Source organism: Flavobacterium aquidurense (assembly GCF_002217195.1).
GTDB classification, from domain to species: domain Bacteria; phylum Bacteroidota; class Bacteroidia; order Flavobacteriales; family Flavobacteriaceae; genus Flavobacterium; species Flavobacterium frigidimaris.
Genome location: NZ_MUGR01000010.1, coordinates 1 through 57,671, shown reverse-complemented (window position 1 = coordinate 57,671; position 57,671 = coordinate 1). Strand labels below are relative to the sequence as shown.

General features: G+C 35.4%; 49 protein-coding genes, 2 tRNA genes, 1 pseudogene and 1 riboswitch (1 of these 53 running past the window's edge). Of the genes and pseudogenes, 28 read left to right on the top strand and 24 right to left on the bottom strand.

Annotated features, from left to right (window positions below):
* The 10 genes from thiH to B0A67_RS06370 all read right to left on the bottom strand — a co-directional run.
* Positions 1-350, bottom strand: partial view of a 2-iminoacetate synthase ThiH gene (gene thiH / locus B0A67_RS06415; RefSeq protein ID WP_072954440.1) — the 5' portion only. It extends 763 nt beyond the left edge of the window; only the first 350 of its 1,113 coding nucleotides appear in the window; it begins with the start codon at positions 348-350; its stop codon lies beyond the left edge, outside the window.
* Between the two features lie 142 nt (positions 351-492).
* Positions 493-1,269, bottom strand: a complete 777-nt coding sequence (locus B0A67_RS06410; RefSeq protein ID WP_072954437.1) for a thiazole synthase — start codon at positions 1,267-1,269, stop codon at positions 493-495.
* Positions 1,250-1,888 (bottom strand): thiamine phosphate synthase, encoded by a 639-nt coding sequence (locus B0A67_RS06405; RefSeq protein WP_072954433.1) that lies wholly within the window; start codon positions 1,886-1,888, stop codon positions 1,250-1,252. The genes B0A67_RS06410 and B0A67_RS06405 overlap by 20 nt, the downstream gene beginning before the upstream one ends.
* Positions 1,881-2,633, bottom strand: a complete 753-nt coding sequence (locus B0A67_RS06400; protein ID WP_072954429.1) for a hydroxymethylpyrimidine/phosphomethylpyrimidine kinase — start codon at positions 2,631-2,633, stop codon at positions 1,881-1,883. Before B0A67_RS06400 ends, B0A67_RS06405 begins: the two co-directional genes overlap by 8 nt.
* A complete protein-coding gene (locus B0A67_RS06395) occupies positions 2,600-3,196 on the bottom strand; it encodes a thiamine phosphate synthase (protein ID WP_072954426.1) in 597 nt (198 codons plus the stop codon). Before B0A67_RS06395 ends, B0A67_RS06400 begins: the two co-directional genes overlap by 34 nt.
* Positions 3,197-3,276: 80 nt before the next feature.
* Positions 3,277-5,100, bottom strand: coding sequence for a phosphomethylpyrimidine synthase ThiC (gene thiC / locus B0A67_RS06390; protein ID WP_072954423.1), 1,824 nt, complete (start codon positions 5,098-5,100; stop codon positions 3,277-3,279).
* Positions 5,101-5,340: 240 nt separating this feature from the next.
* On the bottom strand, positions 5,341-5,547 hold the full coding sequence (thiS, locus tag B0A67_RS06385; RefSeq protein WP_072954420.1) for a sulfur carrier protein ThiS: 207 nt from the start codon (positions 5,545-5,547) through the stop codon (positions 5,341-5,343).
* 65 nt (positions 5,548-5,612) lie between these two features.
* Positions 5,613-5,710, bottom strand: a riboswitch (TPP riboswitch).
* A 96-nt stretch (positions 5,711-5,806) separates the two neighbouring features.
* Positions 5,807-6,379 (bottom strand): DNA-3-methyladenine glycosylase I, encoded by a 573-nt coding sequence (locus B0A67_RS06380; protein WP_072954417.1) that lies wholly within the window; start codon positions 6,377-6,379, stop codon positions 5,807-5,809.
* Positions 6,358-7,023, bottom strand: coding sequence for a hypothetical protein (locus B0A67_RS06375; protein WP_072954414.1), 666 nt, complete (start codon positions 7,021-7,023; stop codon positions 6,358-6,360). Before B0A67_RS06375 ends, B0A67_RS06380 begins: the two co-directional genes overlap by 22 nt.
* Complete coding sequence (locus B0A67_RS06370) at positions 7,020-7,700, bottom strand: queuosine precursor transporter (RefSeq protein WP_072954411.1); 681 nt, start codon at positions 7,698-7,700, stop codon at positions 7,020-7,022. Before B0A67_RS06370 ends, B0A67_RS06375 begins: the two co-directional genes overlap by 4 nt.
* 167 nt (positions 7,701-7,867) lie before the next feature.
* Here B0A67_RS06370 and B0A67_RS06365 point away from each other — a divergent pair, with 167 nt between their 5' ends.
* Positions 7,868-9,985, top strand: coding sequence for a M3 family metallopeptidase (locus B0A67_RS06365; protein ID WP_084074450.1), 2,118 nt, complete (start codon positions 7,868-7,870; stop codon positions 9,983-9,985).
* Between the two features lie 440 nt (positions 9,986-10,425).
* On the opposite strand, the gene tsf is transcribed toward B0A67_RS06365, so the two are convergent.
* The 6 genes from tsf to B0A67_RS06335 form a co-directional block, all read right to left on the bottom strand.
* A complete protein-coding gene (tsf, locus tag B0A67_RS06360) occupies positions 10,426-11,388 on the bottom strand; it encodes a translation elongation factor Ts (protein WP_072954408.1) in 963 nt (320 codons plus the stop codon).
* A gap of 137 nt (positions 11,389-11,525) precedes the next feature.
* The gene (gene rpsB, locus B0A67_RS06355; RefSeq protein ID WP_072954405.1) at positions 11,526-12,326 is read right to left on the bottom strand and encodes a 30S ribosomal protein S2; all 801 of its coding nucleotides are present in this window, start codon (positions 12,324-12,326) and stop codon (positions 11,526-11,528) included.
* 246 nt (positions 12,327-12,572) lie between these two features.
* Positions 12,573-12,959 carry a 30S ribosomal protein S9 gene (rpsI, locus tag B0A67_RS06350; protein WP_007808909.1) on the bottom strand — a complete coding sequence of 129 codons (387 nt, stop codon included), beginning with the start codon at positions 12,957-12,959 and terminating at the stop codon, positions 12,573-12,575.
* Complete coding sequence (gene rplM / locus B0A67_RS06345; RefSeq protein ID WP_007808911.1) at positions 12,959-13,414, bottom strand: 50S ribosomal protein L13; 456 nt, start codon at positions 13,412-13,414, stop codon at positions 12,959-12,961. Before rplM ends, rpsI begins: the two co-directional genes overlap by 1 nt.
* A gap of 193 nt (positions 13,415-13,607) precedes the next feature.
* Entirely contained in the window at positions 13,608-14,420 is an 813-nt protein-coding gene (locus B0A67_RS06340; protein WP_072954402.1) for a ferritin-like domain-containing protein, read from the bottom strand.
* 26 nt (positions 14,421-14,446) lie between these two features.
* Positions 14,447-15,196 carry a ferritin-like domain-containing protein gene (locus B0A67_RS06335; protein WP_072954399.1) on the bottom strand — a complete coding sequence of 250 codons (750 nt, stop codon included), beginning with the start codon at positions 15,194-15,196 and terminating at the stop codon, positions 14,447-14,449.
* 196 nt (positions 15,197-15,392) lie between these two features.
* Here B0A67_RS06335 and B0A67_RS06330 point away from each other — a divergent pair, with 196 nt between their 5' ends.
* Positions 15,393-16,421, top strand: coding sequence for a LacI family DNA-binding transcriptional regulator (locus B0A67_RS06330; protein ID WP_072954395.1), 1,029 nt, complete (start codon positions 15,393-15,395; stop codon positions 16,419-16,421).
* A gap of 43 nt (positions 16,422-16,464) precedes the next feature.
* On the opposite strand, the gene B0A67_RS06325 is transcribed toward B0A67_RS06330, so the two are convergent.
* Both B0A67_RS06325 and polA read right to left on the bottom strand, forming a co-directional pair.
* A complete protein-coding gene (locus B0A67_RS06325; RefSeq protein WP_072954391.1) occupies positions 16,465-17,598 on the bottom strand; it encodes a hypothetical protein in 1,134 nt (377 codons plus the stop codon).
* A 9-nt stretch (positions 17,599-17,607) separates the two neighbouring features.
* Positions 17,608-20,454 carry a DNA polymerase I gene (gene polA / locus B0A67_RS06320; protein ID WP_072954388.1) on the bottom strand — a complete coding sequence of 949 codons (2,847 nt, stop codon included), beginning with the start codon at positions 20,452-20,454 and terminating at the stop codon, positions 17,608-17,610.
* Between the two features lie 327 nt (positions 20,455-20,781).
* Here polA and B0A67_RS06315 point away from each other — a divergent pair, with 327 nt between their 5' ends.
* The 8 genes from B0A67_RS06315 (at position 20,782) to B0A67_RS06280 (ending at position 25,735) form a co-directional block, all read left to right on the top strand.
* Complete coding sequence (locus B0A67_RS06315) at positions 20,782-20,979, top strand: hypothetical protein (protein ID WP_072954386.1); 198 nt, start codon at positions 20,782-20,784, stop codon at positions 20,977-20,979.
* 49 nt (positions 20,980-21,028) lie between these two features.
* A complete protein-coding gene (locus B0A67_RS06310; protein ID WP_072954383.1) occupies positions 21,029-21,211 on the top strand; it encodes a hypothetical protein in 183 nt (60 codons plus the stop codon).
* A 49-nt stretch (positions 21,212-21,260) separates the two neighbouring features.
* A complete protein-coding gene (locus B0A67_RS06305) occupies positions 21,261-21,443 on the top strand; it encodes a hypothetical protein (protein ID WP_072954380.1) in 183 nt (60 codons plus the stop codon).
* Between the two features lie 187 nt (positions 21,444-21,630).
* Entirely contained in the window at positions 21,631-22,305 is a 675-nt protein-coding gene (locus tag B0A67_RS06300) for a response regulator transcription factor (RefSeq protein WP_072955523.1), read from the top strand.
* 10 nt (positions 22,306-22,315) lie between these two features.
* On the top strand, positions 22,316-23,653 hold the full coding sequence (locus B0A67_RS06295) for a sensor histidine kinase (protein WP_242670934.1): 1,338 nt from the start codon (positions 22,316-22,318) through the stop codon (positions 23,651-23,653).
* A 105-nt stretch (positions 23,654-23,758) separates the two neighbouring features.
* Positions 23,759-23,944 carry a hypothetical protein gene (locus B0A67_RS06290; RefSeq protein ID WP_072954375.1) on the top strand — a complete coding sequence of 62 codons (186 nt, stop codon included), beginning with the start codon at positions 23,759-23,761 and terminating at the stop codon, positions 23,942-23,944.
* A 178-nt stretch (positions 23,945-24,122) separates the two neighbouring features.
* The gene (locus B0A67_RS06285) at positions 24,123-25,358 is read left to right on the top strand and encodes a metallophosphoesterase (protein WP_072954372.1); all 1,236 of its coding nucleotides are present in this window, start codon (positions 24,123-24,125) and stop codon (positions 25,356-25,358) included.
* A 74-nt stretch (positions 25,359-25,432) separates the two neighbouring features.
* Positions 25,433-25,735: a thioredoxin family protein gene (locus B0A67_RS06280; protein ID WP_068844990.1), complete on the top strand. Its 303-nt coding sequence runs from the start codon at positions 25,433-25,435 to the stop codon at positions 25,733-25,735.
* 27 nt (positions 25,736-25,762) lie between these two features.
* Here B0A67_RS06280 and B0A67_RS06275 read toward each other — a convergent pair whose 3' ends face one another.
* Positions 25,763-26,398 (bottom strand): polysaccharide deacetylase family protein, encoded by a 636-nt coding sequence (locus B0A67_RS06275; RefSeq protein ID WP_072954369.1) that lies wholly within the window; start codon positions 26,396-26,398, stop codon positions 25,763-25,765.
* 90 nt (positions 26,399-26,488) lie between these two features.
* A complete protein-coding gene (locus B0A67_RS06270; RefSeq protein ID WP_072954366.1) occupies positions 26,489-29,770 on the bottom strand; it encodes a glycosyltransferase family 117 protein in 3,282 nt (1,093 codons plus the stop codon).
* A 245-nt stretch (positions 29,771-30,015) separates the two neighbouring features.
* Between B0A67_RS06270 and B0A67_RS06265 the strand changes: the two genes are divergently transcribed.
* Positions 30,016-30,086: transfer RNA gene (locus B0A67_RS06265), tRNA-Gln, on the top strand.
* 97 nt (positions 30,087-30,183) lie between these two features.
* Positions 30,184-30,254, top strand: a tRNA-Gln gene (locus tag B0A67_RS06260).
* Between the two features lie 213 nt (positions 30,255-30,467).
* Here the strand turns inward: B0A67_RS06260 and B0A67_RS06255 are convergent.
* The 3 genes from B0A67_RS06255 to B0A67_RS06245 form a co-directional block, all read right to left on the bottom strand.
* Entirely contained in the window at positions 30,468-31,274 is an 807-nt protein-coding gene (locus B0A67_RS06255) for a helix-turn-helix domain-containing protein (RefSeq protein WP_072954363.1), read from the bottom strand.
* A 66-nt stretch (positions 31,275-31,340) separates the two neighbouring features.
* Positions 31,341-32,756: an aldehyde dehydrogenase family protein gene (locus tag B0A67_RS06250; protein WP_072954360.1), complete on the bottom strand. Its 1,416-nt coding sequence runs from the start codon at positions 32,754-32,756 to the stop codon at positions 31,341-31,343.
* A 171-nt stretch (positions 32,757-32,927) separates the two neighbouring features.
* Positions 32,928-33,770, bottom strand: coding sequence for a universal stress protein (locus tag B0A67_RS06245; protein ID WP_072954356.1), 843 nt, complete (start codon positions 33,768-33,770; stop codon positions 32,928-32,930).
* 175 nt (positions 33,771-33,945) lie between these two features.
* Here B0A67_RS06245 and rimP point away from each other — a divergent pair, with 175 nt between their 5' ends.
* The 3 genes from rimP to infB are packed head-to-tail and all read left to right on the top strand — an operon-like array spanning position 33,946 to position 38,614.
* A complete protein-coding gene (gene rimP, locus B0A67_RS06240; protein WP_072955520.1) occupies positions 33,946-34,410 on the top strand; it encodes a ribosome assembly cofactor RimP in 465 nt (154 codons plus the stop codon).
* 13 nt (positions 34,411-34,423) lie between these two features.
* Positions 34,424-35,671, top strand: coding sequence for a transcription termination factor NusA (gene nusA / locus B0A67_RS06235; RefSeq protein ID WP_041516381.1), 1,248 nt, complete (start codon positions 34,424-34,426; stop codon positions 35,669-35,671).
* 48 nt (positions 35,672-35,719) lie between these two features.
* A complete protein-coding gene (infB, locus tag B0A67_RS06230) occupies positions 35,720-38,614 on the top strand; it encodes a translation initiation factor IF-2 (RefSeq protein ID WP_072954353.1) in 2,895 nt (964 codons plus the stop codon).
* Between the two features lie 790 nt (positions 38,615-39,404).
* On the opposite strand, the gene B0A67_RS06215 is transcribed toward infB, so the two are convergent.
* Entirely contained in the window at positions 39,405-39,794 is a 390-nt protein-coding gene (locus B0A67_RS06215) for an SPOR domain-containing protein (protein WP_072954344.1), read from the bottom strand.
* 220 nt (positions 39,795-40,014) lie between these two features.
* Here B0A67_RS06215 and B0A67_RS06210 point away from each other — a divergent pair, with 220 nt between their 5' ends.
* The 13 genes and pseudogenes from B0A67_RS06210 to B0A67_RS06155 form a co-directional block, all read left to right on the top strand.
* The gene (locus B0A67_RS06210; protein ID WP_072954341.1) at positions 40,015-41,340 is read left to right on the top strand and encodes a c-type cytochrome; all 1,326 of its coding nucleotides are present in this window, start codon (positions 40,015-40,017) and stop codon (positions 41,338-41,340) included.
* A gap of 32 nt (positions 41,341-41,372) precedes the next feature.
* The gene (locus B0A67_RS06205) at positions 41,373-44,438 is read left to right on the top strand and encodes a TAT-variant-translocated molybdopterin oxidoreductase (protein ID WP_072954339.1); all 3,066 of its coding nucleotides are present in this window, start codon (positions 41,373-41,375) and stop codon (positions 44,436-44,438) included.
* A gap of 34 nt (positions 44,439-44,472) precedes the next feature.
* Positions 44,473-45,873 (top strand): NrfD/PsrC family molybdoenzyme membrane anchor subunit, encoded by a 1,401-nt coding sequence (nrfD, locus tag B0A67_RS06200; RefSeq protein WP_055096849.1) that lies wholly within the window; start codon positions 44,473-44,475, stop codon positions 45,871-45,873.
* A complete protein-coding gene (locus tag B0A67_RS06195) occupies positions 45,866-46,390 on the top strand; it encodes a DUF3341 domain-containing protein (protein ID WP_041516373.1) in 525 nt (174 codons plus the stop codon). The genes nrfD and B0A67_RS06195 overlap by 8 nt, the downstream gene beginning before the upstream one ends.
* Before the next feature lie 8 nt (positions 46,391-46,398).
* Entirely contained in the window at positions 46,399-46,944 is a 546-nt protein-coding gene (locus B0A67_RS06190) for a c-type cytochrome (protein WP_072954336.1), read from the top strand.
* 27 nt (positions 46,945-46,971) lie between these two features.
* Positions 46,972-48,366, top strand: coding sequence for a cation-translocating P-type ATPase (locus B0A67_RS06185; RefSeq protein ID WP_072955517.1), 1,395 nt, complete (start codon positions 46,972-46,974; stop codon positions 48,364-48,366).
* Between the two features lie 19 nt (positions 48,367-48,385).
* Positions 48,386-49,570, top strand: coding sequence for a cytochrome c oxidase subunit II (locus tag B0A67_RS06180; RefSeq protein WP_072954333.1), 1,185 nt, complete (start codon positions 48,386-48,388; stop codon positions 49,568-49,570).
* 31 nt (positions 49,571-49,601) lie between these two features.
* Positions 49,602-51,404 (top strand): cytochrome c oxidase subunit I, encoded by a 1,803-nt coding sequence (locus B0A67_RS06175; RefSeq protein ID WP_072954329.1) that lies wholly within the window; start codon positions 49,602-49,604, stop codon positions 51,402-51,404.
* Positions 51,405-51,688: 284 nt separating this feature from the next.
* A complete protein-coding gene (ruvB, locus tag B0A67_RS06170) occupies positions 51,689-52,711 on the top strand; it encodes a Holliday junction branch migration DNA helicase RuvB (RefSeq protein ID WP_072954312.1) in 1,023 nt (340 codons plus the stop codon).
* Positions 52,712-52,723: 12 nt separating this feature from the next.
* Positions 52,724-54,070, top strand: a complete 1,347-nt coding sequence (locus B0A67_RS06165; protein ID WP_072954311.1) for a cytochrome P450 — start codon at positions 52,724-52,726, stop codon at positions 54,068-54,070.
* A complete protein-coding gene (queG, locus tag B0A67_RS06160; protein WP_072954309.1) occupies positions 54,067-54,993 on the top strand; it encodes a tRNA epoxyqueuosine(34) reductase QueG in 927 nt (308 codons plus the stop codon). Before B0A67_RS06165 ends, queG begins: the two co-directional genes overlap by 4 nt.
* A 338-nt stretch (positions 54,994-55,331) precedes the next feature.
* Positions 55,332-55,499: a hypothetical protein gene (locus B0A67_RS24940; protein WP_207557314.1), complete on the top strand. Its 168-nt coding sequence runs from the start codon at positions 55,332-55,334 to the stop codon at positions 55,497-55,499.
* Positions 55,492-57,671: pseudogene (locus B0A67_RS06155) on the top strand (hypothetical protein); the annotation flags it as partial. The gene B0A67_RS24940 and the pseudogene B0A67_RS06155, both read left to right, overlap by 8 nt.

Sequence of the window (57,671 nt, the reverse complement as noted above, 5' to 3'; positions counted from 1 at the left end):
AAAGCTTCTGTCTCAATTTTAATCTCAGAATCTAAAAGTGTTTTTCGTTTGATTTTATTGTCTAAACTAAAGCCGCAGTACGTGCAGATATTTTGGCATTCGTTGCTTAAATATAACGGGACATACATTTGAATGGTTTTCCCAAAGCGTTTTTTGGTGATTTCATGACATTGTTGTGCCATTTGCTCCAGATAATTTTGAGCAATTGGGGAGATCAAAACTAAAAAGTCATCAAGATTGCGTTTGGTTTTTGCCAAAGCTCGTTCGACATCCTGAGAAGTTGTTTTGTATATTTTAGATTGAATGGTATCCCAATCGTAGTTTTCAAAAACTGATTTGAATGTTTTCATTTGAATTGTGGTTTTTTACCGCAAAGAGCGCTAAGGTTTACGCAAAGTTCGCTAAGCTTTGGGTTTCTTTATTTTTGACGAAGAGTTCGCAAAGCTTAGCGAACTTTGTGTAAAAACCTTGCGAACTTTGCGGTTAGATACATTATTCATACAAAAATGATGTCAAAGGACTAGAAGCCACCGCATAATTCTGCTGAGTAGCAATCTTAGCTTCAAAAGCTTTTCGGCCTGCAATAACCGCTTCCTTAAAAGCATCAGCCATTAGTTTCGGGTTTCCGGCTACGGCAATTGCAGTATTGACCAAAACAGCATCAGCGCCAATTTCCATTGCTTTTGCAGCGTCAGATGGTGAGCCAATTCCGGCGTCTATTATAACAGGTACATTGCTTTGTTCGATTATTATCTCTAAAAAGTCAATAGTTTTTAAGCCTTTGTTGCTTCCAATTGGTGAGCCTAAAGGCATGACGGCGGTAGTTCCTGCATTCTCTAAATGTTTGCACAAAACAGGATCGGCGTGTATATACGGCAGGACAAAAAATCCAAGTTTCGCGAGTTCTTCCGTTGCTTTTAAAGTCTCGATAGGATCCGGCATTAAATATTTTGGATCGGGATGAATTTCTAGTTTTAGCCAATTTGTTTCTAGTGCTTCTCTGGCCAATTGTGCAGCAAAAATGGCTTCTTTGGCATTTCTCGCACCGGAAGTATTAGGTAATAAATGAATATTTGGGTGTTGTAAATGCGATAAAATAGCATCGGTTTCGGTTTCTAAATCGATGCGTTTCAGGGCAACAGTCACCAACTCACTTCCTGAGGCTAAAATCGAATCTTCCATTTCAAGGTTAGAACCAAATTTTCCGGTTCCTAAAAATAGACGGGAGGTTAGGGTTTTGTCTCCAATTTTAAACAATGACGTTTGCATATAACTTTTCGTTTAGTTGTTGAATTAATTTCTTTTTGTAATCAGTTTCTGTAATCATTCCGGAAATAGCAATACCATGAATTCCAGTTTCCATTAACGGATTTATATCATTTAATGTAATTCCTCCAATAGCATAAACAGGAGTTGTGAGATTGCTGTTTTTCATCTTTTCAATAATAGCAACATATCCTGATAATCCTAAAATGGGACTTAATTTCTCTTTTGTACTGGTAAATCGGAATGGGCCTAATCCAATATAATCGCAGCCATTTTTAATATGATTTTCGATATCTTCAAAAGTATTTGCCGTTCCTCCAATGATTTTCGTGCTGCCTAAAATAGCTCTCGCTTCGGCAATATTCATATCGGTTAAACCTAAATGAACTCCGTCAGCGGCAATTTGCTGAGCGAGATAGAGATTGTCATTTACAATAAAATTGGCGAGATATTCTTCGCACAAAAATTTTACTGCTTCTGCTAAAGCAAAAGTATCTTTGGTTGATTGATTTTTAAATCGCATTTGTACCCAATCACAGCCAGCATCTAATGCCTGATGAATATTGTACAATTGTTCTTCGATTGTATTGCCTTGTGAGATGTACTGTAATTTGTTATACATAATGATATCCGATTAAAGTTGAATTTGAACTCAGGAATTTTTCTATGTAGGTTTTCGCATTTTTACAAGCTTCTGTTAGCGTTTGATTTAAAGCCAGATTTGAGGCGATGGCAGATGATAATACGCAGCCGGAACCATGTTTTTCGAAGCATTTTTTATTAGACGGAAGTAAATCGATAATTTCATCTTTTAGAAATAATCGATCAGTTCCAATTTCAATAGGATTGTGCCCGCCTTTTAATAAAACAGAAGTGGAGATTTCATTTTTAAGCGAAAGTTGATTCGAAATAAAACCTGGAAATAAGATTTCAGCTTCATTATAGTTGGGCGTAATCAAATCAATTATGGATAGCATTTTATTCAAATCCAATTGATTATCCATATTCATGAATTCAAATGCTGTAGTCGATTTTAAAACGGGATCCCAAACAATTTGTGTAGTTGGTGATACTGCTTTTATAACTGAAAGAATTTGGTTTAAAAAATCTAACGAAGGAACAATCCCAATTTTCACTGATTGAATATTATACCTTTTAAACAATGTTTCAATTGATCGAAGAACAAAACTCAAATCAGTCCATTCAATTTCAAAAAACTCATTTTCAGTCTGAATGGTATTCGCGGTTGTAATGGCAAATCCGGTCACCTGATGCTGCTCAAATGTTTTGATATCGGCCAAAACACCAGCGCCGCCAGTTGGGTCAAAACCTGCTATACTAAGTGCGATTGGACGATTTGTAGACATAATTTGAATTGTTTTATTGGGTTTTCATTATTCCAGATTGTTCCTAAAAGTGCTACATCATCAAAACCGTTTTCTAGTGTTTCTTTGATGTTTTCAGCATCAATTCCGCCTAAAGCGATCACTTTTGTTTTATAATTTATTCGTGATTTTAAAGATTTAAAAAGATTTTCTTTAGGATAATAATATTGTTTAGAGATACTTTGGAAAACAGGACTTAGAAAGGCGTAATCAAAATCATTTTCTAAAGCGTTAAAATCTTCAATAGAATGTGTTGATGTTGATATACAGTATTTTGAAAACCCTTCAATAACATTAAGATTTTCTTTTCTCGTTTTCTCAGAAAAATGAATTCGTTTAATTCCAAAATCCGCCGCTAATTCGTGATGACTGTGCAAAGCCAAGTTAGAACGAAATTCCAATCTTATCTGATGAATATATTGCGCCATTTCAAGCTCAGAAAAATCAGGTTTCCGAATATGAAGCAAAGACAATCCTTCTTCAAATAAAGATTCGAGAATGCTGATTTCATTTGCAATAGAAGCGGGATTTGTAATTACGATCATGGTGGTAACATGTTTTTTGTGAAAGTGTGAAATGTGAGATGTAAATTTGAGCCATCTCACATTTTACAGAAACCCTTTCACTATATATAAATCTCTTTCCCTTGCTCAATAAACTCCTCTGATTTCTCCTGCATGCCTTTTTCAGCTGCAGCGACATCACGAATTTCCTGAGATATTTTCATCGAACAGAATTTTGGTCCGCACATCGAGCAGAAATGAGCGACTTTTGCACCATCTGCCGGAAGGGTTTCGTCGTGAAACTCTCGTGCTGTATCGGGATCTAGAGAAAGGTTAAACTGATCTTCCCAGCGGAATTCGAAACGTGCTTTACTCAAGGCATTATCGCGATATTGTGCACCCGGATGACCTTTGGCCAAGTCGGCAGCATGAGCAGAAATTTTATACGTGATAACACCGTCTTTTACATCTTTTTTATTGGGTAGGCCAAGATGCTCTTTTGGTGTAACATAGCACAACATCGCACAGCCATACCAGCCAATCATAGCTGCTCCAATGGCCGATGTAATATGATCGTAACCTGGTGCAATATCTGTAGTTAAAGGCCCTAAAGTATAAAATGGAGCTTCATGGCAATGTTCTAATTGTTTGTCCATATTCTCCTTGATCATATGCATTGGTACATGACCCGGACCTTCGATGAAAACCTGAACATCATGTTTCCAGGCAATTTTGGTTAGTTCTCCCAAAGTTTCAAGCTCTGCAAATTGAGCGGCGTCGTTGGCATCTGCAATAGATCCGGGACGTAAACCATCTCCAAGAGAAAAAGCAACATCATATTGTTTCATGATTTCGCAAATTTCTTCGAAGTGGGTGTATAGAAAGTTTTCTTTGTGATGAAATAAACACCATTTTGCCATGATCGATCCGCCACGCGAAACGATTCCGGTAACACGATCAGCAGTTAAATGAATGTAACGTAACAGAACTCCTGCATGAATCGTAAAGTATGAAACACCTTGTTCTGCCTGTTCTATTAAAGTATCGCGGAAAACTTCCCAGGTTAAATCTTCGGCGATTCCTTTTACTTTTTCTAAAGCCTGATAGATAGGAACGGTACCAATTGGAACCGGAGAATTTCGAATAATCCATTCTCTGGTTTCATGGATGTTTTTCCCCGTAGATAAATCCATAATGGTGTCAGCTCCCCAACGGCAAGCCCAAACTGCTTTTTCGACTTCTTCTTCGATGCTTGATGTAACTGCGCTGTTCCCGATATTGGCGTTTATTTTTACTAAAAAATTGCGTCCCACAATCATGGGTTCGCTTTCGGGATGGTTGATATTGTTGGGTATTATGGCTCTTCCGCAGGCAACTTCGCTGCGAACAAATTCGGGAGTAATTTTGCTTTTTGGTGTGTTGGCTCCAAAACTATGTCCGTTGTGCTGGCATTGCATGGCTTTGGTTTGCTCGTTTAAAAGTTCAATGCGCTGGTTTTCACGAATCGCGATATATTCCATTTCCGGAGTAATGATGCCTTGTTTGGCGTAATACAATTGCGTTACGTTCGCACCGTTTTTGGCTCTTTTAGGCTGATGTAAGTACTCGAAACGAAGATGGTTTAAACTTTCATCTTTCAATCTGGTTTGCCCGTAATCTGATGTGATTTCGTTTAGGATTTCGACATCATTTCGGTCTAGAATCCATTGTTCTCTTAATCTTGGTAATCCTTTACGAATGTCAATTTCGATATTTGGATCTGTGTAAGGTCCGGAAGTGTCGTAAATAGTTACAGGTGGATTTTTCTCGATTCCGCCATTAGAAAGTTTGGTATCGCTAAGGATTACTTCGCGCATGGCCACTTCGATTGGGTGAATTTCACCTTTTACGTATATTTTTTTGGAGTTTGGAAAAGGGGTTCTGGAAATTTTTTCTTCGTTAGTCATAAGAAAAGAAGTTATGAGTTATAAGTTATTGTAAAGGCGCGCAGCAGTGCGTCTACGTCTGATATGAAATTGGAAATTGGAATTTATTTTTTCTGCCAGGGATAGAAGTGGAAAGCCCGTAAAGAAGAAAACCGTAAAAAATAAGGATTAGGAAAGCGACCAGCGGAAGCTTTGCTAAGACTATATTTTTTTGGTTGACGACTGCGGACTTGCAACGGATAGCCCGTTTAGGCAGTCTTATTATCCTCCTTGCGTTGCTGAAATAATTAAAATTTCGTCAGTTTCGTGTACGAGATGTTGGTTCCAGTTTATTTTTGGAACAACGGTATTGTTAATGGCAACGGCGATTCCGTTTTGTTTGTGGGGAATTTCGAGATCGAGCAATGATTGAACGCTTAGCGATTCAGCATTGAATTGTTTGATTTGTTGGTTGATTTTTAGTTCCATTCCTTTTGAATTTAGTATACAGTTATACTTTAGGAATGGCTACAATTGCGCATAAAAATGCGCGCAGAAGTCATCTTACTTTTCCCTACGCTAGTATGAACTAGATCAGGTTCAGAGGGTAAAATCTCAGCCTGCTTATTAGCAGACACCCCTAAAGTGTGACGCAAATATAGGTAATTTTTGTATGGAAGTTTAAAAAAATTTCAGGTTCCAGGTTCCGGTTGTGAAAAAAACTGAAAACTGAGACTAAAAACTGCGACTATTTTCCCTTTCGGGTAAAACAATCTTCGATATGATCGTTGACCATTCCGGTAGCTTGCATTTGAGCGTAAATTACGGTTGAGCCTACGAATTTAAAGCCTCTTTTTTTTAGGTCTTTGCTAATTTCGTCTGAAAGTGGAGTAGTGGCAGGGACGTCTTTTAATGTTTTTGGGTTGTTGTCGATTGGTTTCCCGTTGGTAAATTTCCAGATATAATCAGAGAAACTTCCAAATTCTTCCTGTACTTTCATAAAGGCCTGAGCGTTCGAAATGGTCGCGCGAATTTTAAGTTTATTGCGAATGATTCCGCTGTCTTGCAAAAGGGATTCAATTTTTTCTTCAGGATAATGGGCTATTTTTTTATAATCGAAATGATCAAAAGCAACTCTGAAGTTTTCTCTTTTGTTTAAAATGGTGATCCAGCTTAAACCTGCCTGAAAAGTTTCTAAAATCAGAAATTCGAACAAAGAGGCATCGTCATAAACAGGAACACCCCATTCTTCGTCATGGTATTTTTTATATAAATCGCTGGAAGAACACCAACCGCATCTTATTTTATTTTCGTTTTCCATTGTTTTCCTATTTTCCAATGATACCCCTTTACGGAAGGAATGTATGCTGAAGTTCCTACGATGATTAAGTCGTTGTAAATCTTTTTGTTGTATTTGATCCCAATTGCTTTTCCTGAAGTGTACATTTTATTGGCTTCGAACTTAATTTTCATTCGGGCATCTGTAAACTTGGCATCTGATACTTTTTCAATAAACCAGGTAGATTTCCATTTGATGTCAATTTCATCTTCGGCAGTTTTTGTAATGCTTTTTATGAGCTTGACGCCTTCTTTAGGAATGTTATGATTTTCGATTAATTCTTTTTGGGTTAATGTTTCTCCCGTTTTACAAGTCGAAAGTAGTTTTCTGAGATAGCTGAAACCTTTTAGTTTTTCATTGTCCAAAGTTCCTGTGTCGGTACTGTCTTTCGTAGTTTTTGCTTCTTCGCTAACAGTTTTATCGTTTTTAATTTTGTTGGGTAATATCGTTTTTGCAATAGAATCTTTAACGGCTGTTATCGTTTCTACAGTGCTCTTTGAGATGTTTTTTATCTTATCAGAAATTGTTGTCGTAGATTTGAATAATTTTTCCCGATCGTTTTTATTACAGCTGAAGAAGCAGAATGATAGTAGAATTAATACTAAGATTAGATTTTGTTTTTTCATTCGTTAGAATCTTCTTTTTGCTCTTTAATAGTGTCTTTTTCGAGATATTTTTTAATCATATGATGCCCGGCATAAATAAGCGGAGTCAATAGAACGGCTATTGATAGTTTAAAAGTATATCCAATTAAAGCTGACGAAAGAAAGGTATCAAAGTTAATTTTTCCCGGTAACCAGAAAGCAATACCTAGAACAATAAAAGAATCAAATAATTGCGAGATTACAGTTGATCCCGTAGTTCTAAGCCATATTTTTCTTTCTCCGGTACGTCTTTTAAAGAACCAGAATATCCAGACATCGATTAACTGAGATACCATAAAAGCAATCAGACTGCCTATAATTATCCACATACTTTGTCCGAATACAGCTTGAAACTGCTCGTCATTTACGGGACTTATTCCTTTTGCGGCCGGAATGACAATGGCCATAAATAATATTAAAAAAGCGTATGCGATCAGGCAAGCAGTTATAAAAGATAATTTCTTAACTCCTTTTTCACCAAAGTATTCATTGATCAGGTCAGTAGTCAGAAAAACTACCGGCCAGGGCAAAATACCGATACTCATTACAAAAGGTCCAACTTGAATTAATTTTCCTCCAATAAGTTCAGCTACAACGGCATTCGTTATAAATATGCCTGCCAGAACTACAAAAACAATTTCTTTTCGGGTTTTAAACATGTGAGTGGTAAATGATCTGCCAAATTTAAACTATTTCTCTATAACTTAAGACAGATGGGATTAAATTAAAGTTCATCTTAACGACAATCAGAAAGTTAAAATTTCTTTTTGAATGCTCATTTTTAGTTACATTTGAAACAATAATCTATTAAATCAAATTAATGATAATGAAAAAATTAATGACAATTTTTCTCATGGGAACAACTTTATTTGCGGCCAACGCACAAACCAATTCCAATAATCCATTGCTTAAAAAGTGGACGGGACCTTACGGAGGAGTTCCTGCTTTTAATGAGTACAAAGTTTCGGATTTTAAGCCTGCGATTCAATTTGCGATTCAGGAAAAACTGAACGAGGTTGATGTTATTGCAAACAATCCAAAAGCAGCAACTTTTGATAATACCATAGCGGCTTTAGAGCGCTCAGGTAAAACAATGTCCAGAATTTATACTGTTTACGGGATTTACGGCTCTACATTAAGTACTCCGGAATTTGACGCTGTAGAAACAGAAATGTCTCCAAAACTATCTGCGTTCAATGACAAAGTTTTACAAAACAAAAAACTATTTACTAGAATAGAAGCTTTGTATAACTCAAAAGACAGTAAGAAACTGACCAGTGAGCAGCAGCGTTTAATCTGGTTGTATTATACTGATTTTGTTCGTGAGGGTGCTAAATTGAATGAAAAAGACAAAGAAAAAGTAGCTAAGATCAATCAGGAATTAGCAAGTCTATTTACTAAATTCAGCCAAAATTTATTAGCAGAAGAGCACAATCAATATGTAGCCTTAAAAACAGAAAGCGATTTTGACGGTTTGCCGGCTGAAGTAAAAAATGCTGCAATCGCTGAAGCAAAAAGCAGAAAATTAGATGTTATGGGCTGCGTGGCTAATACACGTTCGTCTATTGAACCATTTTTAACTTTCTCAACTCGCAGAGAGTTAAGAGAAAAAGCATTTGACATTTTTGTGAAACGTGGTGATAATGGTAATGCAAACGATAACAACTCAACCCTTGTTACTATTTTGCAATTGCGTACTCAAAAAGCAAAATTATTAGGGTTTCCTACTTTTGCTGATTGGAGTTTGTCTAACAAAATGGCGAAAGATCCTAAGAAGACATTAGATTTAATGTTGTCAGTATGGGAACCTGCTGTAGAAAAAGTACATTTGGATGTTGCTGAAATGCAGAAGATTGTAGATGCTGAAGGTGGTAAATTTAAAATTCAGCCTTGGGATTATCGTTACTATGCTGAGAAAGTAAGAAAAGCAAAATACGATTTAGATCAAAATGAAGTGAAGCCTTATCTGCAATTAGAGAACTTACGTGAAGGTATGTTTTGGGTTGCGGGAGAATTGTTTAATTTAAACTTTAAACAAATTACAAATGTTCCGGTATATCATCCTGATGTGCGTGTTTGGGAAGTAAGTAATAAGATTACAGGTAAAGTGATTGGATTATGGTATTTCGATCCTTATGCACGTGCAGGAAAGCGTTCTGGTGCCTGGATGAATGCGTATCGCGATCAGCAGAAAATGGACGGTGAAGTTCTTACAATCGTTTCGAACAATTGTAACTTTATTAAAGGAGCTGCAAATGAGCCGGTTTTAATTTCCTGGGAAGATGCAACAACTTTGTTTCATGAATTTGGACATGCGCTTCACGGATTATGTTCTAATGTAACGTATCCTAGTTTATCAGGAACAAATGTTGCAAGAGATTATGTAGAGTTTCCTTCGCAATTATTAGAGCACTGGCTGGCGACTCCTGAAGTATTGAATAAGTTTGCTTTGCATTATAAAACCAATCAGCCGTTACCACAATCATTAGTAGACAGAATTGAAAAAGCATCTAATTTTGGTGAAGGTTTTTCTACTGTAGAAACGATTTCAAGTTCATTAATCGACATGAAATTACACCTGGCAACAGAAACTATTGATCCTCATAAATTCGAAAAAGAAACTTTAGATGCGCTTCATATGCCATCAGAGATTGTGATGCGTCATAGAATTCCTCAATTCGGACATATTTTCTCAGGAGATGGATATGCTGCAGGATATTACAGTTATTTATGGGCGGATGTAATCAATGCAGATGCCTGGGAAGCTTTTACTGAAGGAAAAGGACCGTATGATAAAGAAGTGGCGAAACGTCTTTATGATGATATTTTTAGCGTAGGAAATACTATTGATCAGGAGAAAGCTTATGAGAACTTCAGAAGAAGAGCTCCTAAGTCTGATGCTTTAATGCGTGCGAGAAATTTCCCGATTAAGGATAAAAAATAATAAGATTAAATTTCTAAATTGAAATCCCCGGATAATGTAATTATTCGGGGATTTTTTTTGGAGTTTGGGGTTGAGTTTTTGGTCACAGATTTTGTGGATTATAGATTTTGTGGATTATAGATTTTAGTAACAAGTTTATCAGATTTGTTAGACTTTGTCAAAGTTTGAAACCAAGGGTGTAAGGAACTTTTGTGAAAGCTCAATTTTAAAGTTGTTACCTAATTTGATTTATATCTTCAAACATAGCCCGTGTTTTCAACCATGGGCTATTTCGGTAAGTTTACAAGTAAAATACTTTGGTAAATTTTTCCTGTTCTGATGTAAACTTTAAATTACGGCCTCTTTATTAATCTTATAAACCTAAGCGAAGACAATAATTACTAAAACAAAAAAAAGCCCGAATAAATTAATATTCGGGCTTTTTGTATTGAAATAATATATTAACCTAAAGTAACTCTTTTGAAACCTGTGATTTCAACGTTGTATCCTTTAACGTAATCACCAACTTTTTTACTATCGTCTTTGATAAAGTTTTGATCTAACAAAGCTTTCTCTTGATCTAAAGTAGTGTTGTCAGAGATGAAACGTTGCACTTTTCCAGGAATAATTTTATCCCAAATTTGTTCTGGTTTACCTTCAGCTTTTAATTCAGCTTTAGCATCTTCTTCAGCTTGTTTTAAAACTTCTTCAGTCAATTGAGAGAAAGAAATATATTTAGGAACATTTTTTAAAGTTTTTCCTAAACGTTTAGCTTCTTCATTATCTTTTTCGATTACAGCAATACGAGCAGCAAGTTCAGATTCAACGAAAGCAGGATCAAAATCTTTGTAAGATAATGTGTCAGCTCCCATAGAAGCAACTTGCATAGAAACATCTTTAGTTAAAACGTCAGCATTAGGAATTGCAGCAGAAATTGCAGTTAATGCAGCAATTTTGTTAACGTGAACATAAGATCCAACGAAAGCACCTTCTAAAATTTCAAAACCACCGATTTCGATTTTTTCACCGATAACACCAGTTTGCTCGATTAATTTTTCAGCAACAGTAATTCCGTTAAAATCTGAAGCTAAGAATTCTTCTTTAGAAGAGAAGTTAATAGCTCTTTCTACTAATTCTTTAGCCAAAGTTACGAAAGCCTCATTTTTACCTACGAAATCAGTTTCGCAGTTTAAAGTGATGATAGCTCCTTTAGTATTGTCAGCATTGATAAAAGAAACAGCAGCTCCTTCAGAAGACTCACGGTCAGAACGGTTAGCAGCAACTTTTTGTCCTTTTTCTCTAAGGTTTTGTATCGCTTTATCGAAATCACCATCAGCTTCAACTAAAGCTTTTTTACAGTCCATCATTCCGGCACCTGTAGTTTGTCTTAATTTATTTACGTCTGCAGCAGTAATTGTTGCCATAATATTTTGAATTTTAATGTTAAAAGTAAAAATTCCATCTTCTAAATCCCAGACTCCAATTTTATTAAATTATCAACATAACGTTTTTAATTTTGTATTTGGAATTTGGAATTTAAAATTTGGAATTTAAATTTGATTTATTCTTCAGTTGCAGGTGCAGCAGCTTCAACAGCTGGTGCAGCAGGCGCAGCTTCTACAGCAGCAGGAGCAGCAGCTTCTTCTGTTGTAGCTTCAGTTTCTTTGTCAGAGCCTCTGTCAGATAGACCGTCGATTACAGCAGCAGTAACTAAAGATAAAATTTTGTCAATTGATTTAGAAGCATCATCATTTGCAGGAATAACGTAATCAACCTCTCTTGGGTCAGAATTCGTATCAACCATTGCGAAAACTGGAATGTTTAATTTTTGTGCTTCTTTTATTGCGATATGTTCAGCTTTGATATCTACTACGAACAATGCAGCTGGTAGTCTAGACATGTCAGCAATTGAACCTAAGTTTTTCTCTAGTTTCGCACGTAGACGATCAACTTGCAAACGCTCTTTTTTAGATAACGTCATGAAAGTACCATCTTTCTTCATTTTATCAATAGAAGACATTTTTTTAACTGCCTTTCTGATAGTTACAAAGTTAGTTAGCATTCCACCAGGCCATCTTTCAGTGATGTAAGGCATGTTTGCAGCTTTTGCTTTTTCAGCAACGATGTCTTTTGCTTGTTTTTTGGTAGCTACGAATAAGATTTTTCTACCTGATGCAGCGATTTTTTTCAAAGCTTCATTAGCCTCTTCAATTTTTGCTGCAGTTTTATATAGATTGATAATGTGAATACCATTACGCTCCATATAAATGTATGGGGCCATATTCGGATCCCATTTTCTAGTCATGTGTCCAAAGTGAACACCTGCTTCTAGTAAGTCTTTTACTTCTATTTTGTTTGCCATTTTTGTACTAGTTTACGTTCTGTTGATTAGCAATGTCCCGTTTTGGATTCAATGATTTAAAAATTCAAAGATTTAAAAATTTCAGTATGTAATTTTTAAATTATTCAATCTTTTAATATTTCAATCCCAGTTTCATTTAGATGCTAAACTATTTCCTACCTCGATAGGAGAGCAACAACAACTGTGTTTTTTAATTTCAATAAATAATTGATCATGTCTTGTCCTAATTGAACAAGACAGGTAATATTAACGTTTAGAGAATTGGAATCTCTTACGAGCTTTCTTCTGACCGAATTTCTTACGTTCAACCATTCTTGGATCTCTTGTTAATAAACCTTCTGGTTTTAAGATAGCTCTGTTTTCAGCATTTACTTCACACATAACGCGTGCTAATGCCATTCTTACAGCTTCTGCCTGACCAGTTGACCCACCTCCGTAAACATTTACTTTTACATCAAAGTTGTTTACATTTTCTGTCATAGACATTGGTTGTAAAACTTTGTATTGTAAAGTTGCAGTTGGAAAGTAAGTTGCGAATTCTTTTTTGTTTACAGTGATTTTTCCTGTTCCTTCAGAAACATATACACGTGCAACAGCGGTTTTTCTTCTACCGATTTTGTGAATAACTCCCATTACTTAAGATCATTTAGGTTAACAGTTCTAGGTTTTTGAGCTCCTTGTTTGTGCTCAGAACCTACAACAACATTTAGATTTCTAAAAAGTTCAGCTCCTAATTTATTTTTAGGTAACATTCCTTTTACAGCTTTTTCTACTAATAATGCAGGGTTTTTAGATTGCAATACTTTAGCAGTTAAAGTTCTTTGTCCTCCTGGGTAACCTGTATGACGCATGTAAATTTTGTCATTCATTTTTGTACCTGTAAGGTTAATTTTTTCTGAGTTGATAACAATTACGTTATCTCCACAGTCAACGTGCGGTGTGTAACTTGGTTTGTACTTACCTCTTAAGATCATTGCAACCTTTGAAGCAAGACGACCTAAGTTATGACCTTCAGCGTCTACAACAATCCACTCTTTAGTAACAGTGGCTTTGCTTGCTGAAATTGTCTTGTAGCTTAATGCGTCCATAATATTATTTTAATTAAACATTCCATCCCCAATAAAGGGGATGCAAAAGTACAATTAATTATTTTAAAACCAAATACCTGAAAAGAATATTTTATCTGCTGAAAATCAGGGTTTCAGTTTTATATTTAAAACAATAAAAAAAAACCACCTTCACAATAACGCGAAGGTGGTTCAATATTTAGAATTATTTGTGTTAAACAATAAATAAATTGGCAATATCTACAACTTGTTGTGTTGTAAGTGGCTCATCGTAAGCTTCTGATCCTGCAGCAGCTCCAAATGCAGCAGCAGTATTAAATCCTGCCTGTACGGTAACTCCTTCGCCGGCGTAAACGGCTTGAGTGGCTGCTGGCATTCCTGCACCTCTCTCGTCATTAGAAATCCATCCTTTTAATCCGCGTAATCGTCTTACTTCTGAAGCATGACGGGCTTCTACAGAATGTATTTGTAATGCGGCAGTTAATAAATCGGGTGTGGTAATTAAGTTTCCAGCCTGGCCTTTATAGGCTCTTACGCCGGTATCTTCAAAAGCTTGTGCCAATGCTAAAAAGGTTTGATAGTCACCAAACGGATTAAATGTTCCGCCAACAGTAAAATCAAAAGTGGGTTTTGCAACAAAATTGGCACTTCCTGATCCGCCCAGTCCAGCAATCAAAAATTTAACATGACTGGACTCATGTGCTGCTATTTGCTGGAACACTTTTAAATCACGGCCACCATTTTCTGATGCAGGAATTACTCCGGAGTCTAATGCCATGGCGTAAAATTCGTTTTCCAGATATTCTAATGTCAATGCAAATTGCAGGGCGCCAATTGGTGTTGCCGGCGTTGCAGTAATATCTTTTGCAAATGCCTTATTTGCCATAGCAGATAATCCAAATGGGATGGATGCGTATGCCAGTGTTTTTCCTATGTTTCCAAACTGATTAAAACTGTCTCTTCTTGAACCAGTGCTTCTCATTAAGCTGTCATCAGTAAAAGTTTCTATAAATTTTAAAATATTCATAATTTCTAAGTTTTAGCTAGTTAAGATTAAGGTAAATATTTGGCAGTAAATTTTGTAGTAATGAAGCCTCCCGCAATTGGCAGGATTTTAGAAGGATCTTTAGCAACATCCAAGCCAGTAGATGTACTTATAATATCATCGCCGGCAAAATCCTTAGAGTTAGGATTGATTAAACTTCTGATAGCAGCTGCATGTCGGGCCTCTACCGAAACAATTTTCCCGGCTAATAGTAAATAATCGGCACTTTTAATTAGTTTTCCGGCTCCGTTATAAGCAGCAACTCCAGTGTCTTCAAGCGCTTTTGCTGTTGCAAGAACATCTGTACGGCTGTTAAAGTTAAGCGAGCCATAATTAAACGCTAATGTAGGAAGTAATTGTGAGCTTGGATTTGGAAGTGCTCCTGATAAAGCAGCTTTAAAGAAATCTCTGTGAATTACTTCGTGATGATATAAATCAGTTAGGATCTGACGTTCAATATCATTAAAGGCGCTGTTAAAGTTTGTAGCGTTTACAACTTTAGTATAAAAGTCAGCTTCCAGTTGTTCAAGAGCATAAGCATATGTTAATACTCCAAAATCTCCAGAGCCTAAATCAAAAACACCATTTCTAACTCCCGGCAATGAAGTGTCTTCCGGTTGGTTATTATCATCATCGTTATTGCTGCAACCAGCTATTACAAGACCTGCGCCTGCTAATGCCAAGCCGCTGAGCTTTAAGAAGCTCCTTCTGTTATTCAATGAAGGGTCAACCTCATGAATTTTAACTTCGTTTTTCATAATCAAGGTTTTTTAAAAAGGTTAATAACATGTATTAAGGTATTAACGAAATTTTATGATGTACGGTTTTGAAAAATCACGGTTTTTTATTTTTATTTTAAAAAAGGCCTTATAATTTCAAATACTGGTAGGTGTTTTTTGTTTTATTTTCGCTAATTCTACTATATTTGTATTAATTACATAAAATTATTTTTAAATGAAAGCTAAAGCAACTCTAAAACAAATTGCGAAAGAACTAGGTGTTTCTGTGTCTACGGTTTCTAAGGCGTTAAATGACAGTCCGGAAATTAGTGAGCAAACGAAGGTGAAGATTAAGGAGTATGCCAAACTCAAAAATTATAAACCGAATGTTATTGGTCTGAATTTAAAGAATCGTAAAACCAAAACGATCGGTGTAATTATACCTAATATATTGAACTCCTTTTTTGCAAAGGTTTTTAGTGGTATCGAAAAAGTAGCCGATAAAAAAGGATACAATGTAATTACGTGTATTTCGAATGAATCTTTAGAGAAAGAAATTCATACACTTGAAATGTTGAGCAACGGAACAATCGACGGATTTATTCTTTCAGTTTCTGAAGAAGCGCAGAAATTACAGGATTATTCACATTTTTCAGCAATTATAAATGACGGAACGCCAATCGTAATGTTTGATCGTATCGCTGATGAAGTAGAATGTGATAAAGTGGTGGTAGATGATTTTGACTCGGCTTTAAATTCAACACAGCATTTGATCAATTTAGGATGTAAAAATATTGCCCTGATTTCTTCAGTAGATAATTTAAGTGTTGGAAAATTAAGAGCAGATGGCTATTTGAAAGCTTTAGCGGATAATAATATTCCGGTAAACGAAAAAATTATTCTTCGTACCGATTCTGAAGAAGATATGAAGAGCAAGATTGATGCGCTCTTAGATAATAAAATTGACGCTATTTTTGCTTTGGATGAAAATGATTCAGTTGCCGCTTTACGTGTAAGTTTGAAAAAAGGATATAAAGTACCTGAAGATATTTCGATTATAGGTTTTGCTGACGGAATTTTAGCATCGAGACGTTTATCACCAAGTCTAACAACTGTAAGTCAACACGGAATTGAAATTGGAGAAGTTGCCGCCAAACAATTGATCAAACGATTAGAAGAATCAGAAGAAGAAACTTCAGATTATGAAACTATCGTTATTAAGACGAAGTTGAAAGAACGAGAATCGACAAGAAAAGTTAAATAAACAAAAAACCATTCGCTGCAACGAATGGTTTTTTTATAATACCTTATTTTGTTTTCTTAATAAGGTATAAACTATTGTCTTTTTTATCCTGGATCAAAGTAAATTGTAAATCAGGATGAGTATAAAAACCGTATTCTGATTTTAAACTTTTTTCCAATTCTTTTTGTTTGTCTTTTACGGTGTCATAGATTGATTTTTCTTCTGTGTCATAATCATCGATAAAAATATCTTCTTTTTTGAATTTTAGCGTGTCATTCGCAAAAAGTATATTAATAAAGGCGATCCCGTTCCAATAATAGTAAGTATAAGAGTCATTCGCTTGGGTTCGTCCCATGACATTTGAATTGTAATCTAATTTTTGGAAATATTTAAACAGTATTTTATCGTTGGGTATTTTGCCAAGGGCATTTTCGTTAGTAACTTTTTTGTTTTGATTAAAACTTTGTTTTTGTGCATTATCAGATATTTTAGATTCGACACCATATAATACATACCATTGATTGTTTGTAAAATAGATGATCGATGATCTTTTGTCAACAGGTATTGACTTATCTCTCCAGGCGTAAAAATTGTCTAAGTAAATACAATTAGGTAAAATAGTGTCGTGATAATATTTTGATAGTTTTTCAGTGTCCCATGTTAAGTCTTTGTTTACAGGGATAAAAGTTTTTTTTGCTTTGTTTCCGTCAGTTGGCCAAGTTTGGTAATAGAGCAGATCTTTGTTAACTATTTGTTTGTTTAGTAAAACAACATCGCCAAATTCGGATTGATTTGACGATGAAGTTTTATAATTTAAAGTATCGGAAATGTTTCCGTGGGAGTCCATTTTAAATACGGTGTTTAAAAAGTTATCACCTTTATTTCCTCCTCCATGATCGTAAGGTTCTGTTTTAGTTATAACTTTAAGTATAATTTCTCCTTTCGAAATTTCAAGTATTTGAAAGTCGATATTGGGATAATATCCTTTGCTTTTTCCAAATAATGTTATATCATGATTACCGAATTTTTTTACTTCAGATAAATTTTTATAACCGACAAGTTTGCTTGGTAATTTTGTGCGAGGAAAAAGATTTATAAAAAAAGTATCAATACCCAAAGCAAGGCCAATATTAATTTGATATACTAAAAACAAAATAATTATTGTCGCAATGGAGTATTTGATTGTTTTCTTTTTCATTTCAGTTTTTTAATGCGCCTCTAGCCAATCTTTACCTAAACCTAATTCAACATCTAAAGGAACACTCATCATAAATGCATTTTCCATTTCGTGTTTAATCATAGGCTGAATTTTCTCGAGTTCATCATTGTGAACATCGAACACAAGCTCATCATGTACCTGAAGCAGCATTCTTGATTTCCAGTTTTCTTCTTTTAGTTTTTTGTGAATGTTGATCATTGCGATTTTAATGACATCGGCAGCGCTTCCCTGAATTGGTGCGTTTACAGCATTTCTTTCGGCAGCACTTCTCACTACGGCATTTGCGGAGTTGATGTCTTTTAAATAACGACGACGGCCTAAAATCGTTTGCACATATCCTTTTTCGCGGGCAAATTCTATTTGTTCCTGGATGTATGATTTTAATCTTGGGTATGTTTTGTAATACGCTTCGATCAAAGCGGCGCTTTCGCTGCGGGACAATGATGTTTGATTGCTTAATCCAAAAGCAGAAACTCCGTATATAATCCCAAAGTTTACAGTTTTTGCATTGCTTCTTTGTTCACGTGAAACTTCATCCAAAGGCACGTCAAAAACTTTTGCAGCAGTTGCTTTGTGAATGTCTTCTCCGTTTTTAAAAGCGGCAATCATATTTTCTTCTCCGCTCAAAGCGGCAATAATTCTTAATTCTATTTGCGAGTAATCGGCAGAGATTAAAGTATGGTTTTCATCGCGGGCAACAAAAGCTTTACGAATCTGACGGCCTCTTTCAGTACGAATCGGAATATTCTGCAAGTTCGGATTATTAGAACTCAAACGTCCGGTTGCAGCAACAGTTTGCATATAATCGGTATGAACGCGTAATGTTTTTTTGTCTACTTGTTCCGGCAAAGCCAAAATATAAGTACTTTGTAGTTTTACCATTTGGCGCCAATCCAGAATCTGTTTTACGATCGGATTGTCATTGGCTAAATAAGTCAAAACTTCTTCGCCAGTCGCATATTGACCCGTTTTGGTTTTCTTTTGTTTCGCCCCGCCAATTTTCATTTTATCAAATAAGATATCTCCTAATTGTTTTGGAGATGCTAAATTGAATTTCTCACCGGCAGTTTCGTATATTTTTTCTTCCAGAGATTTGATCTCAATATCCATTTCTTTCGACATTGTACTTAAGAATTCTACGTCTAGACGAATTCCTTCAGTTTCCATAGCAGCTAAAACACTTACTAACGGAATTTCGATTTCATCAAATAACTTTTTAGTTTCTGTTTTGTCTAGTTCTGTTGTAAAAATTTCTTTTAGTTGCAATGTAATATCGGCATCTTCCGCAGCATATTCCTTAATCTCTTCAAGGGCCACGTCGCGCATTGTAATTTGGTTTTTACCTTTTTTACCTATTAAAGTTTCAATTGATTTAGGAGAATATTTCAAATAGGTTTCGGCAAGAATATCCATATTATGACGCATATCCGGATTGATCAGATAATGCGCAATCATGGTATCAAAAAGTTTTCCTTTTACAACCACGCCATAATTAGAAAGGATTTTCAGATCGTATTTTAAATTCTGACCAATTTTTTCGATGTCTTCATTCTCAAAAAACGGTCTGAATTTATCAACTAAAATCTGAGCTTCTTCCTGATTTTCTGGAAACGGAACGTAAAATGCTTTGCCTTTTTCATAGGCAAAAGACATTCCTACCAATTCAGCATGCAAAGCATCTAAACCGGTAGTTTCTGTATCGAAACAAACGGCAGTCTGTTTTTGTAAATTTTGTATCAGTAATTTAATTCCTAAATCGCCTTCAACGGCCTGGTAGGAGTGAGGTGTATTTTCTAAAGTATTATAGAATGAAGTTCTTTCTTCTGTACTTTCATCTGTGGTTGCGCCACCTCCAAAAAGATCAAACTGATCGTCGTTTTTAGGTTGTGGTTTTTTGTACAACTTAGCATCCGAAGGCTGGCCTGCATTTGCCAGCTCATTTCCTCCGCCCACTTTAAATAAATTATCAAATTGTTCCGCCATTCTTCTGAATTCCAATTCCTGAAAAATAGCATCGGTTTTTTCGATATCAGGGCGGGTTAATTCGTAATCGTCCTCATTAAAAGTTACCGGGCAATCTAATAATATAGTGGCTAATGTTTTAGAAAGTAACCCTTTTTCTTTGTTGGCTTCAATATTCTCTTTCATTTTTCCTTTTAGCTTATCGGTATTTGCTAAAAGGTTTTCCATTGTTCCAAATTCTTTTAAAAGTTTTTTGGCAGTTACCTCGCCAACTCCCGGAAGTCCGGGGATATTATCAGCGGCGTCACCCATCATTCCAAGAAAGTCAATTACCTGCTCAGGACGTTCGATTTCAAATTTTGCCAATACTTCGGGAACACCCCAAATTTCTATTCCGTTACCCATACGGGCTGGTTTGTACATGAAGATGTTCTCAGAAACCAATTGAGCAAAATCCTTGTCAGGAGTTACCATAAAAACTTTATAGTTTTCTTTTTCGGCTTGTTTGGCAATGGTTCCAATTAAATCGTCGGCTTCAAAACCTTCAACCTGAATAATCGGAATGTGCATGGCTTTTAACAGCTCACATATATAGGGTACGGCAATTTTGATTGCTTCGGGTGTAACATCACGATTTGCTTTGTATTCAGGGAATATTTCGTTACGCAATTGGCTTCCTCCTTTATCAAAGGCTACAGCTAAATGATCTGGTTTTTCACGTTTAATAACATCCAAAAGAGAGTTCATAAAACCCATAATCGCTGATGTATCCATTCCTTTTGAATTGATGCGCGGATTTTTTATGAAAGCATAATAACCACGAAATATTAAAGCATAAGCATCGAGAAGGAAAAGACGTTTTTGAGTTGACATATAAAAAATATTAGTCTGTAAAAATAAACAATTGGGTTTCAAAAATTAATCAAAACAGAAAAATTTTATCCTATAAGTAATATAAGTTCATTTTAGCAGCGTACGCTCTGTAAAGATGCAATGCATTGCAGAGACGCACAGCAGCGCGTCTAACATTTCGGTGATAAAATTAAATGAGCTTATATCACTTATATGGTAGAAAAACACCCAATAGTTAATGTCACGTTAAAATAATTATGATCAGGGATTTCTTCATTTTGTCTTCATATTACAGGGGTACATTTGATCTGTAAAATAAAAGGTATTAATTTTTAAATAGTAGAAATCATGAGAAATTTATTGATGTTATTAGTAGCAGTTTTAGGCACAAGTGTAATGGTAAGTGCATTTCCTGCAAAAGAGGTAAAAACAGCTCCTGCAAAAGAAGTAAAAGCGACAAAACACCCTAAAGCCAAATCTGATAAAAAAGTAAAATCAGAAAAAAGCGAGGCTGCTAAAGTAGAGACAGCTAAAGTAAAAAAATAAGAAAAGGTATTGTAAAATAAAAGGTTAATTAATTTAAAATTTAGAAATCATGAAAAATTTATTTATTGTATTAGTAGCAGTTTTAGGAACAAGTGCAATGGTAAGTGCTCAAACAACTCCAGCTCAGACAGCTCCTGCAAAAGAAGTAAAAGCGACAAAGCACCACAAAAACAAAGCAGATAAAAAAGTGAAGTCAGAAGCTGTAAAAGCTGAAACCCCAAAAGCAAAATAAAAAAGGTTATTATAAAGTAAAAGGTTAATTAATTTAAAATTTAGAAATCATGAAAAATTTATTTATAGTATTAGCAGCAGTTTTAGGAACTAGCGCAATGGTAAGTGCACAAACAACTCCAACTCAGGCAACTCCTGCAAAAGAAGTTAAAGCCACAAAACACCATAAAAACAAAGCGGATAAAAAAGTGAAGTCAGAAGCTCCAAAAGCAGATACCGCTAAAATGAAATAATAAGATTGTTTTTCTTTTGCTTTCAAATAATTGTAAGGGAGGCAAAACAGAAGTAATGATTATGAGGATGCAGGGAGAAAGCTGATAAAGAAATTTATCAGCTTTTTTTGATTCGTTATTTTTTTTATAATTTGCAACAAGGCTTTTTATAATTGCTTAAATTTAGTTGCGTTTAAATGCTGTATTTATGAATATTTTAATTGTTGAGGATAATAAGGAACTCGCTGTCGAAGTTTATGATTTTTTGTGCAACGTAGGTTACGTTTGCAAAATTGCCCATAATTGTAGCGATGCTTTAGAAGAGGTTAGTAGTAATGATTATGATGCAATGCTTCTTGATCTTGGTTTGCCTGACGGAGATGGTTTTGATATTTTGAAAACGGTTCGAAAAACAAAATCAAAAATGGCTGTGATTGTACTTACGGCACGAGGAGAGCTGGACGACAGGATAAACGGTCTGCATTTAGGAGCAGATGATTATTTGACCAAACCATTTGCGCTAACCGAACTTAGCGCGCGACTGTTTGCTGTTATTCGCAGGATTCATGGTTTTACGTTGAATAATTTAAGTATTCACGGTTTTTTATTACAGCTTCAGGATTATAAAGTAAGTTACAATGAAATACCAATTAGTCTGACGAAAAAAGAGTTTGATATCTTTCAATATTTGGTTCTGAATAAAAACAGGGTAATTACCAGATTACAGCTTACAGAACATATCTGGGGGGATATTCTCGAAGTCAATTCAGATTCTAATTTTATAGATGTTCATGTTCGAAATCTCCGAAAAAAACTCGATAAACATACTGCTATCGATTGGTTTGAAACCGTTAGAAATGTAGGTTATCGTATTAATGAGTAAATAAAGTATTGTGAAGATAAAACACCAATTGGCTATTTTTAATGCGCTGACGCGATTGTTGGTAATTGTCGTTTTGTGGCTAATGTTGCCTATTCTGGTCGAAAATGTGGTTTACAGGCACATTAATAATGGACTGCTGGAGAAAAAGAAGAAGTTTATTGATCATTTAGATCGAAATGAAATTAATGATTTCATTGAAAATTCAGACGATTCGACTGAAACCTATTCGCAATTTTCTACACTTCATAGCGAGTTTTTGGTACTTTCGAAATCTCCAATAAAACACAATCAGAAGAAAGCTGTTTTTACGAATGAATATCGAATTATCGAAGGCGAAGAAAATGAATACAGAATCCTGCAATATCATTTTACGTTTGATAATCAAGGGTATCAGTTAGAAATTGGGAGTAGTTTAGGAGAAGTAAAAGACCTTACTTTTATCATTAAATTTTTTATTATCATTGTTTTTGTTGTCATACTATTTATTACTTTTTTGGCAGACACATTTTACATCGAATATTTGCTCAAGCCTTTTTATAAAATTATTGATACAAAAATAAGGCGGGTCAACGAGCCTGAAGCCTTTGATCATACGCCAATAAAGGCAAGATCCAGAGATTTTAGAGAGCTGGATTTTGTACTGAATCAAATGATGGATCGTATTGCGGAGCTTTTCAAAAAAGAAAAACAATTTATTTCGAATGTCTCTCATGAATTGCTTACGCCAATTGCTTTGCTTAAAAACAAATTCGAGAATTTACTGCAAAATGAGTCATTAGATGATAATGCTTTTGATAAAATTGCCGGTGCACTGCGAACTTTGGACATGCTCAAGAAAATCATCAATAACTTATTGTTGATTTCCAGAATCGAAAATAACCAGTATGAAGCAAATGAAAGTATTAATTTTCATGAGCTGATTACGGATCTTCAGGAGGATTTGCAGGATAGAATGGAAGACAGGGAAATTCAGTTTTTGAATAAAATGGAGCATGATTTTATCTTCACGGGAAATAAAACACTGATTCATATTCTGATTTATAATTTAGTTATTAATGCTGTAAAGTACAATAAGCCCAAAGGGAGCATTCTGGTTACCGATGGTTTTTTAGAGGATAGGTACTTTATTTCGATAACGGATTCTGGTATTGGAATGATGGCTTCTCAAATAGAAAATATATTTAACAGGTTTGCGAGAATTAGTTCAGATCAGGATGGTCAGGGGTTAGGTCTTGCGATAGCGGATAGTATTGCTTCTTTTCATCATATCGAGATAAAAGTTACTTCTGTAATAAATGAAGGTACAGTCTTTATGTTGCTCTTTCCGGTAGCTGCAAAACATAATTAAAAGTTAATTTTATTCAGGAGGTTCAATCTTCATTTAATCTTCATTTAGTGATTATATCTTTGAGGTATAATAAATGAAAATAATAATAATCATAAAACTTCAATCATGAAAAAATTAGTAATGTTAGCAGTAGCTGTTCTAGGAACAACTGCAATGGTAAGTGCTCAAACAACTCCAGCACAAACAACTCCGGTAAAAGAAGCTAAAGCTCCTAAAAAAGAGAAAAAAGCAGATAAAAAAGCTAAAAAAGCAGAAGCTGCAAAACCAGAAGCTGCAAAGGCTCAAAAATAAAACGACATAGGTTTGCGAATGTAAAGCGTGTTGTGGATTATAAAGGTTTTAAAAAATTTGGTAGAGAAAAAGCTGGTGGAGAAATCTATCAGCTTTTTGTTGTTATTTGAGTTAAATTTTTGATAATAAAAAGCCATAAAATTTCCATTCTTTGTTACTTTGTTTAAAACTATAAATAATGATCTTACGTTTTGTAATTCTATGTGCTCTTTTTTTATTTATTGAGTTCTATTCTTATCAGGCCTTCCGTACTTTAATCAGGCTACGATGGGTTTTGGTAAGTTATCAGGTTATTAGCTTGCTGCTTTTGATTTTTATTGTTTACTCTTTTACACAATTTGATCGTTCTGTTGGGCAAACCAGACAAACCATGTTTACAATGGGGTTAATGTTGTTGGTTTATGTGCCAAAAATAGTTTTGACGCTGGTAATGTTTGGGGAAGATATTTTTAGAATAGGAGCAAGTATTCTGAATTATTTCATGTACAATACACCTCGTTCTGAAATGATGCCAAACAGGCGAAAGTTTGTTAGTCAGATTGCATTAGGTTTGGCAGCGGTTCCTTTTTTGTCATTGATCTACGGAATTTTTGAAGGGAAATATAATTTTAAAGTATTTAGACAAACGATATTTTTCCCTGATTTACCGGATGCTTTTGATGGATTCAAAATTACTCAGATTTCAGACGTTCATAGCGGAAGTTTTGATAATCCGGAGAAGATAAATTATGCCATTGACCTGATTAATGAGCAAGAAGCAGATATGATTTTGTTTACCGGAGATATTGTAAATACTCATGCCAAGGAAATGCACCCATGGTTAGAGACTTTTAATAGAATAAAAGAGTATAAATACGGGAAATTTTCAGTTTTAGGGAATCATGATTATGGCGAATATGTTACCTGGCCATCTGAGAAAGAAAAAGATGAAAATTTTAAGGCGATCAAGGATCTTTATGGACAAATTGGATTTGAACTTTTGTTAAACGAACATACTTATATTCAAAAAGGCAATGATAAAATCGCTTTAATCGGAGTAGAGAACTGGGGACATAATTTTAAAAAGGCAGGAGATTTAAATAAAGCTTCTCAAAATGTGCATCAGGACGATTTTAAGGTATTAATGAGTCATGACCCGAGTCATTGGGAGTATGAGATTAAAAATCATCCTAAAAACTTTCATTTAACATTGGCAGGACATACGCATGGCATGCAATTTGGGATTGAAATTCCGGGTTATTTTAAATGGAGTTTGGCACAATATATTTACAAGCAATGGGCAGGATTATACGAAAATCTTGGTCGATACGTTTATGTAAACCGCGGATTTGGTTTTCACGCCTATCCTGGAAGAGTGGGTATCATGCCTGAAATAACAGTGATTGAACTAAAAAAAGGGAACAATGTGGCTTAATTCGTTAAAAATGCTACATTTGTATATAATTATCTCTTTTTAACAGAATAAAAAATAATTAAATTTTTGGTTTTATGTCAAAATTTGGAGAACTTATAAATGCTCAGGTTCCAGTGTTAATTGATTTTTACACTGATTGGAACGAATCATCCGTATCGATGCATCCTGTAATTAAGGATGTTGCTGCTGCACTTGGCGATAAAGCCAAAGTCATTAAAATCGATGTGGATAAAAATCAGGAATTAGCAGAAGCGCTGCGTATAAAAGGACTTCCTACTTTAATGATTTATAAAGAAGGGCAAATGATCTGGAGGCAGTCAGGTGAGTTAGATGCGAATACGATTATTGGAATTGTCCAGGAGCAATTCAATTTATAAAATACACGACTTCTTTAAGTGATATTATTAGTGAATAATATCAAAAGTATATCCGTTTTCCTTTAAAAAGTGTAAAGTTTTAGGCAAGGCAAATTTTAAATTTGGCGAAGCTTTTATGCTGTCATGAAATACAATTACACTTCCAGATTTTACGTTTTTAGTAACGTTTTCAAGACATTTTTCAGGAGTAATAGTCTGATCAAAATCAGCGCTCAAAACGTCCCACATAATTATTTTATAGCCTAGTTTTCTCAGGATTTTAGATTGTGCCTTTTTTATTTTTCCGTAAGGCGGACGAAATATAAGGTTACAGGTTTTTTCTTCTTCTAAAACAGCAGCGCAATTTTTTACATTTTCGATGTAATCGTTATTGTTGCTCTTCCAGCCGTTAACATGATTCATAGTGTGATTTCCTATGGAGTGGCCATCAGTAATTAGCTTCTCGAATAAAGACAAGTTGGCTTTTATATTTTTCCCGATACAGAAGAAAGTGGCTTTTGCATCAAACTTTTTCAATTCAGATAAAACCCAGTCTGTGATTTCAGGAGTTGGGCCATCATCAAAGGTTAGGTATATTTTCTTTTCATTGTTTGGGATGTCCCAGCAATATTTAGAAAATACCCTTTTGATGAATGAATTTGTTTTTACCCAATAAAAGCTCATTTTGAATAGTTTTATATATGTAAAAATAAAAAATGCAGCTCAATTTATCAAATCGGGCTGCATTTTTTTAATTGCTATGTTTTTCGTATATTATTCTTTTTCTCTTCCAAAACGTTCAAAAACATTTACATAAGTGTTAAATGTCGTTTTGTGTTTTTCGTAGAAAGCAAGGTCTTTGTTGTCTTTCATAACTTGCAATAAGCTTCTGTACCGCTCGATATCAGTAATGATATCGATAGCCAGGTCAGTTTGATCGCCAGGCGTTAAAGTGGCATAATAGTTTAATTCCTCTTTGTATTTCTGAACCAGTTTGTTCAGTAAATCCTGAGCTTTTGCAGTTTCTCCAACTTTATAATATCCTCCGGCAAATGGTTCAACTAAAGAATAGTATCCAAATTTATCTAAAGGCATTTTTGTCATCGCTAAATTAATGATGTTTTTAGCTTTGTCAATTTGGCCCTCTTTAATAAGCTGGTTCATTAAACGGGATAAATTTGTTCGGTACGTAATGCTGTTTCTTCTGGTTTCAGGATCGTGATAGATTTTATCGCTATCGCTGTTGCCCCAATCCCATTTCATTACAATATTGTACATTTTGTCAGCATCAATTTGTCCCATGTCCATTGGTCCGCCATCTTTTGAATATTTGTTTCTGATAGGAACTAATTTGTAGACCATTCCGTCTAATTGTAAATAATCTTTTAACCACAGGTAATCTTCATCGTCAAAAGCACCTCCGCTAAAGTAAATTGGTCGTTTCCAATTGTTGTTAGCAAGGATATCCAGCATTATTAAACGGTTTTTATACAGGGCACTTCCTTTAATGTCAATATCCATATACGGAACGATAGAATCGTTGTATTTAGGGTTCACCACCTTGTTTTTGATGATAGCCTCTTTATCAACAGGAACTCTGATTTTATTTGTTGGATAAAAATGAATTATTTGCCCGTTTTGTAGACCTACAGTTGATTTTGGGTTTTTGATAAAATCAATGAAGTCGTTAATGTTCCAACGTGTTTGAATTTTTGGAATATGAGCAACGTAATCTAAATTATCTCCCACATATTGATCATGTGTAAATGAAATTGGTAAAGGATCTGATTCGTATGCTTTTGCTTTCATTTGATCGATATACCAATCTGTATTCACTAAACTGGTATTTACGATTTTAACATCTGTTCTAAAGCCTTCAATTTCCTGGGCGTACCATAGTGGGAAGGTGTCATTATCACCAATGGTAAATAAAATGGCGTTTTTATCGCAGGAATTCAGGTAAGCTTTTGCCATTGCAACTGCTGTATATTTACCTGATCTGTCATGATCGTCCCAGTTTTGGGAAGCCATTAAAACTGGAGCGGCCAGTAAACTTGCAGCAATTATGGCAGGGCCGGCAATTTTAGGAGCAATATATTTCTGCAGGCTTTCGTAGAGAGAATAAACCCCAAAACCTATCCAGATGGCAAATACATAAAAAGATCCTACAAGTGCATAATCTCTTTCACGAGGCTCAAAAGGTCGCTCATTCAGGTAGATTTTTAATGCAATTCCGGTAAAGAGAAATAATGCTAAAAGCACATAAAAACTTTTAAGGTCTTTATTGGCGTGGTACATTATGCCGATGATTCCTAAGATAAACGGCAGGAAGTAGTAAACGTTTCGTCCTTTGTTGTTTAGAACATCAGATGGTAAATTGTCCTGAGAACCAAGGTGTAAAGAGTCCAGCGCTTTGATTCCGCTGATCCAGTTTCCGTCAAGATTATCGTATTTTCCCTGAATATCACTTTGTTTTCCAACAAAATTCCACATCAGGTACCTCCAGTACATGTATCCAAATTGGTATTCGAACATAAAACTGAAATTATCTGCAGCAGTCGGCTTTTCAATAATTAAATAATCGCCATAGCTTTTTAGAAATTTAACATAACCCTCGTTGTCAATTTGTTTTTGAGCATAAGCATTTCTAAACTCAGTAATCGTTTTTTCGACTTCATTGCGCAGTTGTGCTGTTGCTTTATTGTATTCTTCTTCGGTTAGCTGACTTGCGTCAATTCCGTATTTTCCTAAATCCTGTTCGTAATCGTAGTTAGGATTTAATTTGAATTTAGGAGGATTTGTAAAGCTGATATAGTTCTGAATGTGTCCTGTTTCAGTACTCCACATTCTTGGCAGAAACGCTTTTTGGTTGTCATCTGTGTTTTGACTGGCGTTTTTGAAATTATTGGTAATAATATATTTACCGGTTTTATAATCTCTTTCGTAGTTAGGCTTTTTGTCTGAATATGGATTTTTTGCGTCAAGCCCGGCAAAAACTTCAGTATACTGAGGTCCGTAAAATAAAGGGTTTACACCGTATTGTTCACGATTGTAATAGGCTAATACTTCGGCAGCATCTGATGGTTTGTTTTCGTTGATTACAGGGTTTGCATTAGCGCGAACCGGTAACATCATCCAGGTTGAGAAGCCAATAAAAATAAATAAAATGCAGAGAATTATAGTGTTGTAGAAAATCAATCCCTTTTGTTTGGTCAATTTTAATCCAAAATAGAAAAAAGCAATTAGAAGTAAGGCAACAAAAATAGTTCCTGAATTAAATGGTAGTCCCATGTTGTTTACCATGAAAACTTCAGTGTCAGCAAAAGCTTCCATTGTTAATGGTAATAACAGTTTAAATATAAATAATAGAATACCTATTACTACAATATTTGCAATAAGAAAGTTTTTAATAGTTACTTTTTCATAATGTTTAAAGTAATAAAGAAAGCCTATAGAAGGAATCGTTAGTAAAGCCATGAAGTGAACTCCGAAAGAAAGCCCTACAACAAGTGATATAACAAGTAACCATTTGTTTCCTTTAGGTTTGTCCATGTCTTGTTCCCAACGAAGACCCAGCCAGAAAAGCAATGCAATTAATAAAGATGCCATGGCGTAAACTTCGGCTTCAACGGCATTAAACCAGAAACTGTCCGAGAAAGTGTAGGCAAGGGCGCCAACAAAAGAACTTCCTAATATAACAATGGAGTTGTTTTGGTTGATTTCTGAAAAACGTTCTATAATTTTTTTCAAAATCATAGAAGAAGACCAGAACATGAATAAAATAGTAAAGGCACTTGAGAAAACAGACATCATATTTACCATTAAAGCCACGTGTTGTGCATCTATGGCAAACATGGCAAAAAAAGCACCCATCATCTGGAATAAAGGAGCTCCCGGAGGGTGGCCCACTTCTAATTTAGCGGCTGTGGCAATGTATTCGCCGCAATCCCAAAAGCTCATAGTAGGTTCGACAGTTAATGTATAGGTAATTAAAGCGATTGCAAATGCAAACCAACCAATAATTGTATTCCATTTATTGAAATTGAATTGTGCCATATTTAGGTGTTATAATTATATAAGTTTTCTATCCTACAAAGAAAATGTTTTTTTGTTTAAAGAGAAGAGCATTAACATAAAATTCTACAAAAGTATTTGACTGAAGTAATGTATTGTTTGTGAAATACTTGCAAAAGCATTACGAGTTGAAGAGAAAGAAAAATAAAAAAAAATGATTTTTTTTCGTCAAAAAGTTTGCGCAAACTAAAAAAAGCTTTAAATTTGCACTCGCTTAACAGCAACGCTGGTCTATGGTGTAATGGTAACACAACTGTTTTTGGTGCAGTCTTTCAAGGTTCGAGTCCTTGTAGACCAACATAAAAAGCCTCTCAATCGAGAGGCTTTTTTATTCAAAAAAAAAGTTGTGCAAACTAAAAAAAGCTTTAAATTTGCATTCGCGTAAGCAATCTTACTGGTCTATGGTGTAATGGTAACACAACTGTTTTTGGTGCAGTCTTTCAAGGTTCGAGTCCTTGTAGACCAACATAAAAGCCTCTCATTCGAGAGGCTTTTTTTATGCCATAACTTTTTTAAAAATTCCAAATTTCTGGAATAGATGGCAAATAGGTAAGTATTATGAAATCTGTGTTTTGTCAATAGTTCGAGGTTTTAATCTTGAGAACAAGGATCATGATGGTGTCTCAATTTATAAAGTTTGGAATTTGGAATTTTTAAAATAGGAATTTATATAATGGTTTTATTTCGATAATAAAGAAGAAGGTACAACTCCGAATTTCTTTTTGAAGGAAAAGGAGAAATGGGATAAATCTTCAAATCCAACTCCAATGTAAACTTCGGATGGCGATTTTCCCTGATTAATCAGATAATAGGCTTCCTGTAGTCTTTTGTTTAATAGCCATTTTCCGGGTGTTTCCTGAAAGACTTTCTGAAAGTCTCTTTTGAAAGTGGCTAAGCTTCTGCCGGTGAGATAAGCAAAGCGGGTAAGGTGAACATTGAAATGAAAATTCTTATTCATGAAAGCTTCCAGATCAATTTTGCCGGGCTCATTAAAATCGAATAAAATATCTTTCAATTCAGGATTTACTTTGAGTAAAAGGTGAATGGCTTCTTTTATTTTTAAACGAAATAAAGCTTCGTTGTTTTCTTCTTCGATCTCTAAATAAGATATAAGTGAATTCATGAAAGACTTATAAAGCGAATTTGGGGCTAGGGAAATCATAGCTTGAGAGTCTGGCTTTTTATTGATTTTAAAATCATATTCGGCGCTAACTTCGCGTAAAATTTCCTGATCTAAAAAAAGTGATATCGTTTTAAATTCTCCTCCTTCAGGCGGAATTTTAACGAATTTTGCTAAATGATTTCTTTTGCTAAAGCGAAAGTCTCCTTCTTTAGAATGATAAGTGTTTTTGCTGTCTGAAGCTATCATTTCTCCTGAAATCTGGTAACTGAACACATGTTCGGGTATGAAGTTTTCTCCTTCGCGGCTGCGGGTAAAATAGCAGGAGTAGAGTATTTTTGGCTTTGTAGATGATTTTGCTGTCATAAAGTAAAGTTACTAAAAGATCCGGAAGTCTTTTAGGTAAAGTTTTCCGGATCTGTGAATGTTTGTTTAGCGAATTAAAGCTCTTGGTTCAAGGTAGGCTTCTAGTCCAATTGTGCCAAATTCCCTGCCTATTCCGGATTGTTTAAATCCTCCAAATGGCGCCATCGGATCATGTCCGATTCCGTTTATTTGCACGCGGCCTGCATTGATTTGTGAGGCTACTTTGTGAGCTCTTTTTTCGTCTGATGAGTTTACGTATGCTTGTAGTCCGTAAGTGGTGTCATTGGCGATTTCAATTGCTTCTTCCTTAGTTTTGTAAGTGATAACAGATAAAACCGGGCCGAAAATTTCTTCTCTTGCAATTCGCATTTGATTGTTTACATTGATGAAAACAGTTGGTTTTACGAAGTTTCCTTTTTCAAGTCCTGCGGGTTTTCCTAAGCCTCCAATTAATATTTCAGCGCCTTCGTTAATACCAATTTGAATGTAATTCTGAACGCGCTCGTATTGTTTTACGCTAACCATTGGGCCAACTGCCGTTGTTTTATTTTCCGGATCTCCAACAATAGTGTCGGATAAAGTTTTCTTTAGTAATTCTTTTGCTTCTTCTAGTCTGTTTTCGGGAATTAAGAGTCTGGTTCCTGCAATACAGGCTTGTCCGCTATTCATGTAAGCGGCGATTATGGCAAGCGGAATTACTTGTTCCAGATCAGCGTCGTCGAGAATGATGTTTGGTGATTTTCCTCCAAGTTCGAGAGTGACACGTTTCATGGTTTCGACCGCTTCTTTTGCAATAATTTTTCCAACGTTTGTAGATCCTGTAAAAGAAATTTTTGCAATATCCGGATTTCGGCTTATTTCTGCGCCAACAATTTCGCCTAATCCGTTTACGATATTAAAAATGCCTTTTGGCAATCCCGCTTCGTGAAGACATTCAGTAATTAATTGTGTTTGTTGTGCGCTCATTTCGCTTGGTTTTATTACAACTGTGCATCCTGCAGCTATCGCGGTTGAGAGTTTGCTGCAGATAAAACCATTGCTTGAATTCCAGGGAATAATGATTCCAACAACGCCAAGCGGTGTCATTTGAACTTCAGATTCTCCCATTATTTTGGTAAAATTGTAGGTGTTTAATAGGTTAATTGCAGCATCGAAACTCTTTAACATGTAGTCGTAGCTTATTGTTGAAAATTGCAGTGTTCCGCCATATTCTTTAATCATTACGGCAATGAATTCTTCTTTTCTTTTCTCTATAGAAGCCTTAATGTTTTTTAAGTATTGAATTCTTTCTGAGATTGTGGTTTTGGAAAAAGTTTTGAATGCTGCTTTTGCCGCTGCTATAGCGTTTTGTGTGTCTTTTTTATTTCCTAAAAGTACTTTTCCTAATTTTTCGTTTGTTGTTGGGCTGATTAAATCGAAATATTCTGATCCTTCCGGAGTAACGAATTCTCCGTTAATATAGATTTTGTCTATTGTTTTCATGTTGTATTGTTTATGAATTTTATTTGACAAAGATCCGGATTAAGAGCGCTGTTGGCTTTGTTGTAAAGTTCAAATGGGCTTTGTTGTAAAGCTCATGGTGTAGTTTTTAAAAAGAATAGTTATTTTCAATTGATGCAAAAAAAAGCCTCTCGATCGAGAAGCTTTTTTGTGTTATGAGGAAGGAGAGGTTTGGATCTTGAATGTTAAGACAGGTTTTATGGCATGATTGACTAAACCTTCGCTAATGCTTCCGTTAAAAAAGTGAGCGAAACTGGTTCTTCCGTGAGTGCACATTCCAATAATGTCAGCGTTTATGCTGTTTGAAAAGTTGATAATTCCTTTTTCGATATTGGTGTCGTTGTAAATATGTGTTTGATAATTGCCTGGATTGAATTCAGAAATGAATTTGTTCATGGCTTTTTCTGCGGCATGAGTTGTTTTAAAACTGTTTGGTGTACAAATCGTAACCAGGTGTATTTTTGCTTCGAAGAAGTTGGCCAGGTTGATGAATTTTTCGAAAGGTTTTCTTGTTTCGTATGAAAAATCTGACGCTAAAATAATATTTGAAGTATTGAAGTTTGCAATGTCTTTTTTGATCACTAAAACCGGAATTTCGGAATTGCGAACCATCTTTTCTGTATTTGATCCTAGTAGTAATTCTTCGATTCCTGAGGAGCCGTGAGAGCCCATAACAATCAAGTCGGCATTATGCTCTTTGCTTACTTGTGAGATGCCGTGAATGGGTTTGTCTATTTTTACGATTTCAGTTATCCAAATTCCGTCCAGATAAGGTCTTGATGAGACTTCATCGAGCATTTCGTTCGCTTTTTTTATAAAAAGCATGGTTTCCAGAATGCTTGCTCCTCCTAATACTGCGTCATTCATCTGGCTTGGTAGTTCAAGTATGTGCAAAATGATGATTTCGGAGTTGTTTTTTTTAGCAATTTGTGCGGCGACTTTCAGGGCGTTTTCCGCAGGTTCAGAAAAGTCGGTAGGTACTAGAATTTGTTTCATGATTTTTGGAGTTGAAAAATGTGAAATTCTATTGTTTTGATGCTCTTATAAAGATAAGAAATATTTTTAGGGCAATCTATTATTTTTGGTTTATAAAAAAAACACTATATTTGCACCGTTATTTATTAAAATCTAAATAATGAGGGGACTAAGTGTCCCCTCTTTTTATAAAATTATGACATTTAAAGAAAAAGTAAACGGATTAATAGCGGAGGCTCTTTTAGAAAAGCCATCAATCTTTTTGATTGATCTGGCTATCTCAGACTCTTTCAAGATTAGTGTAGGTTTAGATGGGGATAATGGAGTGGCGCTGCAGGATTGTATTGACGTGAGTCGTGCAGTCGAGAATAATCTGGATCGTGAAGAACAGGATTTTTCGCTTGAAGTAGCATCGGTTGGAGTAGGATCACCATTGAAATTGACAAGACAATACATAAAAAATATTGGTAGAACATTGATTGTTACTACAAATACTGAAAAAATTGAAGCAGAATTAGTGGAAGCTAACGATGTTTTTATAATTTTGTATTGGAAAGCAAGAGAACCGAAAAAAGTAGGAAAAGGAAAAGAAACAGTTCAAAAAGAGCAACAAATACCTTATACAGAAATTAAAGAGGCAATTGTTACAGTAACATTTTAATTAAAGAATTCGCATGGAAAATTTAGCATTAATCGATTCATTCTCAGAGTTTAAGGATAATAAACTTATTGATCGTGTAACGCTTATGGCAATTTTAGAGGATGTGTTCAGAAATGCATTGAAGAAAAAATACGGTTCTGATGATAACTTTGACATCATTATAAATCCTGATAAGGGAGATATGGAGATTTGGAGAAGAAGAGTAATCGTTGCTGATGAAGATCTGGATTTTGAGAACGAAGAAATTACCCTGACTGAAGCAAGAATGATCGAAGCGGATTTTGAAATTGGTGAAGAAGTTTCTGAAGAGGTAAAGCTGATTGATCTCGGAAGAAGAGCTATACTTGCTTTACGTCAAAACTTAATATCTAAAATTCACGAACACGATAATACTAATCTTTACAAGCAATTTAAAGATATTATTGGTGATATTTATACTGCAGAAGTGCACCATGTTCGCCCAAGAGTTGTAATTTTGGTCGATGATGAAGGAAATGAAATTGTACTTCCAAAAGAAAAACAAATCCCATCTGACTTTTTCCGTAAAGGAGATAATGTTCGTGGAATCATTGAAAGTGTTGAATTGAAAGGAAATAAGCCTCAGATTATTATGTCCAGAACTTCTGAGAAGTTTTTGGAAAAATTGTTTGAACAAGAAATTCCGGAAGTATTTGACGGTTTAATTACAGTTAAAAACGTAGTGCGTATTCCAGGTGAAAAAGCAAAAGTAGCTGTGGATTCTTATGATGACAGAATTGATCCTGTTGGAGCTTGTGTTGGTATGAAAGGATCTCGTATTCACGGAATTGTTCGTGAGTTAGGAAACGAAAATATTGATGTAATCAACTATACAAGTAATATTCAGTTGTTTATTACAAGAGCATTAAGCCCTGCAAAAGTTTCTTCAATCAAAATTGATGAAGAGAATAAAAGAGCTGAAGTATTCTTGAAATTAGAAGAAGTTTCTAAAGCAATTGGTAGAGGTGGTCATAATATAAAATTAGCGGGTCAGCTAACGGGTTACGAGCTAGATGTTATCAGAGAAGGTGATGTTGCTAGTGGTGAAGATGATGACGTTGAATTAACTGAGTTTTCAGATGAAATTGAAGGCTGGGTTATCGAGGAATTTGCAAAAATTGGTTTGGATACAGCTAGAAGTATCTTAAAGCAAGAAGTAGAAGATTTAGTAAGAAGAACAGATTTAGAAGAGGAAACAATTCTTGATGTTATGAAAATACTAAAAGAAGAGTTTGATAGCTAGTTATCTGCTCTAACAACACAACGAAAAAGGTAATAATAAAAAGGTTATATGTCTGAAGAGAGAGTAATAAGAATAAACAAGGTTTTAAGGGAATTAAATATTTCGTTAGAAAGAGCTGTTGATTATCTAAAAGATAAGGGGATTGCTATTGATGCAAATCCGAATGCGAAAATTTCTGATAGCGAATTTAATATCCTACAAAGCCAATTTGCGGGCGATAAGGGGAATAAAGAAGCTTCTAAAGAAGTGGGTGAAGAGAAAAGAAAAGAGAAAGAAGCTTTGCGTGTAGAGCGCGAAAAAGAAATTGAAGACAAACGCAGACAAGACGAAGAACGCCAGAAACAACAAGAAGTTATAAAAGCGAGAGCTGTTGTAACAGGACCTGTTCAAGTTGGTAAAATAGATTTAAATCCGAAGAAACCTGTTGCTATTGTTTCTACGCCTGCTGAAGAACCGGTTAAGGTAGAAGAATCAAAAGTAGTTGTTGCTCCAGCTCAGCCAGAAAAGCCTGTTCAAAAAGAAATTGTACAGACAGAGCCAGTGGCTCCTGTAGTTTCTGAAGAGAAAAAGGTGGAAAAACCTATTATTACAGAGAAAAAAGAAGTAAAAGAAGTGAAAGAAGCGAAAGCGGAAACTCCAAAAGTAGCACAAGAGCCAGTTGTTTCAACTGATCCTGCAACTGCTGAGGAGACTATCACTACACAATATCAAAAATTATCTGGAACTACTCTTACTGGGCAAACAATTGACTTGTCTCAATTTAATAAACCTAAGAAGAAGAAAGAAGATCCAAAGATAACTCCTAATAAACCAGGAGCTCCGGGAGCCGGAAATAATGCTAATAAAAATAAGCGTAAAAGAATCGCTCCTAAACCGGGAACACCGGGTGCGGCAAAACCTGCTACACATGCGCCTGGAACTCCAAATCCTAATAAAATTACACCAAATACCGGTGGTGGAGGCTTTAATGCTAACAGAAGTGCAAGACCAGGTTTTGTGAAAGGAAACCGTCCTGCAATTGTTGCTAAAGTAGAGCCTACTGAAGAGGAAGTAAAAAACCAAATTAGAGAGACTCTTGAAAAACTTCAGGGTAAAGGTGGAAAATCAAAAGCTGCTAAGTACAGAAGAGATAAAAGAGATACGCACCGTCAGAAATCTGATGAAGAGCAAAGAGCCATTGACGAAGGAAGTAAAACGATTAAAGTTACTGAGTTTGTTACTGTAGGTGAAATTGCAATCATGATGGATGTGCCGATTACTAAAGTAATTGGAACTTGTATGTCTCTTGGTATCATGGTAACCATGAACCAACGTTTAGATGCTGAAACATTAACTATTGTAGCGGATGAATTTGGTTACGAAGTTGAGTTTATTACAGTTGATATCGAAGAAGCTATTGAGGTAGTTGCAGATAAAGAAGAAGATTTAGTAGTTAGAGCGCCAATTGTTACCGTAATGGGTCACGTCGATCACGGTAAAACATCTTTACTGGATTATATCCGTAAAGAAAATGTTATTGCTGGTGAGTCTGGAGGTATTACACAGCACATTGGAGCATACGGAGTAACTTTAGATAACGGTCAAAAAATCGCATTCTTAGATACACCGGGTCACGAGGCGTTTACTGCGATGCGTGCACGTGGAGCTCAGGTTACGGATATCGCTATTATTGTTGTAGCGGCGGATGATGACATCATGCCACAAACAAAAGAAGCAATTTCTCACGCACAAGCTGCGGGAGTACCGATTATATTTGCTATCAATAAAATTGATAAACCAAATGCTAATGTTGAGAAAATCAAAGAGCGTTTGGCTAGTATGAATTTACTTGTTGAAGATTGGGGTGGAAAAATTCAGTCACATGATATTTCTGCAAAAGTTGGAACAGGGGTAAAAGAGTTATTAGAAAAAGTTTTATTAGAAGCAGAAATCTTAGACTTAAAAGCGAATCCAAATAAAGCAGCACAGGGAACTGTTGTTGAGGCTTTCCTTGATAAAGGAAAAGGATATGTTTCTACAATTTTAGTTCAACAAGGAACATTGAAAATTGGGGATTATATGTTAGCCGGTAAGCATCATGGTAAAATTAAAGCCATGCATGATGAAAGAGGGCATACAGTTCTTGAAGCTGGACCGTCAACTCCGGTATCTGTATTAGGTTTAGATGGAGCTGCTACTGCAGGTGATAAGTTCAATGTATTTGAAGACGAAAAAGAAGCGAAACAAATTGCATCTAAACGTTCTCAATTAATGCGTGAACAATCTGTACGTACACAAAGACATATTACGCTTGATGAAATTGGTCGTCGTATTGCACTTGGTCAGTTTAAAGAATTAAACGTGATCCTTAAAGGGGACGTTGATGGATCTGTTGAAGCATTATCAGATTCGTTCTCTAAACTTTCTACTGAAGAGATTCAAATTAATATCATACATAAAGGTGTTGGGGCTATTACTGAAACTGACGTTATGTTGGCTTCTGCTTCTGATGCGATCATTATCGGATTTAACGTTCGTCCTGCTGGAAATGCAAGACAGCTTGCTGATAAAGAAGAAATTGATATCCGTTATTATTCTATTATCTACGCTGCTATCGATGACTTGAAAGATGCGATGGAAGGAATGTTAGCTCCGGAGATGAAAGAAGAGATTTTAGGAACAGCTGAGATTCGTGAGATTTTCAAAATTTCTAAAGTGGGTTCAATTGCTGGTTGTATGGTGATGGATGGTAAAATCATGAGAACTTCTAAAATTAGAGTTATTAGAGAAGGTGTGGTGGTGCATACAGGTGAGCTTGTTGCATTGAAACGTTTCAAAGATGATGTTAGAGAGGTTTCTAAAGGTTACGATTGTGGTATTCAGATTAAAGGTTACAACGACATCGAAGAAAGAGATGTTATTGAAGCATACCATGAAGTTGCAATAAAAAAGAAATTGAAATAAAATTCAATAATTATATTTTAAAGTCCCAATGAAAATTGGGACTTTTTTTTGTGGTTTTTATTTTTTAAAAGAGGTTCCCTTTTGAAGTCTATTTCTTTTTTCGGAAAGGTTTGATTTGGCTTTGCTTTTAATCCCGAAAGAAGTATTTTAAAGAATGGAATTTGAAGGTGAAGACTCTGGTGCAAATTGCTTTTAGAGCTGGTTTTTATCATGATTCCTGCCTTTATTGAGGTGGAATTTAGAATGGATTAAGTAGGTGGGTATTTGTTTTCTTGGTGTTGTTGTGAAGGTATGTTGTTGAAATAAAAGCTTATTTTATAAAGGAATATATGCGTTATTCTTTTTTGTTTAGTTGTTAAAATGGATGAAAATGTATTAAAGAAGTGGGTTTTAATATCAAAACCGCTTGTATTTTGAGAGGTTTTTTAATCCGTTTTGAATTAGTTATTGGGTATTTCTAAAAGTGAAATGCAAATGTTTTTTTACTGTTTGGTAGATGTGATTTGATTAGATGAGGCTGAATTTTGCTGTTATTTCGTATTTGGATTTCTGGTCGGTCTGGCTTTTTTCTGCTGAATTCTGGTTTGATAAGGGTATTTTTTTCTGGTAAAATTGGTTCTTAAAAGAATTTAATTCCAGGGATTCTGTTGTTTTATCTGTAGAAAAAATACAAAAATTTATTTTAAAAGTGTGTTTTGGGTTTTTACTTTGAGTTTTGAATGTGTTCATTTAAAATAAGGCGTAAAAAAAGCGAGATTTGATCCCGCTTTTTGATGCATTCGTACTGTTTTTATTTACTTGGTTTGATTAAAAAGACGCTTTTGTATCTTTTTTTGATTTCTGCAAGATTTCTTTCAGCTTCGATTCTTGTTTTAAAATTACCTACCATTACTTTATAGTTTGGCGTGTTGAAAATTATCGTGCCGTCAATGGTGTTGTATTCTCTTTTAAAATCCGATAACGTTTTCTTGGCTTCTTCGCTTTTGCCGCTGAAGATTTGGATTTTATAAGTATCGTTTGTATTTATTGACGTGTTAATTTTACGTTTGTCATTCAGTAATTGCTCGAATTTAGGGTCTTGATTTAATATTAAATTTTGGTCTTGAGCATGAATATTATATGCTAAAGTGAACATTGTTAATGTTAAGAAAGCTCTTTTTGAAGGGGCTAAAATTCTCATAATGTGATGGTTTTTATGCAAAAATAGTATTTAAAGTTTGTATGGAAAATTTTAATATTATTTAGAATTGATATAAATTGATATTTAAGACTATTTTAAGGTTTTGAGAATAGTTCATAAGTCGTATTTTTGTGCAAGTTTTAAAAGAAGGTATTAGTTTTTCGTTGATTTTATTACAGTAAAAATCATACCAAAAATTAGTAGATAATTATTATACTATATGAAAAAGGTGGGTAACCATAATTCGATCTCAAGAAAATTGCTACTTAGCTTATCGCTAACGTTAATTTTCTCCCTAACTTCATTTGCTCAAGAAGCTGCTGCTCCGGCGGCGCCTGAAGCTGCTGCTCCGGCTGCTGCTGCAGGTGGTGATCCAGTAAAAGGGAAAGAACTTTTTAATGCAAATTGCGCTGCATGTCACAAATTAGATGCTAAGTCAACTGGTCCGGCCCTAAGAGGGGTTGCTTCCAAACACGATATGGCATGGATTTACAAGTGGGTGCACAACAGTTCAGAAATGATTAAAGCAGGGGATCCTGTTGCTGTTAAATTGTTTGAAGAGCACAACAAGTCAGTAATGACTTCTTTTCCTCAATTGTCAACAGGTGATATTGACAATATTATCGCTTATACTTCTGAAGTAAAAGCTGAGCCAGCTGCTGGTACTGCTGCTACTCCTCCGGGAACTAATGTTGAAGGTGGCGGAATTTCAAATAACATTATTTTAGGGGCTCTTGCTCTTGTGATGGCTATCTTGGTAGTGATGTTGTTCATGGTGAACAAAGTATTGACTAAAGTTGCAAGTAATAATGGTATTGAAGTTGCTCCTAGAGAAGCAAGAACTCCAATCTGGAAAGCTTTTGCTAAAAACCAATTCCTGGTTTTAGTTACTTCTATATTTTTACTTTTGGCAAGTGGTTATTTTGTATATGCTTACTTAATGCAAGTTGGTGTTGATCAGAATTATGAGCCAATTCAGCCAATTCACTATTCTCATAAGATACACGCTGGAGATAACGAAATCAATTGTAAATATTGTCACTCTGCTGCTCGTGTGAGTAAGACTGCTGGTATTCCTTCTTTGAATGTTTGTATGAACTGTCATAAAAACATTTCTGAAGTTGCTGAAACTACTGCTACTCCTGAGTACAGCAAAGCGTTTTACGATGGTGAAATCCAAAAATTATATGATGCTGTTGGTTGGGATAAAACTAAACAAGAGTATACTGGAAAAACGCAGCCTGTGAAATGGGTTCGTATTCATAATCTTCCTGATTTTGTTTACTTCAATCACTCTCAACACGTAACTGTTGCAGGAATTGAATGTCAAACTTGTCACGGTCCAGTGCAGGAATTTGAGATCATGAAGCAATATTCTAAATTAACAATGGGATGGTGTGTTGATTGCCATAGAAAAACTGATGTTAAGATGGAAGGTAATGCTTACTATGACAAAATTCATGCTGAACTTTCTAAAAAATACGGTGTAGAAAAATTGACTGCAGCGCAAATGGGAGGTTTAGAATGCGGTAAATGCCACTATTAATCGAATTATTAAGATTTTAATATTTATATACAATGTCATCAAACAAAAAATACTGGAAAAGTGTTGAAGAACTAGAGAATAGTTCTATTGTTGAGGCGCTTAGAAATAACGAATTTGTTGAAGAAATTCCTACTGAAGAATTCTTAGGAAACGCAGATGCTTTAGCTTCATCTGGGACTTCACGTCGTGACTTTTTAAAGTACGTAGGATTTAGTACTGCAGCGGTTACACTTGCTGCCTGCGAAGGTCCTGTTCACAAGTCTATACCATATGTTTTACAACCAGAACAAATCATTCCTGGTGTTGCTGATTATTATGCGACTACTGTTTTTGATGGTTTTGATTTTGCTAACTTATTAGTAAAAACTCGTGAGGGTCGTCCAATTAAAATTGATAACAATACTATTTCTGGAGCTAAGTTTTCAGCCAATGCTAGAATTCATGCATCTATCTTATCTTTATATGATAGCATGCGTTTGAAAGAACCTAAATTGGATGGAAAAGATAGTAGCTGGTCTGCTGTTGATTTGAAAATTAAATCAAGTCTTGCTGATGCAAAAGCAAAAGGTGGACAAGTGGTATTGTTGACAAATACTTTAGCAAGTCCGTCTACTGAGAAATTAATAGGTGAATTTATCGCTAAAAACCCTAATGCAAAACATGTTGTTTATGATGCAGTTTCTTCATCTGACGCATTAGATGCATTCGAAACAGTTTACGGAGAGAGAGCTCTTGTTGATTATGATTTTTCAAAAGCTTCTTTAATCGTTTCTGTTGGTGCTGATTTCTTAGGAGACTGGCAAGGTGGTGGATATGATGCAGGATATGCTCAGGGTAGAATTCCGGCAGGACCTACCGGATCTAAAAAAATGTCGCGTCATTTTCAGTTCGAATCAAATATGACATTGTCCGGAGCTGCTGCTGATAAGCGTATTCCTATGGGGGTTGCAGATCAAAGACAGGCTTTGGTTCAAATCTATAATATTATTACAGGTTCTTCTGTAGCTGTTTCTTTAGATGCTAAATTTAAGACTGAAGTAGAAAAAGCTGCTCAGCAATTAAAACTTGCAGGTGCTAAAGGGGTTTTAGTTTCAGGTTTAGAAGATAAAAATGCTCAGTTATTAGTTTTAGCTATCAACCAGGTGTTGGCTAGTGAAGCTTTTACAACAGTAGGTACAAGACAAATTAGAAAGGGTTCTAATGCTGTTGTATCTCAGTTGTTAAAAGATATGAATGCAGGAAGCGTTCATACTTTAATCATGAGCGGAATTAATCCTGTTTATACATTAGCTGATTCAGCTTCTTTTGTAGCTGGATTGAAAAAAGTACAAACATCAGTTGCATTTTCTTTAAAAGAAGATGAGACTGCTTCCATAACTACAATCGCTGCTCCGGTTCCTCATTATTTAGAGGCTTGGGGAGATGTTGTAATAACGAAAGGAACTTATAGTCTGACTCAGCCAACTATTCGTCCTATCTTTAATACAAAACAATTTCAAGACGTTTTATTATCTTTAAACGGAACTCCTGGACATTTCTATGATTATATCAAAGCTAATTCAGCTTCATTAGTTGTAGGTTCTTCTTGGAACAAAGTTTTACATGATGGTGTTCTTGTAATTGGCTCATCAGCATTATCTGCTGGTTCTGTTGATTATGCTTCTGCTGCAAATGCTGTTGCAAAATCAAAACCTGCTGGTGACTTCGAGTTAGTATTGTATACTAAAACAGGTTTAGGTGACGGACAACAAGCAAACAATCCTTGGTTGCAAGAGTTTCCGGATCCTATCACAAGAGTTTCTTGGGATAACTATGTAACTGTTTCGAATGCTGATGCTAAAAAAATAGGCTTAACAAATGAAATTGTTGCAAACGGAGGTTTAAACGGAAGTTATGCTACAATTACTACTGCAGACGGTTTAAAATTAGAAAACGTTCCGGTAATTGTTCAGCCAGGACAAGCTGTTGGTACCGTTGGTCTAGCTTTAGGTTACGGTCGTAAAGCTGCTTTAAAAGATGAAATGCAGGTAGGTTTAAATGCTTACACTTTATATAAAAATTTCAGTAGTGTTCAATCTGTTTCTATTGTGAAAGCAAATGGAGTTCATGAGTTTGCTTGTGTTCAGGGACAGAAAACATTAATGGGAAGAGGAGATATTATTAAAGAAACGTCTCTTAAAATCTTTAATTCTGAGGATCCTGAACATTGGAATGAACAACCGATGGTATCTTTAGATCACGAAGAAGTAAAAGCTACAACAGTTGATTTATGGGAATCATTTGATCGTTCTACAGGACATCACTTTAACCTTTCGATTGACTTAAACGCTTGTACAGGTTGTGGAGCATGTGTTATTGCTTGTCACGCTGAAAACAACGTTCCGGTTGTAGGTAAAGCAGAGGTAAGGAGAAGTCGTGATATGCACTGGTTGCGTATTGACAGATATTATTCTTCTGAAAGTACTTTTGAAGGCGATAATAAAAGAAAAGAGGAAATCGCAGGTTTATCTAGTTCATTATCTACATTTAATGAAATGGAGAAAGCTGGAGATAACCCACAAGTTTCTTTCCAGCCAGTAATGTGTCAACACTGTAATCACGCACCATGTGAGACAGTTTGTCCGGTTGCTGCAACATCTCACGGTCGTGAAGGTCAAAACCATATGGCATACAACAGATGTGTTGGTACTCGTTATTGTGCAAACAACTGTCCGTATAAAGTACGTCGTTTCAACTGGTTCTTGTACAACAAAAACAGCGAATTCGATTACCACATGAATGATGATTTAGGACGTATGGTATTAAACCCAGACGTAAACGTTCGTTCTCGTGGAGTTATGGAAAAATGTTCTATGTGTATTCAAATGACACAGGCGACTAAATTGAAAGCAAAAAATGAAGGTCGTCCGGTTGCTGATGGTGAATTCCAAACAGCTTGTTCAAATGCTTGTTCTTCCGGAGCAATGATATTTGGTGATGTTAATGATACTGAAAGCAAAGTGGCTAAATTAGCTGCTGATGATAGATCATACCACTTATTGGAGCATGTTGGAACAAAACCTAATGTGGTTTACCACGTTAAAGTTAGAAATACTTAGAATAAATTATTAATTAAGAAACATATAAAGGATTATGTCGTCTCACTACGAAGCACCCATTAGAAAACCTTTAGTTATAGGTGATAAATCTTATCACGATGTAACTGTAGATGTAGCTGCCCCTGTTGAAGGGCCGGCAAACAAACATTGGTGGATTGTATTTTCAATCGCATTAATAGCCTTCCTTTGGGGGTTAGGTTGTATAATTTACACCGTATCTACCGGTATCGGAACATGGGGATTAAATAAAACAGTTGGTTGGGCCTGGGATATCACGAACTTCGTTTGGTGGGTTGGTATTGGTCACGCCGGAACATTAATTTCTGCGGTATTATTACTTTTCCGTCAACGTTGGAGAATGGCGATTAACCGTTCAGCAGAAGCTATGACTATCTTTTCGGTAGTTCAGGCGGGTTTATTTCCAATTATTCACATGGGACGTCCATGGTTAGCATACTGGGTTTTACCTATTCCAAATCAATTTGGATCATTATGGGTAAACTTTAACTCACCATTGCTTTGGGACGTGTTCGCAATCTCAACGTATCTTTCAGTATCATTGGTTTTCTGGTGGACTGGTTTATTACCTGACTTTGCAATGCTACGTGATAGAGCAATAACACCTTTTAATAAAAGAGTATATTCTATCCTAAGTTTTGGATGGAGTGGTAGAGCTAAAGACTGGCAGCGTTTTGAAGAAGTATCATTAGTATTAGCTGGTTTGGCTACTCCTCTTGTACTTTCTGTACACACGATTGTATCGATGGACTTTGCTACTTCTGTAATCCCGGGATGGCATACCACAATTTTCCCTCCGTACTTCGTTGCCGGAGCGGTATTCTCAGGGTTTGCAATGGTAAATACATTGTTGATCGTTATGAGAAAAGTTTCTAACCTTGAAGCGTATATTACACTACAACATATCGAATTAATGAACATTGTAATCATGATTACAGGTTCGATCGTAGGGGTAGCGTATATCACTGAGTTATTCGTAGCTTGGTATTCAGGAGTAGAATATGAGCAATATGCGTTCTTAAACAGAGCTACCGGACCTTACTGGTGGGCATATTGGTCGATGATGACTTGTAACGTTTTCTCTCCACAATTTATGTGGTTCAAGAAATTAAGAACAAGTATCATGTTTTCATTTATTATTTCGATCGTTGTAAACATCGGAATGTGGTTTGAAAGATTCGTAATTATTGTTACTTCTTTACATAGAGATTACCTTCCATCTTCTTGGACAATGTTTTCACCAACATTTGTTGATATTGGAATTTTCATCGGAACGATAGGTTTCTTCTTCGTATTGTTTTTATTATACTCTAGAACATTCCCTGTAATTGCTCAGGCAGAGGTAAAAACAATTTTGAAAGGAACAGGAGATAATTACATTAGAGAAAGAGCAAATAAAGATACACATCATGAGTAATAAAGTAATATACGCCATTTATAATGACGATGATATTTTGATGGATGCAGTAAAGAAAACCAGAGCTGCTCATCATCATATTGAAGAAGTTTTTACTCCATTCCCAGTTCACGGATTGGATAAAGCTATGGGTTTAGCACCAACAAGATTAGCAATTTGTGCTTTTTTATACGGATGTGTTGGTATTTCTGTTGCAACAACCATGATGAGTTATATCATGATTCATGACTGGCCACAGGATATTGGTGGAAAACCAAGTTTTAGTTTCATTCAGAATATGCCAGCTTTTGTGCCGATTATGTTTGAAATGACAGTGTTTTTTGCTGCCCACTTAATGGTTATTACTTTTTATATGAGAAGTAGATTATGGCCATTTAAAGAAGCTGAGAATCCTGATGTAAGAACAACAGATGACCATTTTTTGATGGAAGTTGCTGTAAATGATAACGAAGCAGAACTGGTTTCTTTTTTCGAAGGTACAGGAGCTGTTGAAGTTAAAGTAATTGAAAAGAATTAATTGTAGCTATGAAAAGGATATATAAAATAACACTTTTAGTTGGTATAACTATTTTAGTTTCATCATGCCACAATACTTCGGCACCAAACTATCAGTATTTCCCTAATATGTATGAATCTTTGGCGTATGAAACATATGCAGAAGCAAAAGTATTTAAGGGAGGAAAAGAAGGACAGCTTCCTGCAGAAGGAAGTATTAATAGAGGTTTTGAGCCTTATGAATATGAAAATTCAACTGCTGGTTACGAATTGGCTAAAGCTAATTTGAAATCACCTTTGGATTCTATCGAAAGAAATTCCGGTAAAGGAAAAGAACTTTTCGAAATTTACTGTATCAGTTGTCATGGTGCAACTGGAAACGGTAAAGGTAAATTGGTTGAGAGAGAAAAATTTCTTGGAGTACCTAGCTATAAAGACAGAGAAATCACTGAAGGAAGTATCTTTCACGTTGAAACTTATGGTTTAAATGCAATGGGTTCACATGCAAATCAATTAAGTGCCCACGAACGTTGGTTAGTTGCTGACTATGTTCTAAAACTAAAAAGCCAATTATAATTGTTGAACAAACTGATCGTAATAGATATGTATACATTTTCAAGTAAATTAAAAACTTTTTCTATCATCCTAATGGCCCTTGGTATATTAGGAATTGGATATGGTTTTTTAACTGCTCCTAAAGATATTCAAGAAGTTGAGAAAATTCTAGCTGCAGATGCACATGGATCTCATGGTGCTGCACATGAAGCAACAGCAGAAACTTCACATCAAGAAGCTGGACATCACGAAGCTGCTGAAGCTTCACATGATTCGCACAAAGGTGGCGAGCATGCAAAAGTTAATGCTGCTGATGAGCATGAAAAACATTTAACTCACGTATTGCACCAATTGCAAAATAAGCCTTGGTCAGCTTTATATGTAGCTTGTATTTTCTTCTTGCTGCTTTCTATGGGAACTTTAGCATTTTATGCTATTCAACAAGTTGCTCAGGCAGGTTGGTCTCCGGTTTTGTTTAGAGTTATGCAGGGTATCACAGCTTATTTGCCTGTAGGTTCTGTTATTTTCTTTATCATTTTAATTCTTTGCGGATTACACTTTAATCACATATTTGTTTGGTTAGGTGAAGGGGTTACTGATCCTAATAGTCCAAATTATGATAAAATTATTGCTGGGAAAGCAGGTTATTTAAACTTTCCTTTCTGGCTTATTAGAGCAGCTATATTTTTAATTGGATGGAATTTATACAATTACTTTTCAAGAAAAAATTGTTTAGCTCAGGATGAAGCTAATGACGATCTTTACTACAAAAAGAACTTTAAGTTAACTGCTGGTTTCTTAGTATTCTTTATCGTATCTGAGTCTATCATGTCTTGGGACTGGATTATGTCAATTGATCCACACTGGTTCAGCACATTGTTTGGATGGTACGTATTTGCTTCTTTCTTTGTAAGTGGTATTACTGCAATTGCATTAGTAACAGTTTACTTAAAATCTAAAGGATATTTAGAGTATGTAAATACAAGTCATATTCACGATTTAGCTAAATTTATGTTTGGTATCAGTGTTTTTTGGACTTATTTATGGTTCTCTCAATTCATGTTGATCTGGTATGCTAATATTCCTGAAGAGGTAACTTACTTCATAACAAGAATTCAATTATACAATTTACCATTCTTTGGTGCTGTGGTTATGAACTTCGTATTCCCGTTATTAATATTAATCAACACAGATTTCAAACGTCTTAGCTGGGTTATCGTAATGGCTGGTGTTGTTATCTTATTAGGTCACTATGTAGATTTCTTTAATATGATTATGCCTGGTACAGTTGGAGATAAATGGTTTATTGGAGTTCCTGAAATTGCATCTATACTTTTCTTCTTAGGTTTGTTTATTTTTGTTGTATTTACTGCATTAACTAAAGCTCCTTTGTTAGCAAAAAGAAATCCTTTCATTGAAGAAAGTAAACATTTTCATTATTAATATTTAAAGAAGTAAACAGATGACAAGTTTGTTGGTAATTGTAGTTTTAGTTTTATTAGCGATTGCATTGTGGCAATTGACCAAGATATTTGATCTTACTCAAGTGGGATCTTCTTCGGACGATACTCAGGTTGCATCAGATAATGATAATAATATTCAGGGATATATTATGTTTGGCTTTTTAGCTTTCATCTATATATTTACGATTTACGGTTTACTAAAATGGGGTAATTTAGCACTTCATACTCCTGCTTCAGAGCACGGGCTTTTAGTAGATAATTTGATGAATATTACTTGGGTTTTAATTTTTGTAGTTCAATTTATTACACAAGGTTTATTATATTGGTTTTCTTTCAAAAACAGAGGACACAAAGATAAAAAAGCATTATTCTTTGCTGATAGTAACAAATTAGAGGCAATTTGGAGTATTATTCCATCGGTAGTTTTGGCTTGTTTGATCCTTTACGGATTGTATGCATGGAACAACATTATGTTTGTTGATAAAGACGAAGATGTAATTGAAATTGAATTATACGCACAACAGTTCAAATGGACTGCAAGATATGCTGGTAATGATAATGTTTTAGGAAAAGCAAACGTACGTTTGATTGAAGGAATCAATACTTTAGGGGTTGATATGTCTGATCCTAATTCTCAAGATGATATCGTAGTTTCTGAGTTACATATCCCAAAAGGTAAAAAAGTACATTTCAAGATGCGTTCTCAGGATGTATTGCACTCAGCTTACATGCCTCACTTTAGAGCGCAAATGAACTGTGTTCCGGGAATGGTTACTGAATTTGCTTTTATTCCAACTTATACAACATCTGAATACAGAGAGTTACCGTTTATGGTGGAGAAAGTGGCAAACATCAATAAACTGAGAGCTGAAAAAAGTGTTGAGTTAGTTGCTAAAGGCGGTACAGCTTTAGATCCTTATACATTTGATTATTTATTATTATGTAATAAAATTTGTGGAGCTTCTCACTACAACATGCAAATGAAAGTAGTTGTTGATACTCCGGAAGATTATAAAAAATGGTTAAGCGAAAAAACTACTTTAGCTCAGGATATTAAAGCGGCAGCAGCTGCTAAGGCACCGGCTGAAGGAGCAGAGGCTACTACAGATAGTACAGCAAAAGATACTGTTAAAGCGGTAATTGATACTGTAAAAGCAGCTATTGCTAAAGTTGCTATGAAATAATATTTATTAAGAAAATTTAAAGTACACATATATGTCAGCAGAAGCGCACGATCACGATCACGGACACGATCACGAGCACGAACACCATCATAAAGAAACGTTCATTACTAAATACATTTTTAGTATTGATCACAAAATGATTGCGAAGCAATACTTAATTACCGGTATTATCATGGGGATTATTGGTATTGCGATGTCCTTGCTTTTTAGAATGCAATTAGCATGGCCGGAAGAGTCTTTCAAAATCTTTAATGTTTTATTAGGAGATAAATTTGCACCTGATGGTGTAATGGCAAATGATATTTATTTGGCTTTAGTAACAATTCACGGTACCATCATGGTATTCTTTGTACTAACAGCTGGTTTAAGTGGTACATTTAGTAACTTGCTTATTCCACTTCAAATTGGAGCAAGAGATATGGCTTCCGGATTTATGAACATGATTTCATACTGGTTGTTTTTCTTGTCTGCTGTGATTATGTTGTCTTCATTATTTGTTGAAGCTGGACCAGCTTCTGCAGGTTGGACAATCTATCCTCCATTAAGTGCTTTACCACAAGCGATTCCGGGTTCTGGAACAGGTATGACTTTATGGTTAGTTTCTATGGCTATCTTTATTGCATCTTCTTTAATGGGATCTTTAAATTACATCGTAACTGTAATCAACTTAAGAACTAAAGGAATGTCTATGACAAGACTTCCACTTACAATCTGGACATTTTTCGTAACAGCTATTATTGGTGTTATTTCATTCCCTGTATTGTTATCTGCAGCTTTATTATTGATCTTCGACAGAAGTTTTGGTACTTCATTCTTCTTGTCTGATATCTATATTGCCGGAGAGGTTTTACACTACCAAGGTGGTTCTCCAGTATTGTTTGAACACTTATTCTGGTTCTTGGGACACCCTGAGGTTTATATCGTAATCTTACCAGCAATGGGTCTTGTTTCTGAAATTATGGCTACGAATTCTCGTAAACCAATCTTTGGATACAGAGCGATGATTATGTCAGTTCTTGCAATTGCATTTTTATCTACGATTGTTTGGGGTCACCATATGTTTATTTCAGGTATGAATCCTTTCTTAGGATCTGTATTTACCTTTACTACTTTATTGATTGCAATTCCGTCTGCTGTAAAAGCATTCAACTGGATTACAACTTTATGGAAAGGTAACCTTCAGTTCAACCCTGCAATGTTATTCTCTATCGGAATGGTTTCTACTTTCATCACTGGAGGTTTAACCGGAATCATCTTAGGAGATAGTACTTTAGATATTAACGTTCACGATACATACTTCGTAATTGCTCACTTTCACTTAGTAATGGGTATCTCTGCACTTTACGGAATGTTTGCTGGTATTTACCACTGGTTTCCTAAAATGTACGGAAGAATGTTGAATAAAAACTTAGGTTATATTCACTTTTGGGTAACGGCAGTTTGTGCTTACGGAGTTTTCTTCCCAATGCACTTTATCGGATTAGCTGGTTTACCAAGACGTTATTATACAAATACAAACTTCCCATTATTTGATGATTTACAAAATGTGAATGTTTTAATTACAACATTTGCTCTTGTTGGAGGTGCATTCCAATTGGTATTCTTATACAATTTCTTTGTTAGTATTTTCTACGGTAAGAAAGCAGTTCAGAATCCATGGAAATCTACAACATTAGAGTGGACTACTCCGGTAGAACATATTCACGGTAACTGGCCAGGTGAAATTCCTCATGTGTACCGTTGGCCATATGACTACAGTAACCCAAATCACGATGTAGATTTTGTACCGCAAAATGTACCAATGAAAGAAGGTGAAGAAGTTTTACACCACTAAAAATATTTTAAAAAGACCATCTGAGAAGATGGTCTTTTTTGTTTTAATATAAATTCCAATAATTTAAATTGCAAATCCCGGGTATGTTCGGGCGCGAAACGAACTGGGTATTTTTTTTAATCAATTTAAATTGAAAATAAACTGTATAACAAATAAGGCTCCTTGATGCTTGATGAAGTAACTGTACAAACAAAGTATTAATTTGGAATTTCAATGATGAATTTCCTTTTTTTATTTGAAATTTATCTGTTTTACAAACTGATTACTTTGTCTATCTTTGTAAAATGAATGAAAACCTAGATCCCACTACAAATGGGTACAATCCAGAAGAATTAGATCTCGAAAAAAGATTACGTCCGCTGTCCTTTGATGATTTTGCAGGACAAGATCAGGTTTTAGAGAATCTGAAAGTTTTTGTTGCGGCAGCCAATCAGCGTGGTGAAGCCCTTGATCATACTCTTTTTCATGGGCCTCCGGGATTAGGAAAAACGACGCTGGCCAATATTCTGGCGAATGAACTTGAAGTGGGTATTAAAATTACTTCAGGTCCTGTTTTGGATAAGCCTGGTGATCTTGCCGGTTTATTGACTAACCTTGATGAAAGGGATGTTTTGTTTATTGATGAGATTCATCGTTTAAGTCCTATTGTTGAAGAATATTTATATTCGGCAATGGAAGATTTTAAAATTGATATTATGATCGAGTCCGGACCAAATGCAAGAACGGTTCAAATCAATCTAAATCCTTTTACTTTAATTGGGGCTACAACGCGTTCAGGATTGTTAACCGCACCAATGCGTGCACGTTTCGGAATTTCATCACGATTACAATACTATACTACGGAACTTTTGACGAGTATTGTCGAAAGAAGTTCTTCGATACTTAGAATGCCAATTTCATTAGATGCTGCTATAGAAATCGCCGGCAGAAGCCGTGGTACACCTCGTATTGCAAATGCATTGTTGCGACGAGTACGTGATTTTGCACAGATAAAAGGAAATGGAACTATTGATCTTGAAATTGCACGTTATGCGTTAAAAGCACTTAATGTAGATGCTCATGGTCTTGATGAAATGGACAATAAAATCTTATTAACGATTATCAATAAATTCAAAGGTGGACCTGTTGGGCTTTCAACTTTGGCAACTGCAGTTTCTGAAAGCAGTGAAACTATTGAGGAAGTTTATGAACCATTTTTGATTCAGGAAGGTTTTATCATGCGAACGCCACGTGGCCGTGAAGTCACGGATAAAGCGTATAAACATTTGGGTAAAATAAACACCAACATTCAGGGCGGATTATTTTAATTCTGTAATAAGATGTCTGAAAACAGAAAATACAATTACCCTAAAAGGCTTTCAATAGTGAGATTCTTCCTGGATGCTGAAGGAGTGCGTAGAAATCCGATTCCTTTTCATAAAGGCTATTTTGATCAATTGGGAGATTCTTTTTCCCTTAAAATTGGCTGGTCAAAACACATTATCTTATCGAGAGACAATGAAATTGCTCAGTATATTCTGCAGAAGAATCAAAAGAATTATCATAAGTCTAAATTTCAATCGGTATACCTTTCAAAATATTTAGGGAAAGGACTTTTGACTGTTGATGGCGATTTTTGGCTCAAACAAAGAAGATTGATTCAGCCTGCTTTTCATAAGCAAAAGATGAATCAGCTGGTCGAAAACATGAATGATACCATTGCTTCAGAGTTAAAAGATGTAGTGGAAGAAGAACCAGTTGATCTTTTTCCTGTAATGAGTCAATTGGCCTTTAATGTTGTGGCGAAATCATTATTCCAACTTTCCATTTCAGACGAAAAACTAAATCGGATAAAATTTATTATAGAAGAAGTTCAGAATTTCTTAATTAAGGAAATCAGGCTTCCGCATAAAGCATGGTGGTTTTCGTTAAGTGGCCAGATAAAGGATCATTTGGAATTGGCTGAGGAGAATAATAGTATTATTCAGGAAATTATTGAGGAAAGAATGACTTCGAAAGAAGAAATTAATGACCTTTTGAATATGCTCTTAGAGACCCGATATGAAGATACCGGAGAAGGGATGTCAGTAAGTCAATTGGTCGATGAAATTAAAGTATTGTTTATTGCGGGACATGAAACGACAGCCAATGCACTGACTTTTACTTTGCATCTTTTAGGGAGAAATCCGGAAGTACAACAAAGAGTTCTTGATGAGATTACTGAAATTGAATCTCAAACAGATGATATTGTTGAGCAACTTCAGAAAATGACCTACACCAATGCAGTTTTAAACGAATCAATGCGTTTGTATCCGCCAGCCTGGATTACCGACAGGCAGAATGTTGCAGATGATACACTTGCCAGTTATCATATCAAAAAGGGAACGCTGATAGGTGTTTCTTTTTATGAGTTACATCGAAATCCTAAATATTGGGAAAACCCGGAAGAATTTAATCCGGAACGATTTCTGGGAGAACAGAAAAAGCAATCGATGCAGTACTTTTATCCGTTTGGTGCAGGTCCAAGAATGTGCATCGGAGCGGGGTTTGCTATTTATGAAATGTGCCTGACTATTGCTCAAATTGTAAAAAAATACGTGATTAAATCCAGTACAGATACTGTTCAGTTTAATCCTCTGATAACATTAAAACCTGTTGGTGTAGAAGTTTCATTCTCTAAAAGATGAGTATTAATGCAAAAGAGACATATTCGAAATTTATAAAATCTGAAGCAAAACGCCTGGGTTTTCTTTCTTGCGGAATATCTAAAGCTGGATTTCTGGAAGAAGAAGCACCACGGCTTGAAAAATGGCTGAACAATAACCATCATGGGCAAATGGCCTATATGGAAAACTATTTCGACAAGCGGCTAGACCCTACATTATTAGTTGATGATGCCAAAAGTGTTGTGTCGCTTTTGCTAAATTATTATCCCGAAGAAACCCAAAGTCAGGATAGTTTTAAAATCTCGAAATATGCGTATGGGCAGGATTATCATTTTGTAATCAAAGAGAGACTTAAAGAATTTTTGCATGCTATTCAGGAAAATATAGGTGATGTTTCCGGACGTGCTTTTGTCGATTCGGCACCTGTTTTAGACAGGGCATGGGCGGCAAAAAGCGGTTTGGGATGGATTGGTAAAAGTGGGAATCTATTGACCCAAAAGGTAGGCTCTTTTTACTTTATTGCTGAGCTGATACTCGATTTAGAATTAGAATACGATCATGCTACTACAGATCATTGCGGTTCTTGTACCGCTTGTATAGACGCTTGCCCCACGCAGGCAATTGTTGCTCCGCATATTGTTGACGGAAGTAAATGTATTTCGTATTACACTATCGAACTCAAAGAGAATATTCCTTATGAAATGAAAGGAAAATTTGACGAATGGATGTTTGGTTGTGATACATGCCAGGATGTTTGTCCCTGGAACCGGTTTTCGAAACCACATTCAGAACCCCTGTTTAATCCGAATCCGGAACTGCTATCTTTTTCTAAAAAAGACTGGATCGAAATTACAGAAGAAACTTTCCGTGCCATTTTCAAAAACTCTCCAATCAAAAGAACCAAGTTCGATGGTTTGAAGCGAAATGTTAAATTTTTAGAATAGTTTTCTCTTATTTTTCAAGGTTTTTTTGTCTTTTTGGACTCTGTCCTTTTCTATCCTATCATTTTTGTTGTTTGTAAGATTTTTACGTTTTTGTCTTGTATTTGAATAAAAACTAACAATACTTTAAAAAATTAAGAAATTTCTCCTGTTTTATTACCGAATAGTTAAGGTTTTCACAACTTGATGTTAATTTTTATCGTCAAAAAGTGTCGTTCAACGTTTATCTGTGTAGTTTGTCGACTAAAGTAGTTAGTAGATAGGTGTTTGCATACTTTCGCGACTCCAAATCTACTAATTTAACCTAAAGGCAATTTTTATGCCTTGAACGACATACATTTATGGTGCAAAAACTACTTTATTTTTGTGACGATCCTGCGAAGAATTTTCCGGGATTTGCAAAAAACATTTCCATTATTTTATCGTATTTATCCTATATGCTGAAAACCACAATTGGTTCTTCGGCTTTCCATCCTTCTATTCTTAATACCACAATTGTCTATGCGTAACTTTACTTTTGGAAAGTATGTTTTTGCAACACTTTCTTTTTTATTATTTTCTGCCAATACAATTTTTGGGCAATGTCCCACTGGACAGATATATTATGTTAATCATGTATATGCGACTAATGTATATTCTAGTACTAATGTGACTAATGCAAACAATGCGGTAGGGAGTGATGATAGTACAACTGCGTCAATTAATAATTCTGGCGTTCTTACTCTTGATATGGTAAGTACGATTAGTAATGGAATTTCTGTAAAAGTAAATGGTATTGATGGGGGAAGAGTAAATATTTCAGTTTGGAATTCAAGTACGAACATATGGCAGGCCGTTGGAACTAATCAATCTTTAGATTATACTTTTGTATCCCCAATTAATTGGAGATACATACAAATAACTAGAGGGAGTAGTGCGAGTGGTAATGTTTCTATAAGTTCTATTGATGCGTCGGTAAAAACTTCAACATGTGTTCTTGATACAGATAGTGATGGAGTGCAGGATTCGTTTGATTTGGATGATGATAATGATGGTATTTTGGATAGTGTAGAATGCTTAGGTTGCTCTGTTAAGTTTGCAAATGGAAGTTTTGAAAGTCCAGTAATTGCATCAGGTACTTACTCTGTAATGGATCAGACAGCTGTACAGGGTTGGAAAACTACAGCAACGGACGGCCAAATAGAAATTTGGTCTTCTCCGTTTAATGGTGTTAACGCTGCAGAAGGAAATCAATTTGTTGAATTAAATGCAAATCAAGTGTCTACCCTGTATCAGGAGTTTTGTCTGAATGGCGCTGGAGGTACTGTTAACTGGTCTGTAAAACATAGAGGGCGCAGTGGAGTTGACGTGGCAAGGGTTAAAATGGGGGAAACCGTAGCAACAGCAGTAGAACAAAGGATAATGAGTGATGGAAATTCTGTTTGGGGGGCTTATTCTGGGACTTATACTATTTCGCCTGGAAAAACAACACTTGTAATTGCTTTTGAATCGGTTTCGTCAGTTGGAGGTGGATCTTTTGGTAATTTTTTGGATGATGTGCAAATAACGATTAATGAATCTTGTGCAGATACAAATGGAAATGGTATACCTAATTCTCTAGAATTAGATAGTGATAGTGATGGCTGTTCTGATGCCAATGAGTATTATAATTCTGCTGCAGCTGATGGAAGTGATGTGGATATGTTGTATGGTACAGGAAAACCAACTGTTGATTATTATGGAAAAGTAACAACAGTAGGAGCAACATATAGTGGTAGTTATACAAACGCAATTACAGCGACAAAAGCTACTGTGACCACACCACCAAGTAATCAAACTGTAGGAGCTTGTAAAACAGCTACTTTTTCTGTTGTAGCTAATGCAGTTAACGCATTAAATTACACTAATGGTATTCCTAACTATAATGGAGGAACCGATGTTTCTGGTGCTTTTGTTTATCAATGGCAAGCAAACGGTGTTGACTTAAGTAATACAGGCGTATATACCGGAGTTAAAACTGCTACTTTGAATATTTCTAATGTTTCAGGACTCAATGGAATTAAATATACAGTAAAAATAAAACATCCTAATTATGTTTGTTTTGATGGTTCGTATGATGCAACGCTAACGCTAACTCCGACACCATCTGCACCAACAGTTGGAATTATAACACATCCAACATGTACAGTTGCTACCGGAAGTGTTGTCTTGAATGGTTTGCCGTCAGGAAACTGGACAATTACTAGATCGCCGGGAAATTTGACTACTACGGGAACGGGATCTAGTTGGACTGTTTCAGGGCTTGCTGTAGGAAATTATACTTTTACCGTAACAAATGCAGATGGATGTATTTCGCCTGCATCTGGCAATGTAGTAATTAATGCACAGCCAGTTGTTTCTGCTAAACCAGTAGCGACTAATGGAACGGCAATAATTTGTGGTGGATTCACAGCGAATTGGAATGCTGTTCCAGGAGCTACTTCTTATGGAATAGCGATTTCAACAAATGAGTTTTTTAGTTCAAATGTTTTACCTTTCGATGGACGAGATTTGGGAAGTAATGCAACATCATACAATTTTACAGGATTAAGCGGGGGAGATTATTATTATAGAGTTTGGTCATACAATAGTTGTGGGGCAAGCGCAGCTTCCTCTAATACAATTAGAGTTTCGGTGGCTGGTACACCTACAGCGTCAGTTGC

Bases quoted from the DNA above. Each gene is read 5' to 3' on its own strand.
- B0A67_RS06335 (WP_072954399.1), bottom strand. From the start codon at position 15,196: ATGAAAAACGAAGTTAAAATTCATGAGGTTGACCCTTCATTGAATAAC.
- infB (WP_072954353.1), top strand. From the start codon at position 35,720: ATGTCTGAAGAGAGAGTAATAAGAATAAACAAGGTTTTAAGGGAATTA.
- B0A67_RS06270 (WP_072954366.1), bottom strand. From the start codon at position 29,770: ATGGCACAATTCAATTTCAATAAATGGAATACAATTATTGGTTGGTTT.
- B0A67_RS06400 (WP_072954429.1), bottom strand. From the start codon at position 2,633: ATGTCTACAAATCGTCCAATCGCACTTAGTATAGCAGGTTTTGACCCA.
- B0A67_RS06245 (WP_072954356.1), bottom strand. From the start codon at position 33,770: ATGAAACAAATTCTAGTACCTACCGACTTTTCTGAACCTGCGGAAAAC.
- nrfD (WP_055096849.1), top strand. From the start codon at position 44,473: ATGTCGTCTCACTACGAAGCACCCATTAGAAAACCTTTAGTTATAGGT.
- rplM (WP_007808911.1), bottom strand. From the start codon at position 13,414: ATGGACGCATTAAGCTACAAGACAATTTCAGCAAGCAAAGCCACTGTT.
- B0A67_RS06280 (WP_068844990.1), top strand. From the start codon at position 25,433: ATGTCAAAATTTGGAGAACTTATAAATGCTCAGGTTCCAGTGTTAATT.
- B0A67_RS06370 (WP_072954411.1), bottom strand. From the start codon at position 7,700: ATGTTTAAAACCCGAAAAGAAATTGTTTTTGTAGTTCTGGCAGGCATA.
- B0A67_RS06305 (WP_072954380.1), top strand. From the start codon at position 21,261: ATGAAAAATTTATTTATAGTATTAGCAGCAGTTTTAGGAACTAGCGCA.
- B0A67_RS06180 (WP_072954333.1), top strand. From the start codon at position 48,386: ATGACAAGTTTGTTGGTAATTGTAGTTTTAGTTTTATTAGCGATTGCA.
- B0A67_RS24940 (WP_207557314.1), top strand. From the start codon at position 55,332: ATGGTGCAAAAACTACTTTATTTTTGTGACGATCCTGCGAAGAATTTT.
- B0A67_RS06175 (WP_072954329.1), top strand. From the start codon at position 49,602: ATGTCAGCAGAAGCGCACGATCACGATCACGGACACGATCACGAGCAC.
- rpsB (WP_072954405.1), bottom strand. From the start codon at position 12,326: ATGGCAAACAAAATAGAAGTAAAAGACTTACTAGAAGCAGGTGTTCAC.
- ruvB (WP_072954312.1), top strand. From the start codon at position 51,689: ATGAATGAAAACCTAGATCCCACTACAAATGGGTACAATCCAGAAGAA.
- B0A67_RS06375 (WP_072954414.1), bottom strand. From the start codon at position 7,023: ATGAAAAAACAAAATCTAATCTTAGTATTAATTCTACTATCATTCTGC.
- B0A67_RS06195 (WP_041516373.1), top strand. From the start codon at position 45,866: ATGAGTAATAAAGTAATATACGCCATTTATAATGACGATGATATTTTG.
- thiC (WP_072954423.1), bottom strand. From the start codon at position 5,100: ATGACTAACGAAGAAAAAATTTCCAGAACCCCTTTTCCAAACTCCAAA.
- B0A67_RS06290 (WP_072954375.1), top strand. From the start codon at position 23,759: ATGAAAAAATTAGTAATGTTAGCAGTAGCTGTTCTAGGAACAACTGCA.
- B0A67_RS06395 (WP_072954426.1), bottom strand. From the start codon at position 3,196: ATGATCGTAATTACAAATCCCGCTTCTATTGCAAATGAAATCAGCATT.
- B0A67_RS06210 (WP_072954341.1), top strand. From the start codon at position 40,015: ATGAAAAAGGTGGGTAACCATAATTCGATCTCAAGAAAATTGCTACTT.
- B0A67_RS06185 (WP_072955517.1), top strand. From the start codon at position 46,972: ATGTATACATTTTCAAGTAAATTAAAAACTTTTTCTATCATCCTAATG.
- B0A67_RS06250 (WP_072954360.1), bottom strand. From the start codon at position 32,756: ATGAAAACAATAGACAAAATCTATATTAACGGAGAATTCGTTACTCCG.
- rpsI (WP_007808909.1), bottom strand. From the start codon at position 12,959: ATGGGAGTTATTCACAAAATCGGTAGAAGAAAAACCGCTGTTGCACGT.
- B0A67_RS06215 (WP_072954344.1), bottom strand. From the start codon at position 39,794: ATGAGAATTTTAGCCCCTTCAAAAAGAGCTTTCTTAACATTAACAATG.
- B0A67_RS06275 (WP_072954369.1), bottom strand. From the start codon at position 26,398: ATGAGCTTTTATTGGGTAAAAACAAATTCATTCATCAAAAGGGTATTT.
- B0A67_RS06205 (WP_072954339.1), top strand. From the start codon at position 41,373: ATGTCATCAAACAAAAAATACTGGAAAAGTGTTGAAGAACTAGAGAAT.
- B0A67_RS06365 (WP_084074450.1), top strand. From the start codon at position 7,868: ATGAAAAAATTAATGACAATTTTTCTCATGGGAACAACTTTATTTGCG.
- polA (WP_072954388.1), bottom strand. From the start codon at position 20,454: ATGTCAACTCAAAAACGTCTTTTCCTTCTCGATGCTTATGCTTTAATA.
- B0A67_RS06405 (WP_072954433.1), bottom strand. From the start codon at position 1,888: ATGTATAACAAATTACAGTACATCTCACAAGGCAATACAATCGAAGAA.
- B0A67_RS06330 (WP_072954395.1), top strand. From the start codon at position 15,393: ATGAAAGCTAAAGCAACTCTAAAACAAATTGCGAAAGAACTAGGTGTT.
- B0A67_RS06300 (WP_072955523.1), top strand. From the start codon at position 21,631: ATGAATATTTTAATTGTTGAGGATAATAAGGAACTCGCTGTCGAAGTT.
- B0A67_RS06315 (WP_072954386.1), top strand. From the start codon at position 20,782: ATGAGAAATTTATTGATGTTATTAGTAGCAGTTTTAGGCACAAGTGTA.
- queG (WP_072954309.1), top strand. From the start codon at position 54,067: ATGAGTATTAATGCAAAAGAGACATATTCGAAATTTATAAAATCTGAA.
- B0A67_RS06255 (WP_072954363.1), bottom strand. From the start codon at position 31,274: ATGACAGCAAAATCATCTACAAAGCCAAAAATACTCTACTCCTGCTAT.
- B0A67_RS06380 (WP_072954417.1), bottom strand. From the start codon at position 6,379: ATGGAAAACGAAAATAAAATAAGATGCGGTTGGTGTTCTTCCAGCGAT.
- rimP (WP_072955520.1), top strand. From the start codon at position 33,946: ATGACATTTAAAGAAAAAGTAAACGGATTAATAGCGGAGGCTCTTTTA.
- B0A67_RS06410 (WP_072954437.1), bottom strand. From the start codon at position 1,269: ATGCAAACGTCATTGTTTAAAATTGGAGACAAAACCCTAACCTCCCGT.
- B0A67_RS06285 (WP_072954372.1), top strand. From the start codon at position 24,123: ATGATCTTACGTTTTGTAATTCTATGTGCTCTTTTTTTATTTATTGAG.
- B0A67_RS06340 (WP_072954402.1), bottom strand. From the start codon at position 14,420: ATGAATATTTTAAAATTTATAGAAACTTTTACTGATGACAGCTTAATG.
- B0A67_RS06190 (WP_072954336.1), top strand. From the start codon at position 46,399: ATGAAAAGGATATATAAAATAACACTTTTAGTTGGTATAACTATTTTA.
- thiS (WP_072954420.1), bottom strand. From the start codon at position 5,547: ATGGAACTAAAAATCAACCAACAAATCAAACAATTCAATGCTGAATCG.
- B0A67_RS06165 (WP_072954311.1), top strand. From the start codon at position 52,724: ATGTCTGAAAACAGAAAATACAATTACCCTAAAAGGCTTTCAATAGTG.
- B0A67_RS06325 (WP_072954391.1), bottom strand. From the start codon at position 17,598: ATGAAAAAGAAAACAATCAAATACTCCATTGCGACAATAATTATTTTG.
- tsf (WP_072954408.1), bottom strand. From the start codon at position 11,388: ATGGCAACAATTACTGCTGCAGACGTAAATAAATTAAGACAAACTACA.
- nusA (WP_041516381.1), top strand. From the start codon at position 34,424: ATGGAAAATTTAGCATTAATCGATTCATTCTCAGAGTTTAAGGATAAT.
- B0A67_RS06310 (WP_072954383.1), top strand. From the start codon at position 21,029: ATGAAAAATTTATTTATTGTATTAGTAGCAGTTTTAGGAACAAGTGCA.